At 35.3% G+C, this 57,671-nt stretch carries 57 protein-coding genes and 1 pseudogene (1 of these 58 running past the window's edge); 42 read left to right on the top strand and 16 right to left on the bottom strand.

Annotated features, from left to right (window positions below; translation table 11 throughout):
- The 3 genes from COE49_RS04285 to COE49_RS04275 form a co-directional block, all read left to right on the top strand.
- Positions 1–355, top strand: the 3' end of a protein-coding gene (locus tag COE49_RS04285) for an FMN-binding glutamate synthase family protein (protein WP_098357353.1). The gene continues 1,220 nt to the left of window position 1, outside the view; only the last 355 of its 1,575 coding nucleotides appear in the window; the start codon falls outside the window, past its left edge; it ends in the stop codon at positions 353–355.
- A 347-nt stretch (positions 356–702) separates the two neighbouring features.
- A complete protein-coding gene (locus COE49_RS04280; protein WP_098252596.1) occupies positions 703–1,641 on the top strand; it encodes a ring-cleaving dioxygenase in 939 nt (312 codons plus the stop codon).
- Between the two features lie 24 nt (positions 1,642–1,665).
- The gene (locus COE49_RS04275) at positions 1,666–2,277 is read left to right on the top strand and encodes an alpha/beta hydrolase (protein WP_088229949.1); all 612 of its coding nucleotides are present in this window, start codon (positions 1,666–1,668) and stop codon (positions 2,275–2,277) included.
- A gap of 55 nt (positions 2,278–2,332) precedes the next feature.
- On the opposite strand, the gene COE49_RS04270 is transcribed toward COE49_RS04275, so the two are convergent.
- Positions 2,333–3,865, bottom strand: a complete 1,533-nt coding sequence (locus tag COE49_RS04270) for a BA3702 family sensor histidine kinase (RefSeq protein WP_088229948.1) — start codon at positions 3,863–3,865, stop codon at positions 2,333–2,335.
- A gap of 231 nt (positions 3,866–4,096) precedes the next feature.
- Between COE49_RS04270 and COE49_RS04260 the strand changes: the two genes are divergently transcribed.
- Entirely contained in the window at positions 4,097–4,468 is a 372-nt protein-coding gene (locus COE49_RS04260; protein ID WP_098357352.1) for a VOC family protein, read from the top strand.
- 19 nt (positions 4,469–4,487) lie between these two features.
- On the opposite strand, the gene COE49_RS04255 is transcribed toward COE49_RS04260, so the two are convergent.
- Positions 4,488–5,297 (bottom strand): YitT family protein, encoded by an 810-nt coding sequence (locus COE49_RS04255; protein WP_088229946.1) that lies wholly within the window; start codon positions 5,295–5,297, stop codon positions 4,488–4,490.
- Between the two features lie 144 nt (positions 5,298–5,441).
- On the opposite strand from COE49_RS04255, the gene COE49_RS04250 reads away from it, so the two are divergent.
- The 3 genes from COE49_RS04250 to COE49_RS04240 are packed head-to-tail and all read left to right on the top strand — an operon-like array spanning position 5,442 to position 6,982.
- Positions 5,442–6,245: a protein phosphatase 2C domain-containing protein gene (locus COE49_RS04250; RefSeq protein WP_098357351.1), complete on the top strand. Its 804-nt coding sequence runs from the start codon at positions 5,442–5,444 to the stop codon at positions 6,243–6,245.
- Positions 6,246–6,260: 15 nt separating this feature from the next.
- The gene (locus COE49_RS04245) at positions 6,261–6,713 is read left to right on the top strand and encodes a peptidoglycan recognition protein family protein (RefSeq protein WP_088229944.1); all 453 of its coding nucleotides are present in this window, start codon (positions 6,261–6,263) and stop codon (positions 6,711–6,713) included.
- Positions 6,714–6,733: 20 nt separating this feature from the next.
- Positions 6,734–6,982, top strand: coding sequence for a DUF2164 domain-containing protein (locus COE49_RS04240; RefSeq protein WP_088229943.1), 249 nt, complete (start codon positions 6,734–6,736; stop codon positions 6,980–6,982).
- Between the two features lie 189 nt (positions 6,983–7,171).
- Here the strand turns inward: COE49_RS04240 and COE49_RS04235 are convergent, their stop codons facing one another.
- The gene (locus COE49_RS04235) at positions 7,172–7,984 is read right to left on the bottom strand and encodes a GNAT family N-acetyltransferase (protein WP_088233227.1); all 813 of its coding nucleotides are present in this window, start codon (positions 7,982–7,984) and stop codon (positions 7,172–7,174) included.
- Between the two features lie 152 nt (positions 7,985–8,136).
- Between COE49_RS04235 and COE49_RS04230 the strand changes: the two genes are divergently transcribed.
- The 7 genes from COE49_RS04230 (at position 8,137) to COE49_RS04200 (ending at position 15,041) form a co-directional block, all read left to right on the top strand.
- A complete protein-coding gene (locus COE49_RS04230; protein ID WP_088233228.1) occupies positions 8,137–8,340 on the top strand; it encodes a hypothetical protein in 204 nt (67 codons plus the stop codon).
- A complete protein-coding gene (locus tag COE49_RS04225; RefSeq protein WP_098945717.1) occupies positions 8,337–8,897 on the top strand; it encodes a GNAT family N-acetyltransferase in 561 nt (186 codons plus the stop codon). The genes COE49_RS04230 and COE49_RS04225 overlap by 4 nt, the downstream gene beginning before the upstream one ends.
- Before the next feature lie 267 nt (positions 8,898–9,164).
- A complete protein-coding gene (locus COE49_RS04220) occupies positions 9,165–9,953 on the top strand; it encodes a helix-turn-helix domain-containing protein (protein ID WP_098252599.1) in 789 nt (262 codons plus the stop codon).
- 168 nt (positions 9,954–10,121) lie between these two features.
- Positions 10,122–11,735 (top strand): long-chain fatty acid--CoA ligase, encoded by a 1,614-nt coding sequence (locus COE49_RS04215; RefSeq protein WP_098945716.1) that lies wholly within the window; start codon positions 10,122–10,124, stop codon positions 11,733–11,735.
- A gap of 123 nt (positions 11,736–11,858) precedes the next feature.
- Positions 11,859–12,434, top strand: coding sequence for a biotin transporter BioY (locus tag COE49_RS04210; protein WP_098252600.1), 576 nt, complete (start codon positions 11,859–11,861; stop codon positions 12,432–12,434).
- 62 nt (positions 12,435–12,496) lie between these two features.
- The gene (locus COE49_RS04205) at positions 12,497–13,957 is read left to right on the top strand and encodes an acyl-CoA synthetase (protein WP_088233233.1); all 1,461 of its coding nucleotides are present in this window, start codon (positions 12,497–12,499) and stop codon (positions 13,955–13,957) included.
- Positions 13,950–15,041, top strand: a complete 1,092-nt coding sequence (locus tag COE49_RS04200) for an acetyl-CoA C-acyltransferase (protein ID WP_088233234.1) — start codon at positions 13,950–13,952, stop codon at positions 15,039–15,041. The genes COE49_RS04205 and COE49_RS04200 overlap by 8 nt, the downstream gene beginning before the upstream one ends.
- Positions 15,042–15,049: 8 nt before the next feature.
- On the opposite strand, the pseudogene COE49_RS27515 reads toward COE49_RS04200, so the two are convergent.
- Positions 15,050–15,139 (bottom strand): annotated as a pseudogene (locus COE49_RS27515) (DUF6434 domain-containing protein); the annotation flags it as partial.
- Positions 15,140–15,297: 158 nt separating this feature from the next.
- Here COE49_RS27515 and COE49_RS04190 point away from each other — a divergent pair.
- Positions 15,298–15,741, top strand: a complete 444-nt coding sequence (locus COE49_RS04190) for an NUDIX domain-containing protein (protein WP_088233235.1) — start codon at positions 15,298–15,300, stop codon at positions 15,739–15,741.
- 45 nt (positions 15,742–15,786) lie between these two features.
- Here COE49_RS04190 and COE49_RS04185 read toward each other — a convergent pair whose 3' ends face one another.
- Positions 15,787–16,989 carry an alanyl-tRNA editing protein gene (locus COE49_RS04185; RefSeq protein WP_170933806.1) on the bottom strand — a complete coding sequence of 401 codons (1,203 nt, stop codon included), beginning with the start codon at positions 16,987–16,989 and terminating at the stop codon, positions 15,787–15,789.
- 137 nt (positions 16,990–17,126) lie between these two features.
- Here COE49_RS04185 and COE49_RS04180 point away from each other — a divergent pair, with 137 nt between their 5' ends.
- Positions 17,127–17,534, top strand: a complete 408-nt coding sequence (locus COE49_RS04180; RefSeq protein WP_140417538.1) for a hypothetical protein — start codon at positions 17,127–17,129, stop codon at positions 17,532–17,534.
- Positions 17,535–17,602: 68 nt separating this feature from the next.
- Positions 17,603–18,841 (top strand): MDR family MFS transporter, encoded by a 1,239-nt coding sequence (locus tag COE49_RS04175; protein ID WP_088233238.1) that lies wholly within the window; start codon positions 17,603–17,605, stop codon positions 18,839–18,841.
- 50 nt (positions 18,842–18,891) lie between these two features.
- Here COE49_RS04175 and COE49_RS04170 read toward each other — a convergent pair whose 3' ends face one another.
- Positions 18,892–19,272 carry an Hsp20/alpha crystallin family protein gene (locus COE49_RS04170; RefSeq protein ID WP_140417539.1) on the bottom strand — a complete coding sequence of 127 codons (381 nt, stop codon included), beginning with the start codon at positions 19,270–19,272 and terminating at the stop codon, positions 18,892–18,894.
- A gap of 124 nt (positions 19,273–19,396) precedes the next feature.
- Positions 19,397–19,519, bottom strand: a complete 123-nt coding sequence (locus COE49_RS04165; protein WP_000517651.1) for a small acid-soluble spore protein P — start codon at positions 19,517–19,519, stop codon at positions 19,397–19,399.
- Positions 19,520–19,640: 121 nt separating this feature from the next.
- Here COE49_RS04165 and COE49_RS04160 point away from each other — a divergent pair, with 121 nt between their 5' ends.
- Positions 19,641–19,904: a hypothetical protein gene (locus COE49_RS04160; protein ID WP_088233240.1), complete on the top strand. Its 264-nt coding sequence runs from the start codon at positions 19,641–19,643 to the stop codon at positions 19,902–19,904.
- Between the two features lie 46 nt (positions 19,905–19,950).
- Positions 19,951–20,676 carry a polysaccharide deacetylase family sporulation protein PdaB gene (gene pdaB / locus COE49_RS04155; RefSeq protein ID WP_098252601.1) on the top strand — a complete coding sequence of 242 codons (726 nt, stop codon included), beginning with the start codon at positions 19,951–19,953 and terminating at the stop codon, positions 20,674–20,676.
- Between the two features lie 41 nt (positions 20,677–20,717).
- Here pdaB and sspO read toward each other — a convergent pair whose 3' ends face one another.
- Complete coding sequence (sspO, locus tag COE49_RS04150; RefSeq protein ID WP_088233242.1) at positions 20,718–20,867, bottom strand: small acid-soluble spore protein O; 150 nt, start codon at positions 20,865–20,867, stop codon at positions 20,718–20,720.
- A 291-nt stretch (positions 20,868–21,158) separates the two neighbouring features.
- Between sspO and acnA the strand changes: the two genes are divergently transcribed.
- Together acnA and COE49_RS04140 are read left to right on the top strand one after the other, a co-directional pair.
- On the top strand, positions 21,159–23,882 hold the full coding sequence (gene acnA / locus COE49_RS04145; RefSeq protein WP_088233243.1) for an aconitate hydratase AcnA: 2,724 nt from the start codon (positions 21,159–21,161) through the stop codon (positions 23,880–23,882).
- A gap of 115 nt (positions 23,883–23,997) precedes the next feature.
- A complete protein-coding gene (locus COE49_RS04140; RefSeq protein ID WP_088233244.1) occupies positions 23,998–25,632 on the top strand; it encodes an ABC transporter ATP-binding protein in 1,635 nt (544 codons plus the stop codon).
- Between the two features lie 38 nt (positions 25,633–25,670).
- Here the strand turns inward: COE49_RS04140 and COE49_RS04135 are convergent, their stop codons facing one another.
- Both COE49_RS04135 and COE49_RS04125 read right to left on the bottom strand, forming a co-directional pair.
- Complete coding sequence (locus COE49_RS04135) at positions 25,671–25,928, bottom strand: hypothetical protein (protein ID WP_088233245.1); 258 nt, start codon at positions 25,926–25,928, stop codon at positions 25,671–25,673.
- A 393-nt stretch (positions 25,929–26,321) separates the two neighbouring features.
- Positions 26,322–27,677, bottom strand: a complete 1,356-nt coding sequence (locus COE49_RS04125) for an RNA-guided endonuclease TnpB family protein (protein ID WP_141556606.1) — start codon at positions 27,675–27,677, stop codon at positions 26,322–26,324.
- A 453-nt stretch (positions 27,678–28,130) separates the two neighbouring features.
- Here COE49_RS04125 and COE49_RS04115 point away from each other — a divergent pair, with 453 nt between their 5' ends.
- Positions 28,131–28,706 carry a redoxin domain-containing protein gene (locus tag COE49_RS04115; RefSeq protein ID WP_098357671.1) on the top strand — a complete coding sequence of 192 codons (576 nt, stop codon included), beginning with the start codon at positions 28,131–28,133 and terminating at the stop codon, positions 28,704–28,706.
- Positions 28,707–28,822: 116 nt separating this feature from the next.
- Positions 28,823–29,770: a 3'-5' exonuclease gene (locus tag COE49_RS04110; protein WP_088233248.1), complete on the top strand. Its 948-nt coding sequence runs from the start codon at positions 28,823–28,825 to the stop codon at positions 29,768–29,770.
- A gap of 162 nt (positions 29,771–29,932) precedes the next feature.
- Here the strand turns inward: COE49_RS04110 and COE49_RS04105 are convergent, their stop codons facing one another.
- Positions 29,933–30,430, bottom strand: a complete 498-nt coding sequence (locus COE49_RS04105; RefSeq protein ID WP_098841446.1) for a DAPG hydrolase family protein — start codon at positions 30,428–30,430, stop codon at positions 29,933–29,935.
- Between the two features lie 606 nt (positions 30,431–31,036).
- Here COE49_RS04105 and COE49_RS04100 point away from each other — a divergent pair.
- The 3 genes from COE49_RS04100 (at position 31,037) to tlp (ending at position 31,651) form a co-directional block, all read left to right on the top strand.
- The gene (locus tag COE49_RS04100; protein ID WP_001254699.1) at positions 31,037–31,180 is read left to right on the top strand and encodes an FbpB family small basic protein; all 144 of its coding nucleotides are present in this window, start codon (positions 31,037–31,039) and stop codon (positions 31,178–31,180) included.
- A 43-nt stretch (positions 31,181–31,223) separates the two neighbouring features.
- On the top strand, positions 31,224–31,358 hold the full coding sequence (gene sspN / locus COE49_RS04095; RefSeq protein ID WP_000527987.1) for an acid-soluble spore protein SspN: 135 nt from the start codon (positions 31,224–31,226) through the stop codon (positions 31,356–31,358).
- 95 nt (positions 31,359–31,453) lie between these two features.
- Positions 31,454–31,651 (top strand): small acid-soluble spore protein Tlp, encoded by a 198-nt coding sequence (gene tlp, locus COE49_RS04090; RefSeq protein WP_001133508.1) that lies wholly within the window; start codon positions 31,454–31,456, stop codon positions 31,649–31,651.
- A 29-nt stretch (positions 31,652–31,680) separates the two neighbouring features.
- On the opposite strand, the gene COE49_RS04085 is transcribed toward tlp, so the two are convergent.
- A complete protein-coding gene (locus COE49_RS04085; protein WP_088233195.1) occupies positions 31,681–32,973 on the bottom strand; it encodes a glycoside hydrolase family 18 protein in 1,293 nt (430 codons plus the stop codon).
- 109 nt (positions 32,974–33,082) lie between these two features.
- Between COE49_RS04085 and COE49_RS04080 the strand changes: the two genes are divergently transcribed.
- Positions 33,083–33,502: an acyl-CoA thioesterase gene (locus COE49_RS04080; RefSeq protein WP_088233196.1), complete on the top strand. Its 420-nt coding sequence runs from the start codon at positions 33,083–33,085 to the stop codon at positions 33,500–33,502.
- Positions 33,503–33,531: 29 nt separating this feature from the next.
- Here COE49_RS04080 and COE49_RS04075 read toward each other — a convergent pair whose 3' ends face one another.
- A complete protein-coding gene (locus COE49_RS04075; RefSeq protein ID WP_088233197.1) occupies positions 33,532–33,822 on the bottom strand; it encodes a HesB/YadR/YfhF family protein in 291 nt (96 codons plus the stop codon).
- A 108-nt stretch (positions 33,823–33,930) separates the two neighbouring features.
- Entirely contained in the window at positions 33,931–34,527 is a 597-nt protein-coding gene (plsY, locus tag COE49_RS04070; RefSeq protein ID WP_088233198.1) for a glycerol-3-phosphate 1-O-acyltransferase PlsY, read from the bottom strand.
- 225 nt (positions 34,528–34,752) lie between these two features.
- Between plsY and COE49_RS04065 the strand changes: the two genes are divergently transcribed.
- The 8 genes from COE49_RS04065 to COE49_RS04025 all read left to right on the top strand — a co-directional run bounded on the left by COE49_RS04065 (position 34,753) and on the right by COE49_RS04025 (position 45,834).
- Entirely contained in the window at positions 34,753–36,609 is a 1,857-nt protein-coding gene (locus tag COE49_RS04065; protein ID WP_098252610.1) for an anaerobic ribonucleoside triphosphate reductase, read from the top strand.
- Positions 36,606–37,058 (top strand): anaerobic ribonucleoside-triphosphate reductase activating protein, encoded by a 453-nt coding sequence (nrdG, locus tag COE49_RS04060; protein ID WP_088233200.1) that lies wholly within the window; start codon positions 36,606–36,608, stop codon positions 37,056–37,058. Before COE49_RS04065 ends, nrdG begins: the two co-directional genes overlap by 4 nt.
- A gap of 15 nt (positions 37,059–37,073) precedes the next feature.
- Positions 37,074–37,751 (top strand): response regulator transcription factor, encoded by a 678-nt coding sequence (locus COE49_RS04055; protein ID WP_001044683.1) that lies wholly within the window; start codon positions 37,074–37,076, stop codon positions 37,749–37,751.
- Positions 37,752–37,954: 203 nt separating this feature from the next.
- Positions 37,955–39,196, top strand: a complete 1,242-nt coding sequence (locus tag COE49_RS04050) for a S1C family serine protease (RefSeq protein WP_088233201.1) — start codon at positions 37,955–37,957, stop codon at positions 39,194–39,196.
- 113 nt (positions 39,197–39,309) lie between these two features.
- On the top strand, positions 39,310–39,723 hold the full coding sequence (locus COE49_RS04045; protein WP_000151390.1) for a CoA-binding protein: 414 nt from the start codon (positions 39,310–39,312) through the stop codon (positions 39,721–39,723).
- A 375-nt stretch (positions 39,724–40,098) separates the two neighbouring features.
- Entirely contained in the window at positions 40,099–42,063 is a 1,965-nt protein-coding gene (gene parE / locus COE49_RS04035) for a DNA topoisomerase IV subunit B (protein ID WP_088233203.1), read from the top strand.
- Between the two features lies 1 nt (position 42,064).
- Complete coding sequence (gene parC, locus COE49_RS04030; RefSeq protein WP_088233204.1) at positions 42,065–44,488, top strand: DNA topoisomerase IV subunit A; 2,424 nt, start codon at positions 42,065–42,067, stop codon at positions 44,486–44,488.
- A 314-nt stretch (positions 44,489–44,802) separates the two neighbouring features.
- A complete protein-coding gene (locus tag COE49_RS04025; protein ID WP_098945715.1) occupies positions 44,803–45,834 on the top strand; it encodes an oxidoreductase in 1,032 nt (343 codons plus the stop codon).
- A gap of 56 nt (positions 45,835–45,890) precedes the next feature.
- Here COE49_RS04025 and COE49_RS04020 read toward each other — a convergent pair whose 3' ends face one another.
- Positions 45,891–46,334, bottom strand: a complete 444-nt coding sequence (locus COE49_RS04020) for a VOC family protein (protein ID WP_098252611.1) — start codon at positions 46,332–46,334, stop codon at positions 45,891–45,893.
- Between the two features lie 57 nt (positions 46,335–46,391).
- Here COE49_RS04020 and COE49_RS04015 point away from each other — a divergent pair, with 57 nt between their 5' ends.
- The gene (locus COE49_RS04015; RefSeq protein ID WP_098945714.1) at positions 46,392–47,360 is read left to right on the top strand and encodes a helix-turn-helix transcriptional regulator; all 969 of its coding nucleotides are present in this window, start codon (positions 46,392–46,394) and stop codon (positions 47,358–47,360) included.
- 93 nt (positions 47,361–47,453) lie between these two features.
- On the opposite strand, the gene COE49_RS04010 is transcribed toward COE49_RS04015, so the two are convergent.
- The gene (locus tag COE49_RS04010) at positions 47,454–48,047 is read right to left on the bottom strand and encodes a TetR/AcrR family transcriptional regulator (protein ID WP_088233208.1); all 594 of its coding nucleotides are present in this window, start codon (positions 48,045–48,047) and stop codon (positions 47,454–47,456) included.
- A 164-nt stretch (positions 48,048–48,211) separates the two neighbouring features.
- Between COE49_RS04010 and COE49_RS04005 the strand changes: the two genes are divergently transcribed.
- From COE49_RS04005 to COE49_RS03980, 6 genes are all read left to right on the top strand, one after another.
- The gene (locus COE49_RS04005; RefSeq protein WP_098945713.1) at positions 48,212–49,105 is read left to right on the top strand and encodes an ABC transporter ATP-binding protein; all 894 of its coding nucleotides are present in this window, start codon (positions 48,212–48,214) and stop codon (positions 49,103–49,105) included.
- Complete coding sequence (locus tag COE49_RS04000; RefSeq protein WP_098252614.1) at positions 49,098–49,904, top strand: ABC transporter permease subunit; 807 nt, start codon at positions 49,098–49,100, stop codon at positions 49,902–49,904. Before COE49_RS04005 ends, COE49_RS04000 begins: the two co-directional genes overlap by 8 nt.
- A gap of 210 nt (positions 49,905–50,114) precedes the next feature.
- Positions 50,115–51,377, top strand: a complete 1,263-nt coding sequence (locus COE49_RS03995; RefSeq protein ID WP_088233211.1) for a dicarboxylate/amino acid:cation symporter — start codon at positions 50,115–50,117, stop codon at positions 51,375–51,377.
- 348 nt (positions 51,378–51,725) lie between these two features.
- Positions 51,726–53,429, top strand: coding sequence for a peptide ABC transporter substrate-binding protein (locus COE49_RS03990; protein ID WP_088233212.1), 1,704 nt, complete (start codon positions 51,726–51,728; stop codon positions 53,427–53,429).
- A gap of 303 nt (positions 53,430–53,732) precedes the next feature.
- Positions 53,733–55,448, top strand: coding sequence for a peptide ABC transporter substrate-binding protein (locus COE49_RS03985; RefSeq protein ID WP_140417536.1), 1,716 nt, complete (start codon positions 53,733–53,735; stop codon positions 55,446–55,448).
- Between the two features lie 419 nt (positions 55,449–55,867).
- Positions 55,868–57,562 (top strand): peptide ABC transporter substrate-binding protein, encoded by a 1,695-nt coding sequence (locus COE49_RS03980; protein WP_088233213.1) that lies wholly within the window; start codon positions 55,868–55,870, stop codon positions 57,560–57,562.
- Positions 57,563–57,671: the final 109 nt, after the last annotated feature.

Raw genomic sequence — 57,671 nt, 5'->3', positions numbered from 1 at the left:
AATTACCCCTGATAAGGTAGCGATTGCTTTAGCAATTGGAGCAGATGCTGTAAATTCAGCGCGTGGTTTTATGATGGCGAGCGGTTGTATTATGGCGCTTCAATGTAATTCTGGACAGTGCCCATCTGGTGTTGCCACGACGAATCCTCATTATCAAAAAGCGTTAGATCCATATGAGAAGAAGTGGCGGGTCATGAATTACATTATTAGTATGAGATATAGTTTATTTTCGTTAGCAGCAGCAGCGGGAGTGAAGAGTCCGCGTCATTTAACGAGAGAGCATATCGTATTTAAGGATGAAAGGGGAAGAATTGTTCCGTTGTCGGAATTATTCCCTATTGTAAATAGGAGATAAAATATACGTGTTAAAGGTCATACATTTGTATGGCTTTTTTTAAATTTGAAATGAAATAAGTAACTTATTGACAAGAAAAAGTAAGTAACTTATAATAAATATTAAGTTCGAGATAAATAACATTTTAAATAAAGATTGATTATAGACAGAATGAATATTTTTCGGAGTTTTATCTCGAATTCGAGATAATTTCGAAAGGTTAGAAGTCAATGTGTAGCTTCATAACCAATATCTCGGATTCAAGATAAAATTATAATGATGGATTTTACTTTGTAGTATGGACAAAATGAATAATGAATCTTAATGTAAAACAATTTTTATAATGAAATAAAAAAGGAGCGGGCGAAATGGAAAAGAAAACAATGGGGATACATCATATTACAGCGATTGTAGGACACCCACAAGAAAATGTAGATTTTTATGCTGGTGTATTAGGCTTACGTTTAGTAAAACAAACCGTAAATTTTGATGATCCAGGTACGTACCATCTTTATTTTGGTAATGAGGGAGGAAAACCTGGAACAATTATTACGTTTTTCCCATGGGCAGGTGCTCGTCAAGGAATTATCGGTGACGGTCAAGTAGGCATCACTTCTTATGTTGTACCAAAAGGGGCAATGGAGTTTTGGGAAAATAGATTAGAGAAATTTGATGTTCCGTATACGAAGATGACTCGCTTCGGAGAACAGTATGTAGAATTTGATGATCCGCATGGTTTGCATATAGAATTAGTTGAAAGAGAAGAAGGCGAATTAAATGATTGGACTTTTGGAGAAGTTACGCCAGAAGTAGCAATTAAAGGATTTGGCGGTGCGGTTCTTTTATCGGCACAACCTCAAAAAACAGCTGAGTTGTTAGAGCATGTGATGGGTCTTGAGAAAGTTGGAGAAGAAGGTGAGTTTGTACGATTCCGTTCTTCTGCTGACATTGGAAATATAATCGATTTGAAATTAACAACAATCGGACGCGGCCAGATGGGTGTTGGTACAGTTCATCATATTGCTTGGAGGGCGAGTGACGATGCTGATCAACTAGATTGGAAAGAGCATGTATCTCGATTTGGATACGGCGTAACTCCTGTACAAGATCGAAATTATTTTAATGCGATTTATTTTAGAGAACACGGTGAAATCTTATTTGAAATTGCAACAGATCCTCCTGGTTTTGCTCATGACGAATCGTTAGAGACGATGGGCGAGGAATTAAAGTTACCGGAACAATATGAACAACATAGAAAACAGATTGAACAAACGCTTTTACCGTTTGAAGTAAGAAATTTAGATTAAAGTGATTGAAAGGGGAAAAGGATTATGATGAAACATGTTTTTCAAAAAGGAACAGATACGTCAAAACCAGTGTTGTTATTACTTCATGGTACTGGCGGTAATGAACTAGATTTATTGCCACTTGCAGAAAGAATTGACGCTGAAGCTTCAGTATTAAGTGTTAGGGGAAATGTATTAGAAAATGGTATGCCGCGTTTCTTCCGTAGATTAGCAGAAGGTATTTTTGATGAAGAGGATTTGATTTTCCGTACGAAGGAATTAAATGGTTTTTTAGATGAAGCAGCAAAAACATATGAATTTGATAGAAACAACATTGTAGCTATTGGTTATTCAAATGGAGCGAATATTGCGGCAAGCTTATTGTTCCATTACGAAAATGCGTTAAAAGGTGCGATTCTTCATCACCCGATGGTGCCTAGAAGAGGGATGCAATTGCCTGATTTGGCAGAAAAAGCTGTATTTATTGCTGCTGGAACAAATGATCCGATTTGCTCACCTTCTGAATCAGAGGAATTGAAGACGTTATTAGAAAGTGCGAATGCAAGCGTAATGATGCATTGGGAAAATAGAGGGCATCAATTAACAATCGGTGAAGTGGAAAAAGCAAAAGAGTGGTATGATAAAATAATTCTATAAGCTGTAAATAATACTAAAAGCATCTGCTAACGATTAGCAGATGCTTTTAGTATTGTTAAGATTGAATTGTGAGATGGGATGAAGAAAGTGGTAATTGAATATCAACGATCGTACCTTTATGTAGTTCACTTGAAATGTGTAATTTACCATGGTGCTCTTCAATTATTTTGTAACACATCATTAATCCTAGTCCAGTACCTTTTTCTTTTAAACTATAAAATGGTTCGCCTAAACGGGAGATGCGGTCTTCAGGAATGCCACAGCCTTCGTCAATAATACGAATTACAATGAAATTATCGTCTAACGGTTTGATTTGAATAAAAATATTTCCGCCATTTGGCATCGCTTCTATTGCGTTTTTTAATACGTTAATAAAAACTTGTTTTAATTGATTACCGTCGCATTGAATGTCATGTTTATGGTTAAAATGATCCATAATGATGTGGACGCTATGCATGATGGCAGTCGGTAAAATGAATGTGACTACCTCTTCTATTAAAGTTTGTATGTTGTAAGTTTTGATAGATAAAACTTGCGGTTTAGACATCGCCATAAATTGACTCGTGATAGATTCCATTTGTGAAATCTCACTTAACATAACATCGACATACCATTTATTTTCCTCATTGATTTCAGGAAGTAGCAATGTTAAAAAACCTTTGAGAGAAGTGAGCGGATTTCGAATTTCATGGGCAATTCCAGCTGTTAGTTGTCCGACTACTGCGAGCTTTTCCGATTTTCGTAATAACTTTTCAGTTTCTTTTAGCTCCGTAACATCTCTTCCCATCACGATAAGACCTTTTCGAGAACCGTCGGGATGATAAAGTGGAACTTTTGATATACTTAAAATTAGGTCGAAATCCTCTCTATGTATAATGAATTCCTCTCCATGAATAATTTGTCTTTGTTGCCATGCCAGTTCATCTACTTCTTCACAGTGTAAAAAAGCGTCTCGGTACGCTTCATTGTATTGAATGAGTTCACTATCCCTTTTTCCATGATAAGGTACATGATGGAAATTGAAGCAAGAAAGTGCATAATCATTCGCTTCAAGCCAGCGACCTTCATGATCTTTAAATATAACAAACGCAGGCATTGAATTCATCAATGTACGCAATCGCTTCTCGCTATCTTTTAACACTTTCTCAATTCTTTCTGATTTTTCAAGGGGCTTCATAATCGCATATACACCTGTTAGACGATTACGAACAAAAGTGGGAACTAGTTTTGTTACAACATCTAATAAATAGCCGTCTTTATGGTAAATAGAGATGATATACTCTTTTTGATTATCAGCTGTAGTATTTTTTATATATTGTGGCACTTGATCAGAAATATGAGCTTCTAAAATAGAGGTAACGTTTATTCGCTCTAATTCTTCTGAAGAGTAACCTAGTATTCTTTCAGCAGAAGGATTAATATGCAAAATAACGCCTTCTAAGTTCAATGAAATAATACTATCAGGGTTGTGTTCAAAAAGAGAAGCATACATTTCTACTAAAGAACGATCTTGTATATGGTTTCGCAAACGACCAGATATGTTAGGCGGACGTTTTTTTTGCGTAGATGAATATTTTTTACGACTCATAATATTTCCTCCGTACAACTAGCATCTAAAAAGATTTGTCTATTACTAACTATAATATAGATGTAATGTGTATTTCTATAAAAAATGGAAGTTGCAGAAAAAAATATTTTCTTTATTTTTAGTGAAAGGAATATAAGATGGTAATAAGAGGAGCTTATATTGTTTTATAAATCTTTTGTAAGTTACAGGGGGGGTTCCTTATAACATTAGAATAGAAGAGGGGGAGAGAAAATGAAAAATTATATTCAAGGAATCGATCATGTGCAAGTTGCTGCACCTGCAGGATGTGAAGAAGAAGCGCGAGCATTTTATGGTAATACAATTGGTATGGAAGAAATTCCAAAGCCAGAGGAATTAAAGAAGCGTGGTGGATGTTGGTTTAAGTGTGGGAATCAAGAAATCCATATTGGTGTGGAGCAAAACTTTATCCCAGCTAAAAAGGCACATCCCGCCTTTTATGTGAATGAAATTAATGAATTTAAGCAAATGTTGATAGATCGAGGTGTCGAAGTGATTGATGATCATGCACGGCCAGATGTAATTAGATTTTACGTGTCTGATCCATTTGGAAATCGAGTTGAATTTATGCAAAATAAAGACTAGGTGGATTCCCGCCTAGTCTTTAACTTCTTCTGAAAAGTCCTAAAACTTCTACAGTTTCCGTAATATTGACGAACGCATTTGGGTCAATTTCAGAAATTGTTAATTTCATACTTGCTAATTCTTCACGAGAAACGACTGTCATAAGTACACGCTTTTTCTCGCTTGAGTAAGCACCTTCTCCGTCAAGTAATGTAATCCCGCGTACAACGGTTGAAAGAAGGTGTTGTTTCATTTTTTCTGCTTCATTTGTTACAATCATAAGTGTAACTTTACTATGTTTTGTATGAACAGCATCGATTACTTTACCAGTTACATAAATGGAAAGTAAGCTTGTAAGTGCAACATCCCAAGTGAAGAAGAATCCTGCAATAACAACAACGACTGCATTTAAAGCAATAAGGAATCCGCCAAGTTTAATGTCTCGCTTGCGGGATAATAACATACCGATAATATCAAATCCACCAGTTGATCCATTACAGTTAAAAACAAGACCGATACCAGCTCCGGCAATGACACCACCGAAGATAGATGATAAAAGTGGATCTGTTGCTACGACTTTTACTGGAACATAGTATAATGCAACAGATAATACAATTACAGAGATAACAGTGTTAAAAACTACTTTTTTTCCAAGACCTATGTATCCTAAAATAAGGATAGGTAAGTTTAATACGAAGTTAATAATCCCTGTATTCACAGGAGTTACAATCCCTAAAATAATAGCGATTCCGCCAATTCCACTACTTAAAATTTTGTGGGGGATAAGGAAAAGATTAAAGGCAATTGCAATAATAATAGAACCAATAATAACACCAAGAAATCTAATCATCTCTTTCCCTTCCTTCACTAAAAAATTCATATTATTTCAAGATTATATATGATATTGAAAGTTTTGGGTAAAAACAGTTTATTTTGTAGAATTAGATTAATCAAAACCGTTTGATTATTTCGCAATTTGAAAGGGGATGCAAATTTGAGAGTAAATACGTATCAGCAAAAAAGTCCATTGAAGCAAGAATGTGAGGATTCTTATTTTTGTAATGAAGATCAAATGATTTATGGTGTGTGTGATGGTGCAACACCACTCGTCCCGTTTCGTGATGAAAAGGGACATAATGGAGCGTACATCGCTTCACATTTATTTGCAAGTTATTTTACTGCATTACGAGAAAAGCATAGTTTACAAGTTGCAGTTGCGAAAGCAAATGAAGCATTGCAAAACAAAATGCTGGAATATAAAGTAGACACGAGAAAAAAAGAGCACTTGTGGTGCACATGTATTGCGGCAGTTCAAATAGATGGTGCGAAAATTGAATATGCGCAGCTGGGTGACTGTATGATCGTTGCAATTCTTCAAAATGGAACGATGCGAGTAGTATCGAAAGACACGGTTAAAGGAATTAGTGAACGTGCAAAAAAGAAGAGGGAAGAAGATCGTAAAAAAGGTTTATCTGTACTAGAAGAACATGTTTTTCAAGATGTTAGAGAACAGTTAAAATACAATCGTTATCTTGCAAATATGCAGGGTGGCTATTCTGTTGCAAACGGAATGAAAGAAGCAATGAATTACTTACAACATGGTGAATTACATATAGATGAAGTGAGTGGGATTTTTATTTGTTCAGACGGATTATTCCACCCAGATTGGCCACTCGAACAAACTGTTGCATATATAAGAAAGAATAGTATAAATGAATACGTAGCAATTATTGAAGAGTTAGAAGGAATAGATAGAATCAGACCAGACGATAAAACAATTGTAATGATTGATTTTTGAGAGGAGGCAGTTCAAATGGAAATTAAATGTGCAAATCTAACATTTAAAGATGAATTAGTTCCTTTAGAAAGAATAGATAAACTAATTATTCACCATACATCAGAAGATGGATGGGATGTGTATAAAACACACGAATTTCATCAAACTGTAAGAGGGTGGAGCGGAATTGGTTACAATTATTTTATTGAAGAAGATGGAACTGTAGTGGAAGGGCGAGGGTTACATATTGGAGCACATGCGAAAGATAATAATAGGGATACAATTGGAATATGTATGACGGGTAATTTCGATAAATATGATCCAACTACCCCGCAAATGAATGCATTATATTCTTTATGTAAAATGTTTATGAAGCAGTTTGCTATAAAGAAAGAAAATATACTCGGTCATAGGGAGCTAGAAGGCGTGACAAAAAGTTGTCCTGGGAATCGTTTTTCTATGGTAGAGTTAAGAAATGTACTATCTTAAATATAGAGGAGTAGCGAATAATGATGAATATAAAAATAACGAACGATAAAAAAGAAGAGCTTGTAGCACAAATTCAGCAATTTTTCATGGAAGAAGATTTAGATGAAATCGGACGATTTCAAGCAGAACGTTTAATAGAAGAAATGATTAAATTAATTGGACCATTTGCATACAATCAAGCAATTGGAGATGCAAGAAAGCTTGTAAGTGAGAAATTAACGAATATAGAAGAAGATTTATATGTGTTAGAGAAGAGTGAGGGAAAATAAAAAAGAGCCGACGGGCTCTTTTTTATTTCCCTTCTTTATATTCTTTTATATGCATGTGCTTTTTCTTTTAAACCATGATCATGCTTAGTCATACACTTCTCTTTCTTGTAGTTTGAATATTATTAATAGGATAGAAAAGAAGCTGTCATAAAATGTATAAGACTGTAATGGAAAGAGAAAGAATGTTAATTACATGTCTTTTGCAGTCCAAATTGATTTTGTATAAGCGATTTTCATATGGGCACGTTCCATATTATTTTGACTGCCGCTACCGAATCTTGCTTGTCCAACTATTAAATTACAATTGGATTCAATAGCTGTCTCAATTCGTTTTTGAATTAATGCAGTATGACAGCCTCTACGCTGAAATTCTGGCAAAGTAGCAGAAGCGGCTAATGAGGCAATCCCTTGATTTATATACAGAACACCAATGCCCGCAGGGATATTTTGAACTTCAGCTATGAAAAAATGCCATCCAGGTTTATTGTAAAGAATTTCGTTGTTTTGATGGACGCCATCTTTTGTAAAGGACGGCATATTAAATCCGCTTACATATATGTCTGCGAAAATATTAAACTCATTTTCTTTTAGTTGGCGTACTGAAATGTTAGACGGAAGAAGGGATGAATCTTCTCTCGGTATATTATATAAAGCAGTATGGAAGCTGGATTGGTAAAAACCTTTTTGAGATAAATATTGAAATAGTTCAGTTGTGCCTTGCGCTGGTGTGATTTCAAAGCGGCAAGGAATTTGTAGTGATTGATAATAAGAGATGATTTCATCTATCTGATCTGTATTTGTAAATGTAATGCCTTTTACTGTATTAAAAGTAGGACCAGCAATCACTTTTGATGAAAAGGCAGTGGCACTCCCGAATTTTTTCATTTGTACTTGCATTGGGTTTCCATTTATTTCTTGTAGTGCCTCTAATCTAGAAGAAAGCATATTTATTTCCGCGTTTTCAATTTCACTGGCTGCATCAAGTGTCATAATTGTACTCATAAGATTCCTCCGTCAATTAATATAGTTTATAGTACATATACGATTTTTGCTCAGAGATTCCTGTTGTAATGTAAGAGAATAAGAAGTTTTTTGGAAGGGAAATGGAAGTGAACTGTCGAAGGGAGTGGAAACAGATTAAAGGTGGTGCTCTCATGAAACAGAAAGACGTGCAGACATGCTCTCATTGTGGTTCTCAAAACATAGGGGAAGGAGAGTTTATCGGATATGCACAAATAAGGAAAAAGGAGACGATGTTCACATCTTCACCAGTGGATGCTTATATTTGTACAGATTGCGGGAATATCCTTTTATTAAAGGTACGGAACTATGAAAAATTTAAGCAGAAGCCGTTATGATCATTGAGAAGTGGTCGTATCCAACGTTATATACGAAACGACTTATATTAAGGAAAATTAATATGAGTGATAGTTTACATATATTTGAGTATGCTGCTGATAAAGAGATGACAACATATACTGTATGGGATGCTCATCAATCGTTGCATGAAACAGCTGAATATATAGAAGGAATTGTGAGTGGGTACGAGAAAGAACAAGTAGCTCCCCTTGGCATAGTGTTAAAAGGGGAGCAAAAACTTATAGGGACTTGTGGGTTTATAAAGTATGATTCAACTGCACATAAAGCAGAAATTGCATACGCTTTATCACGAAAATATTGGGGAAGAGGATTGGCTACCGAGGCTGCATTAGCTTTTTTTAACCATGGTTTTCATGAGTTACGTCTTAATCGTATTGAAGCGGGATGTAACTCGGAAAATGAAGCATCTGAAAGATTAATGAAACGTTTGAATATGGAGTATGAATGTACGCTTCAAAATGATTTGTTCGTTAAAGGTAAGTATCGTGATATGAAAAAGTATCATATATCTAGGGAAAGATATATGAACCAATGAAATAGTTTTTATTGAAAACTCCTTTAAATAAATAAGGGAGTTTTTCGTTTTTTTATAACAATAATTACCTTTAATTGTTATAATTTGTTATTAGAAGAAAATGTTTTATTAACGTCATAATCATAGAAGAAACTAGCTAAATCGTATATAAAACCGCAATATAACACAATCGCAACCGTAAGTTGACAAAGCGCAACCGCAGGAAGATAGAGGTAAGCGCAATGTTTACGTACAATTTAGTTAAGAAAAACAAAGGGGGACACACATATGGAATTTGGTGAAAAATTATTTAAATTAAGAAAGGAAAAGGGACTTTCTCAAGAAGCGTTAGCTGAGAAATTAAACACGACAAGGCAAGCGGTTAGTAAATGGGAAAATGGTCAAGGTTTTCCTGAAACTGAAAAGTTAATAATGATTGGAAATGTATTCGAAGTATCTCTTGATTACTTATTAAAAGAAACTGCTGAACAAAGTAATGAAAAGGAAAATGGTTATTACGTAAGTAAGGAAATGGCAGAAGGGTATATAGTGTATGGACAAAAAATTTCTAAGTATATTGCATTAGGATTTAGTTTGCTCATTTTATCGACAATACCGTATTTACTATTTAAAGAAAATGCAACAATGTCTACGTTTCTTGTCATTATTATTGCAGTGCTGGGGATTGGAGCGATGATGGTACCTGTAACGATAGAAGAGAGTCGATACAATGTATTGAAAAAAGAAGAACTACTATTTGATCAAAACTTTCTAAAAGAATTGACAAAAAGATATGCGACTATTAAAAAGAAATATGCTGCAGTAGTGGTTGTTGGATTTTGTTTCATAGCAGCAGGAGCAATACCGTTTTTATTTGAAAAAAAACGAATCACTTCAGGAGAGCTAGTGCAGTATTATCCTTACTGTGTTGTACTTATTGCTATTGGATTTTATCTTTTTGTTCGTGTTTTAGGAGTGTTAGAGACGTACCGGATTTTAGTAGAAAATAAAGAATATAGTAATCGTTTTATTTTTAAATTGAAAAAGAAAGTCAGAAAAAAGGTGGATAGTTTATAAAAAATAAAAAACATGTTTCGGATCAGTGTATTCAAAACATGTTTTTTATTGATTTGAATTATTTCCAAAGAAATAATTCAGAAAATACTGAAAAATATCGTAAATATTTGTTGAAGTCTGTTATAATATATGAAAATGAAAACGCTTTAAAGGGAGGATGTAACCAATATGATGATGAATGTACCGCTAACAATTAGTTCTATGATGGAAAGGGCAGAAAAGTTATTCCCAAAGAAAGAAATCGTTTCTCGTACACATGATACCATTACGACATTAACGTATAAACAGCTAGGAGAAAGGACGAGAAGACTTTCTAGTGCGTTAAAAAAGCTTGGGATTAAGGAAGGCGAACGTGTAGGAACGTTAGCATGGAATCATCATCGACATGTGGAAGCATATTTTGCTATTCCGGGTATTGCTTCCATTTTGCACACAATTAATATTCGTTTATCTCCCCAACATATTTCATACATTATTCAGCACGCTGAAGATCGAATTTTACTTATTGATGAAGATCTCGTACCACTCGTTGAAAGTATTCAATCCGAATTATCAACTGTACAAGCCTACATTGTTATGACTGATAAAGATGAGCTCCCAAAAACTACACTTCAGCCTGTATATCATTATGAGAAACTTTTAGAAGAAGGCGATTCAAATTTCCAATTTGTAAAAGATATTGATGAAAATACACCAGCTGGTATGTGTTATACGTCAGCGACTACAGGAAACCCAAAAGGTGTTGTATATACGCATCGTAGTACTGTATTGCATTGTATGGCACTCGGTTTAGCTGATACAGCTGCTTTATCGGAAAGTGATGCAGCGATGGCGATTGTACCAATGTTTCATGTGAATGCTTGGGGACTTCCTTTTGCAGCTGCTTGGTTTGGTTCAAAACAAGTTCTCCCAGGACCGATGTTTAATCCGAAAATTTTATTAGAGATGATTCAATCTGAAAAAGTAACGATAGCTGCGGGTGTGCCGACAATTTGGCTTGGTGTATTACAAGAGTTAGAAAATAATAGTTACGATTTATCTAGTATAACGAGAATATTATGCGGAGGCGCAGCTGCACCGAAAAGCGTTATTAAAGCGTTTGAACAAAAATATAATGTTCCTTTTATACATGCATACGGCATGACTGAAACAAGCCCGCTCGTAACACTTGCGCGTTTGAAAAGTTATGAAACAGACTTGTCATATGAAGAGCAATTAGAAATCCGCTCTAAACAAGGATATCTTGTTCCGGGTGTTGAGATGAAAGTAGTCGGTACAAATGGTGAAGTGAAGTGGGACGGTACGGAGATGGGAGAATTATGTTTACGAGCGCCTTGGATCGCTGAAAGCTATTATAACGATGATCGTACTGTTGAAGGATTCCGTGACGGTTGGTTATATACTGGCGATGTTGTTACAGTTGATGAGGAAGGCTGCGTAAAAATTGTTGATCGTACGAAAGATGTTATTAAAAGCGGTGGAGAATGGATTTCTTCAGTCAATCTTGAGAACGCTTTAATGGCACATGACGCTATATTTGAAGCAGCTGTCGTTGCAATTCCACACCCACAGTGGCAAGAGCGACCAATTGCCTGCGTTGTTCAAAAGAAAAATAGTACTGTTACAAAAGAAGAGTTATATGAGTTTTTAAAACCACAGTTTGCGAAGTGGTGGTTACCGGATGATATTGTATTTATGGAAGAAATACCGAAAACATCTGTTGGGAAGTTTTTAAAACAGGCGCTTCGGAAAGAACTAGAGCATTTGCATAAAGGAAAATAATGGAATTCTTATTTGTAAACTATCGTTAAAATGAAGTTGACAAAAGCGGGGTTGAAAGCTAATATAATTCTTGTAATATGTTATCTGAATTTAACTTTAAGTTTACAAATAGGAGAAGCAAACATGAATACAAAAAACTTAGTTTTCGTCGCTTTATTTAGTTCTATTATGGGAGTGCTAGGGTTAATACCTCCAATTGCTCTTTCTCTTACACCAGTTCCGATTACTTTACAGTCACTCGGTGTTATGCTTGCGGGTGGACTGTTAGGATCACGTCTTGGAGCACTAAGTCAGCTCGTTTTCTTACTTATTGTAGGAGTTGGTGCACCATTACTTGCAGGTGGACGTGGTGGTCCAAGTGTATTTGTTGGTCCAAGTGCAGGATATTTACTAGGTTATATTGTAGGAGCATTTGTAATTGGTTATTTAATTGAGCGTTTACGTGAAGTTTCTATTATAAAAGTATTATGCATTAATATAATTGGTGGTATTTTCGTAGTTTATGTATTTGGTATCATTGTACAAGCTTTCGTAATGGATATTTCCGTATGGGAAACGATGAAAGTAAGTGTCGTATTTTTACCAGGTGATTGCATAAAAGCGATTATAGCAGCAATTCTCGTGACAAAATTACATCGTTCATTGAAACATATTATTACGCCTGCTTTGAAGAATAGAAAATATACAAATGCGGGATAAGAGAGAAGAAACACGCTAATGCGTGTTTCTTTTTATTATTTTGTAAAGAAAGGACGTCTCATATGGGGATTACAAAAGAATATAAAAAGCATGCTTCTTTGCAACCAAATAAAATAGCGATAAAGGAAAATGATAGAGTATTAACATATAAAGAGTGGTTCGAGTCAGTTTGTAAAGTAGCAAACTGGTTAAATGAAAAAGAATCGAAGAATAAAACGATAGCAATTGTATTAGAAAATAGTATCGAGTTTTTACAACTATTTGCGGGTGCCGCTATGGCCGGATGGATTTGTGTGCCATTAGATATAAAGTGGAAACAGGATGAGCTCAAAGAAAGAATTGCAATCAGTAATCCGAATATGATTGTGACAGAGCGATATAAGGTAAATGATCTATCGGGTGAAGAAGGAAGAGTAATTGAAATTGATAAATGGAAACAAATAATAGAGAACTATCTTCCTATAGAGCACATTGTAGAATGTGTACAACATGCTCCTTTTTATATGGGATTTACATCAGGGTCAACTGGGAAGGCGAAGGCATTTTTACGTGCACAACAATCGTGGGTTCATAGTTTTGATTGTAATGTACATGACTTTCATATGAAAAAGGAAGATTCTATTTTAATAGCTGGGACGTGTGTTCATTCTTTATTCTTATACGGAGCAATAAGTGCACTATATATGGGGCAAACCGTACATACTATGAGAAAGTTTATTCCAAATCAAGTGTTAGATAAGTTAGTAACTGAAAATATTTCGGTTATGTATACAGTACCAACAATGCTGGAGTCTTTATATAAAGAAAATAGAGTAATAGATAATGAAATGAAAATTATTTCGTCAGGAGCGAAATGGGAAGCTGAAGCGAAAGAAAAAATAAAGAGTATATTCCCTTATGCGAAAAAATATGAATTTTACGGTGCATCTGAACTTAGTTTTGTAACAACACTAGTCGATGAAGAGAGCGGTAAGCTAAATTCAGTAGGAAAACCTTGTCACAATGTGCAAGTTCGAATATGTAATGAAGTAGGAGAAATCGTACAGACAGGTGATGTAGGAACTATTTATGTAAAAAGTGATCAGTTTTTTATGGGATACATAATAGAAGGGGTTTTAGTTCCGGAGTTGACTGCAGATGGCTGGATGACAGTGCGAGATGTAGGCTATCAAGATGAAGAAGGTTTCATATATATTGTTGGTAGAGAGAAGAATATGATTTTATTTGGAGGAATCAATATTTATCCAGAAGAAATAGAAAGTGTGTTATATACTCATCCAGCTGTCGAAGAAATTGTTGTAGTTGGTATAAAGGATAATTATTGGGGTGAAAAGCCTGTCGCTATCGTAAAAGGAAGTGCTACGAAGCAACAATTAAAGAGTTTTTGCTTACAACGATTATCTTCTTTTAAAATACCGAAAGAATGGCATTTTGTTGATGAAATACCGTATACAAATAGTGGAAAGATTGCTCGTGTTACAGCAAAAAATATGATTGAAAACCGGGAGAAGATATATGAATAGAGCGGTTATTGTAGAGGCGAAAAGAACACCTATTGGTAAGAAGAATGGGATGTTGAAAGATTATGAAGTTCAGCATTTAGCGGCACCACTTCTTTCGTTTTTAAGTAAAGGAATTGAGAGAGAAATAGACGATGTTATATTAGGGAATGTTGTTGGGCCGGGAGGAAATATTGCAAGGCTGTCTACTTTAGAGGCGGGGCTCGGTTATCATATTCCTGGTGTAACGATTGACCGGCAATGTGGTGCGGGATTGGAGGCAGTACGTACGGCGTGTCATCTCATTCAAGGGGGAGCAGGTAATTGTTATATCGCCGGGGGAGTAGAGAGTACAAGTACATCACCTTTTCAAAAGAGAGCGCGTTTTTCACCTGAAACAATCGGTGATCCTGATATGGGAGTAGCGGCTGAATATGTTGCAGAGCGTTATAACATAACGAGAGAAATGCAAGACAAGTACGCTTGTCTTAGCTATAACCGGACATTACAAGCGTTAGAAAATGGATATATACAAGATGAAATATTGTCACTTAATGGATTATTAGATGAAGCTATAAAGCAAGAAATGAAGTATGAAAGAATTATTAAGAGAACAAAACCTGTATTTTGGCAAAATGGCACAGTAACGGCAGGTAATTCGTGTGGCGTAAATGATGGAGCATGTGCCGTTCTTGTAATGGAAGAGGGGCAAGCCCGAAAATTAGGATACAAGCCTGTCCTTCGTTTCGTTCGCAGTGTTGTAGTTGGAGTGGATCCAAATCTCCCTGGAACTGGTCCGATATTTGCAGTAAATAAATTATTAAATGGAATGAACTTAAAAGTAGAGGACATTGATTATTTTGAAATAAATGAAGCATTTGCTTCGAAAATTGTGGCTTGTGCAAAGGAGTTACAAATTCCGTATGAAAAGTTAAATGTAAATGGTGGTGCGATAGCACTCGGTCATCCGTACGGTGCGTCTGGAGCTATGCTTGTAACGCGCTTGTTTTATCAAGCGCAAAGGGAGCATATGAAATATGGAATTGCGACATTAGGGATTGGTGGTGGAATTGGGCTTGCTCTATTATTTGAGAAAGTAGAAGACTAGCAAGGTAACTAGTTCTCTACTTTTTGAGGAATATAGGCGTTGCTACCAGGTTTTGTTTTTATTTCGTTCCAAGCAGCAATTGCATCAGCTTTTAACCAATAATAGTTTTGGAAATCTTCAAGAGATATAGTTTTTGTTAAAGGTGGACGCATGAATATAGCAACTTCTTTCTTCCATAATTTTCTTTAATTATAAAACATATGTTCTTTTTATGGAAGGATTAATTTGTAAATATAATGGGAAGAGGAGATGACATATGGAAAATGTAATGCAAGTTCGTGTTACTGGAATTTTAATTGAAGATGAAAAAGTATTGCTAGTAAAGCAAAAAGTTGCTAATCGGAATTGGTCTTTACCTGGAGGAAGAGTAGAGAATGGGGAAATGTTAGAAGAAGCGATGATTCGAGAAATGAGAGAAGAAACAGGGTTAGAAGTTAAAATCAAGAAGCTACTCTATGTTTGTGATAAACCGGATGCTAGCCCATCTTTATTGCATATTACGTTTCTGCTTGAAAGGATTGAAGGTGAAATTACTTTACCATCAAATGAATTTGATAATAATCCAATTCATGATGTGCAAATGGCGCCGATTATAGAATTAGGTCATTATGGTTTTTCGGAAACTTTTATAACTCTTATAAGTGAAGGGTTTGCAAATGCAGGGAGTTATCAAGGGTTGAAACGAAATATTGGTCTTTAAATATAGAAGAAGGATAGCTGGTAAGCTATCCTTCCTAAAAATGTTTTACACCGCTGACTGTAAAGAAGAAACAAGCTGATTTAAAAATTCATCTCCGCTCATAATCGCTTTCCCGCCGCCACGCGCACTTTTTTTATTACCGCCACCTTTTCCTTCAATTGCAGGAAGGGCATCTTTTAAAAGGGCATTCATATCGAGCGTTACTGTTTTTCCGCAAGCGAGAATACATTGTAGTTTGTCTTCGTTTTCAATAACAAAATATGTAATGGTATGCTCTTGTTGTTCTGTAATAATAGCAGAAAGTTTTGCGATTTCTTGCATAGAACGAGTTGTAAATACTTTAGAAATAAGTGTTCCAGCATGTATTTCTGTAGGCTGTTGCAGCAATTCATTTGCCTCTGCGAATAATAGTTGTTCAGTCATTGTTTGTATTGCTTTTTCATTTTCTTTTTGAGAAGTAAGAAGTTGTGCTACTTTTGCTGGAATATCAGTTTCGCTACTGTTTAATTGTTTAGAAACATCTTTCATAATTTGTTGCTGTTGCCCCATTAATTTAAGTGTGCGCCAACCAGCGATAAATGTTAAGCGGATGCCACCTTTATTGCGCTCCCAGTTCAGTACTTGAATAGGACCTACTTCACCTGTATGTCTCGGGTGCGTTCCACCACAGCCGTTATAATCAAAGTTTTCGATCATAACAACGCGTATATTTTCTGTTAAAGTTGGTTCTTTGCGAAGAGGTAAAGTTTTCGCTTCTTCTAAGTTCATCCATTTAATGAGAATGGGATGATTTTCAAAAACAATTTTGTTCGCAATTTGCACTGCTTTTTCAACCGTTTCCGCATGAAGACTTTCTGTTTCTAAATCAATTGTTACTGTTTCTTTTCCAAGATGGAATCCGATAGTTGGAATGTTAAAATGATCCCAAAAAGAAGCAGATAAAATGTGCTGAGCTGTATGTTGCTGCATATGATCAAAACGGCGTTCCCAATTAATTTTACCTTCTACTTCTTCTGTATGTAATTGTTCTGAAATGAAGTGGCGGATCTCTTCGTCGACTTCCTCAACACCAAATACTGCAATACCATTTAAAGTTCCAGTATCGTGCGGTTGTCCGCCACCTGTCGGATAAAATGCCGTTTCGTTTAAAACAACGTATAAGTTACCGTCTTTATCATAATCTTGCTTTATAACTTTAGTAGTAAAGTCTTTTTTATAAGCGTCAGTGTAATATAGTTTTTGCTCCAATTTTTTTTCCCCTTTCGTGTTCACTAGTTTCATTGTAAAACAATTAAAATTAGTTTCCTAATATTTCAGAAGAAAGAAACTATTTTTAGAATTTTCTTGCTATAATAAGAAAAAGAAAATGCGGGGGTGGAATGAGCATGTTATATGAAAATGGCGTAGATAAATTGCTTAGTTTAAGCAGAAATATTTCCGAATTATATCGAGAATTAAATGAAATGACCCGGATTTTAACGGATTGTAACCGTGAAAGTGTAAAGTTTGATCGGTTATATGTAAAAGAGTTACTTTGGAAGAAAGAAGATGTAATAGAGAAATATGACCAACTACTTGTACAACTTTGCATCAATGAATGTTTTGATTTAAAAAGTGTCATTACAGGAGAATATAGGTATACATACGAAGAAGTAGAAAACATCGTTTTACAATTTAATGAAAAGTATAATGTTGCAATTTTAATTAAAGATGTTTGTAAAGAATTACAGTTTACATATGGAATTGATATGGACATAACGAGAACGGCTCGGGTATCAACAACTCAAGTATAGAAAAAGGAAAAGAAAGCAGATCCTTTGCTTTCTTTTTTTATGTAAGAAAAGGGAGAGTAGGTTTAAAGATGAAGGGGAAGTTACAAAATATTCATCCGTTAGGAATGACAATCATAGTAGGGACTTTATTTGCGAGGTTCGCCACGTCAATGAGTATTCCTTTTTTAGCAATTTATTTAACGACTGTTAAAGGTGTATCAGCTGGAATGACGGGTGCTATTATCGGAACGAGTGCACTTGTTGGAGTGTTTGCTAGTTTTATCGGGGGGAATTTATCGGATCGATTCGGCCGAAACATGATTATACTATGGTCCATGATCGTTTGGGTGTTTGTATTCTTAGGTTTTTCACTTGCAGATCATGTTTTAAGTTTCTTTTTACTAAATGCTTTGAATGGATTATGTAGGTCCTTTTTTGAACCGACGTCAAGAGCATTATTATCGGATTTAACGAAACCAGAGTATCGTTTACTCGTATATAATTTGCGTTACGGTGCAATCAATGTTGGGGTAGCGATCGGTCCACTTGTTGGATTACAGATTGGAAGCGCAAAATCAACAATTCCTTTTTTAGTAGCAGCTGGGGTATACATTTTATATACAGCTATATTAGCGTTCCAATTTAAGAAGTATCCACTGGAACGCAAGAAAATAAATGCAGAAAAGCCTGTGACAATGTTAAATGCAATTCGTATATTGCGAAAGGATGTCGTATTTTTAGTTGCATTAGTCGGTATTATTTTGAGTAATTGTGGTTTTTCTCACTTAACGACAACGGTATCTCAATATTTTGCGAATGCGCATATATTTCAGGATGGAGTAAAGTTGTTCTCATATATGCTAGCTTTAAATGCAATTGTTGTAGTGATTATTCAATACCCTGTTATTCACACGTGTAAAAGATATACACCATTAGCATCAATTATGGTTGGCACTTTATTTGTGAGCGCAGGGTTATTTGGATTTGGAATAGTAGAATCTACGTTAGGGGCCGCTGTATGTACATTTATTTTTACAGTGGGAGAAGTTTTAATGTTTTCAATGACAGATGTATTTATTGATGATATAGCTGTCTCAAATCTAAAGGGAACTTATTTTGGAGCGATGGGCTTTTCCGGAATTGGAGGAGTAATTGGTCCTTGGTTTGGGGGCGTACTTCTTGATTATTACGGGTATCAAAATGGGTTTGTAGTATTTTCAGCACTATCTATATTTTCAATTGTAGCCTTTCCGGTTCTTTTAGTTACAAAAGGGTTATTGAAAAAAAGATATGATAGAAATTCTAATATAGAAATGCATGCGAAATAACATAAGCCCCAGTAACCAACTGGGGCTTATGTTTGTATTTATTTTAACTCTTAATTTGAAAAAAGAACTTTCTTTTCATGCTTATTAGCAATTTCATTTTTGGAAATATGAATGGCTAAAAATCCATTCTCTGAGCAGGCTAGCATCTTCTTATAAATGATATTTGCAGGTAAAGGAATGGTCCGCTGCAAAGAAGTGTTTTTATGAAGTATGCAAATGTGTAGGCCTGTCTCCATCTTTTTAATGACTACATTTCGTTCAGATACATTTGGTACATCTGTTTCCAAAATGTACTCTTGTTCAGTTTCGCAAAGGTCAATATGAATTTGATTTGGGAAACTAAAGTTACTACAAGAATCAGAACAAAATTGATCCATCCATTCTTCAAAACCATCAACATGAAAAAGACAAATCTTCTTTTTCTTGCCCATGTAAGACACCCTCCGTAAAATCTCAATTCATACTATGTTATGCATGAATGAAGTAGGGGTGAAGAATAAATGGAAAAATATAAACAGTGTATGTGACAAAAGTAGTTAGTGTGAGCCCTTTGTTTTACATATCATGATGTGCATGGTTTTTTTGGCGTGAATGGTTGCGATTTTTTACTTTATGAGATCCGCTTAATGGTTCAGGTTGTCCTTTTTTTTCTTTAGATTCACGATTGTTTTTTCCCATTGTATGTGACACCTCCTCTTTCTCTTTAGAATGAGAGAAGTTTACGAATTTATACGAGAATGTTTTTAGAAAAAAGGGTAAAGATAAATGGGACTAACTATTACAGAAAGGGGAAAGTATAATGCCATATCATAAAGATAAACAACAAGCTTTTCAAGCAGCGCAGCAAGGGGTTACACAAGCAGAAAATTCATTCAACAATATTGTGAAAAATGATCCAAACTACGGTCATGATTTAAAAGAGTTACGTCAAGAGGTTCAACAAGCGTATGAACAAATTCAAAATGCACTTGAAGTAGCTTCGGAAACACAACGTCCACAACTTGAGCAATACGAAAATAATCTCCAAAATATTATGCGAAATGTGGATCAATTAGAAAAGTAAATGAGGTTGTTGTGTATCCAACAACCTCATTACTTTTAGTGTTACTATGCGGAAACGAAAAATCATTCTATTAATTTTTTCTTTAATTTGTGCAGTACATATATTTCAAGTGGACAAAGTGGAAGCTAAAATGTTGTTAAGAAAAGAGTTAGAGCCAACTGGTTATGTAACGTGGGAAGTACCTAATAATGAGAAGGTTATCGCGATTACGTTTGATGACGGACCAGATGCAACGTATACACCGCAAATATTAGATTTATTACGTCAATACAAAGCAGAAGCGACTTTTTTTATGATTGGATTTCGAGTTCAGCGTAATCCATATTTAGTAAAGCGGGTATTAAAAGAAGGACATGAAATTGGAAATCATACGATGGATCATTTGTACGCAAGTAACTCATCAGATGAGAAATTAAAAAATGATATTTTAAATGGAAAGAAGTATTTTGAAAAATGGGTGAAAGAACCTTTATTATTCCGTCCACCAGGCGGATATATTAATGATGCCGTATTTACAACAGCTAAAGAAGCTGGGTATCAAATTGTTCTATGGTCATGGCACCAAGACCCTCGTGATTGGGCAAACCCAGGAGTTGAATCCATTGTAAATCATGTCCTGAAAAATGCTAAAAGTGGAGATATTGTGCTGTTACACGATGGAGGAAGTAATCGTAGTCAAACCGTTGAGGCATTAGCAAAAATTTTGCCAGAGCTTAAAAAGCAAGGATATCGATTTGTTAAGGTTTCGGAATTGCTGCGCTATAAACATTAGAAAAAATCCCAAAAGGCAGGCGTACCTTTTGGGATTTTTCATTACTGATTCTTTTTACGTTTCTTATTATTTTGTCGCTCTGCAGGAGTTAAAGGTTCGTTTGCAAATTCTTCGCTAAAACCCGCACCTTGTCCTTGTGCAGAAGCAGAATTCATTCCTGAAATAACATGATTTGCTTTTCGTTTACCCATTTGATTTCACCTCTATAATAATTTTTGTAGGTTGAATGATGAACAGTTCATAGCATATATGAACGTAAAATGAAGCACTGAAAGAGTACTTTACTTTACGGTAATAGTATTCATAAGGAGCATGAACACTATTCAAATTTAGAAAGATAAAGAAAACTTATGATAATCTATAAGTTTCTTATTATTTACTTATTTAGAAAGTTGTAATAAGATATTATCGTAAGGTATTGAAAAGTTTGTCTACATTTTATATTCAGACAACTTAGTCACGTTTAACAGGGGGGAAACATAATGGTCAAACATAATCCATTTCAATCACGTGCAACTTTCGAAGTAGATGGAAAAACGTATCATTATTATCAATTAAAAGCGCTTGAAAACGCAGGGGTTGGCAACGTATCTCAATTACCATATTCCGTGAAAGTTTTACTTGAATCTGTACTTCGTCAAGTAGATGGACGCGTAATTACAGAAGAACATGTTACAAATTTAGCGAAGTGGGGAACGAAAGATGTTCAAGATATCGATGTTCCATTTAAACCATCTCGTGTAATTTTACAAGATTTCACTGGTGTTCCAGCTGTTGTTGATTTGGCTTCGCTTCGTAAAGCAATGGCAGACATGGGCGGGGATCCTGATAAAATTAATCCTGAAATTACTGTAGACCTTGTAATTGACCACTCTGTACAGGTTGATAGAGCGGGTACAGCAGACTCGCTTGCATTCAACATGGACTTAGAGTTTAAACGTAATGAAGAACGTTATAAATTTTTAAGCTGGGCACAAAAATCATTTGATAACTACCGTGCAGTTCCACCAGCTACAGGTATTGTACACCAAGTAAACCTTGAATATTTAGCACCAGTTGTTCACGCAGTGAAAAATGCTGAAGGTGACTTAGTTGCATACCCAGATTCATTAGTTGGAACAGACTCACATACAACAATGATTAACGGTATCGGCGTTCTTGGATGGGGCGTTGGTGGTATTGAAGCAGAAGCAGGAATGCTTGGACAGCCTTCATACTTCCCAGTACCTGAAGTAATCGGTGTGAAATTAACAGGTACACTTCCAAGTGGTACTACAGCAACTGACGTTGCATTAAAAGTAACACAAGTATTACGTCAAAAAGGTGTAGTTGGTAAATTCGTTGAGTTCTTCGGTAATGGACTAAAGAGCATGCCTTTAGCTGACCGTGCAACAATTTCAAATATGGCACCAGAATACGGCGCAACTTGTGGATTCTTCCCAATCGACGACATTTCATTAGAATATTTACGTTTAACAGGTAGAGATGAAGAGCAAATTCGCGTTGTTGAAGAATACTGTAAAGCGAACGGTTTATTCTATACAGTAGACAGCAAAGATCCAATTTACACTGATCTTGTTGAAATTGATTTAAATACAATCGAATCTAACCTTTCTGGACCGAAACGCCCACAAGATTTAATTCCACTTTCAGATATGAAAGATGCGTTCCACAAAGCTGTTTTAGCGCCAGTTGGAACACAAGGACTTGGATTTAATGAGCAAGAGTTCGATAAAGAAGTGAAGGTTACATTAGAAGATAAAGAAGTAACGATGAAAACAGGTGCAATTGCAATCGCTGCAATTACAAGCTGTACAAATACATCAAACCCATACGTATTAATTGGAGCAGGTCTAGTTGCGAAGAAAGCAATTGAAAAAGGACTTGTAGTACCTGAGTACGTAAAAACATCATTAGCACCAGGATCTAAAGTTGTTACTGAATACTTAGATAAATCAGGTTTGACAACATATTTAGATCAATTAGGTTTCCAAACAGTTGGTTACGGCTGTACAACTTGTATTGGTAACTCTGGTCCATTAGCAGACGAACTTGAAGAAGCAATCGCAGCAAACGACTTACTAGTAACATCTGTTTTATCTGGTAACCGTAACTTTGAAGGACGTATTCACCCGCTTGTAAAAGCGAACTACTTAGCATCACCACCACTTGTTGTGGCATATGCACTTGCAGGTACTGTGGATATTGACCTGAAAAATGATGAAATCGGTAAAGATGCAAATGGCAATGCTGTTTACTTCAACGATATTTGGCCATCAGCTAAAGAAATTGAAGATGTAGTTCAAAGCGTTGTTACATCTGAACTGTTCAAGAAAGAATATGCACAAGTATTTAACAGCAATGAGCGTTGGAATGAAATCCAAACTTCAAATGAAGCTTTATATACTTGGGATAATGATTCAACATACATTCAAAACCCACCGTTCTTTGAAGGATTATCTAAAGAGCCAGGTGAAGTTGAAACATTATCAGGTTTACGCGTAGTTGGTAAATTTGGTGACTCTGTAACGACAGACCATATTTCACCAGCAGGTTCAATCGGTAAGCACACACCAGCTGGACGCTACTTATTAGAGAACGGCGTACAACCAGTTGACTTCAACTCTTACGGTTCTCGTCGTGGTAACCATGAAGTTATGATGCGTGGTACATTCGCGAACATCCGTATTAAAAACCAAATCGCACCAGGAACAGAAGGCGGATATACAACATATTGGCCAACTGGTGAAGTAACATCAATCTATGATGCTGCTATGAAATATAAAGAAGATGGCACAGGCCTTCTAGTTGTTGCTGGTAAAGACTACGGTATGGGAAGTTCTCGTGACTGGGCTGCGAAAGGTACAAACTTATTAGGTATTAAAGCAGTAATCGCGGAAAGCTTCGAGCGTATTCACCGCAGTAACTTAGTATTAATGGGCGTATTACCACTTCAATTTAAAGATGGTGAAAGCGCTGAAACATTAGGTCTTGTTGGTAACGAGTCATTTGAAATTCAAATTGACAAAACAGTTAGACCACGTGATCTTGTAAAAGTAGTTGCAACTGATGCAGATGGCAACGAAAAACAATTTGAAGTAGTAGCTCGTTTCGATAGTGAAGTTGAAATTGACTACTACCGTCACGGTGGTATCCTGCAAATGGTTCTTCGTGAGAAAATCGAAGAGTCTAAAGTGTCAAACTAAATAATTGAAATGAATGATAAGGAAGCTGACATATGTTAGCTTCCTTATTTTATGCAAAGGGATGAAACCAATTGGTTTCATCCCTTTCTTTTTACTAAAAAATGGAGGGAATAGAATGAAAGAATATAAAAGAATATTGTTACCGTTACGACAAGAGAAAATATTAGTAGTGTCAGCCATATGTAGTGGGATTATAGCTGCTATTTTAAACTTATCGCGCCCAATTTTCATGGGATTAATTGTAGATAACCTTATTCAACGGGAGTTTAAAGGTGCCTATTTGTATATTGCATTGTTTGCTGGTAGCCGCTTTATGATGTGGATAAACAATCTTTTATTTGATTATATAAGTTCAAAAGCGAGTCAGCGAATATTACGAATGAAGCGTATAGATGTATTGCGTCATTTTTTTCTATTACCATTTGAAGAGAGTGAGAAAATCAAGCAGGGAGAGTTAGAAACTTTAGTCGTATCCGATATCCCGAATTGGATTAGATTATATGGATCTATATTAATAGAATATATACATGCAATCGCACAATTTATTGGTGCAATTATAGCACTGCAACATATAGATACACAGTTTATCTTGTGGGTAACTCCGTTTTTATTTTTAAGTGCAATTGTTCCGATGTTCATGGGGGAAAAGGTAAGAAATATTGCAAGCATTGCTCAAAAGAATCAATCAAGTGTTGTAGAGATGATGTCACAGTTTGTAAAAGGTATACAAGATTTACGTAGTTTGCAAAAAGAAAAATGGGCCATTCGCTTATTTAAAGGAGTAACGGCACAATCTTATGAAACAGAAGTAAAGAAGACGATGATACAACACTGCATTGGAGTAATTGGAACAATGATTGAAACGGGTGCATATATCGTTGTTCTCGTTATAGGAGCGCAAAAAATAATGAAAGGGGAAATGGAAGTTGGTTCACTTGTTGCAGTGTTAGCTACAATAGAGATGCTCTTTTTCCCAGTCCGTTACGTGGGTGATTTATTAATGATGACACAAGTGGCAGTCGCTTCGGCAAGTAGAGTTTTTTCCTTTTTAGATAAACGAGTGGCAGAATGTAATCGAGAAAGAGCGATGGGGATGACGGTAACAAATGTTTCATTTCAGGAGAGTGATGAAGAGAAATGTAGGATAAAAAACATTGATTTGCAAGTTAATCCAGGTGAACTCATTATGATTGTAGGAGAAAGTGGTGCAGGAAAAACAACGCTTTTAAAATTAATGACAGGTTTGTATAAACCATCTAACGGTAGCGTTGTTTATTACGGTAAAGAGGCTCGAATGACTACAGTAGGGCAGGAACCTCGTTTTTTTCGGACGACAGTAAAAGAGAATATATATTTCGGGGATGAGTATTTAGAAAACGAGTTAGAAAAAAATATTGAACTTATAAATATGAAGTCGATAATTAGAGATTTACCTAAGGGGATTCAAACTGTACTACATAAAAGTGGAGAAGAGTTTTCGGGAGGAGAAAGAAAACGCCTTGCATTATTACGAGCAATTGGTTCAAATCCGAATCTTATTATTTTAGATGAACCGACTGCGGGGTTAGATCCGAGTAATCAAGAAAACGTTTGGAATATGATTGAAGGACTAGGAAGAGATGTAACGAGAATTATTGCAACACATGATGTAGAGAAAGTGATACTAGCGGATCGTGTTGTCATAATGAGAGAAGGAAGTATTGTTGCATGTGGAAGTCCTGAAAAATTAATAAATAGTCATTCATTTTGAAAGAGATGTGAATAAAGATAAGAGCGGTGCCCTTATCTTTATTCAACGTCATTTATTTGATATTCGATAGATTCTGAATGATTTAGATCTACGTTAAAAGTAGCAGTCATAAGGAAAGTTGCAATTCCAAGGATTAAGAAAAGGACAAATGAGACTAGAGAGATGTAAAGACAAATACGTCCTACTTTCTTTTTTTCAAGGTCTTTACTAAAGAGTGAAATGATCCATGTAATAATACCGATGGGGTATAAAAGAAAACTAAGAATATATAATGTTATTTTTTCGAATGAATTCATACACAATCCCCCTTTTGTTGAAGTTTATATAACTATGAAAGTAAAAAGGTGAATAGGTCCAGAAGAAAATGAGTAACACTTCATTTGTTTTTTCTAATTATATGGTCAATTCCCCCCACTGAGACGAAGCGTTTCAGTGGAGGCTTGAGTTAGAACACTAGGTCTTTTCGGTCTATCGCTAGACAGTTTGACGCTCTAGCCTTCATGCCACCTTATGGTAACACCCCAAGTGTGTTTTTGGTTGGTACTGGCAACGAACGATCGTTTTCCCACTTGCACCACCCTTTCGAAAAAGAGCAGTTCTTCCTTGTGGAAGAAGCCACCACTCAGATGAATCCGGCGTGTGCTACAAGCCCCGACAAGTCGAGTACACATGGATGGTTGACACACCCACTAAGCTATGCGCGAAGCAACAGCCTTACGTTTTTGCACTTCTAATAGAATCGGCGTTTTCACTTTGAGATTGTCATCCAATTGTACAACTCTTGATTTTTGCAATGTATTCAATGCACCGTTAATATCAGCGTGAATACATTTCCCTGATTTACTTTGGTACAGTCCACGCGTGATTCGTTTGCCACTAAAGCGATACTGAGTCCTATCACCCTTAGACCAAACTGGAACCGGATCTTTATCAAGAAAACTAGCTTTTGAAGTATAACTTTCTTCTTGTTTCAAAAATCGGATGCCTTCTTTTACACATTTATTCTCAATTGCTGCTATCAGTTTATGGAACGGGATTTGCACAAATGTTTGATTATTCTTTTTCCCCATATGAGATTTTTGTTTCCAACCAGCGTTATACCCTACAACAATCGTACCTATATCGAATTCTTTTACTTTTTTGAACAATAGGCCTACCGTTTGTGCAATGTAACCGTTTATTTGTCGTTCTCGTTTATGCCAAAGTGCAGCGATTTTGTTCGTTACAATTCGTTTTGAAAGTCCATTTCCCACATTTTTCTGCTGGAGGTTACATATCATTTTGTTAAAGTATCGATTTATGGATTTCGATTTTTTTCCATCGATTAAGAAGGCATCACCTGTATTGGTCACGCAACTTACTAATCTATCTACACCTAAATCGCAACCTAAAGCGTTACTCGTAGTCGTGGGTTGTTTCTTCATTTGAGAAACGTGCATTTCATATGTGTAATGCACTTCAAAGAACCGACCTTTTTGCTTCGGTACAATCTCAATGTAGGAGATTTTTTTATTTCTTAAGTTTTTAGGCATACGTATTCTAATAGAACCAAATTTTTTTCTGAATGCCACATTCATCGGAATGATCCAATACCCGTTCTCATCCACTTTTGGAACTTGATAGATTTCAATAATTCGTTTGTCAGTGGAACGAGAGTAATTTGGAAACTTAGGACGTCCTGTGAAGGTTTCAGGTTTTTTCTTCCACTGATCCAACGCTTTAAAAAAGCTCTTCACTTCTGTAAATAGGGCTCTACGAATCGCTTGAACAGAGTTTGATTGAATACCCCAGTAGTTCATATCGGCTTGCATGGCAGTATCTACTTCCTTTACAGTAGCCATTTTATTATCGTTCAAATAACTTTGTTTAATGGTGTACAATCCAACATTTCGCAATGCTTTTGAACTATGTGACATGCACTTAAGTAAACGAAATTCTTTAGCTGTGAGGCAAGATCGTCCGATATTCTGTTTCTGCGTGAATTGTTGTATGGTTTCTCTTTTCTTTTGTTTACGTAATACTTTTACCGCTTTCTTTCTAGCCATTGTTTTCACCACCTTTCTTAGAGCATTCATTAAAATTATTTTTGACAAATCAATATTGGGAACGAAATGGAACAAAATGCGAACATGTTCTTCATCGTAATTCTTTTGGCTCAAGTAGCCGAATGATGATCATTATTCAATTTCGTTGTCTTACAATCCATTCCCTCCTTATATAGGGCAGATTATATCGTAAGACAAAAGAAACAAAATTTTTTCGTCTACCTGCTGACGGCGATTCATCTCCACCTGAATTGTTGGGCTTCACCCGTAACACAAATCAGATGGAGTCTTCTTGCCGAGAAGGATAAAAAGGAAGGAATTGCACTTCAAATAAGAATATTCCGATTTTTTAGACTGTGAATATTTCCAAGCTCGTCCGTATAAGCTAAAATAAGGTATATAGTATTTTCATGAATATGTTAAAAGAAGATAAATACGTTAGGGTGATATAAAATGTGGCGGAAGCTTACGATTATTGTCGTATTACTTTGTTTAGCTGGATATGCAGCTTATGAACAGTTTGGAAAAAAAGAGCAGGCGGTACAAGAAAAGCAAGAAAAAAGTGAAGCTGTTATGAAAGAGATGATTGCAAGGAACGGTATTGAAATAGGGAAGGTTGCACCAGATTTTGAATTGACTAAGTTAGATGGAACGAATGTAAAGTTATCAGATTTAAAAGGAAAGAAAGTGATTTTAAACTTTTGGGCAACGTGGTGTGGGCCTTGTCAGCAAGAAATGCCTGATATGGAGGCTTTCTATAAAGAACATAAAGAAAACGTAGAAATTCTAGCAATAAACTATACGCCTTCAGAAAAAGGTGGGGGCGAAGAAAAGGTAAGCAATTTTGCGAAGGAAAAAGGAATTACTTTTCCTATTTTATTGGACAAGAACATTGATGTGACAACAGCGTATAAAGTAATTACGATTCCAACTTCGTATTTTATAGATACGAAAGGTGTCATTCAAGATAAGTTCATTGGACCGATGACGCAAAAAGAGATGGAAAAACGAATTGCGAGATTAAAGTAACGGTGAAAAGGTAGAAGTGGAAAGTAGCCATTTCTGCCTTTTCTTTTTTAAGTGGTGATAACTTCATGATATGATGTAAGAAATATATCCGTTAATAGATAAAGGAGTGGTATGGAGTGGGGAATGTATCCTTACCGTTAGATTATGTTGTAATTGACTTTGAAACAACAGGATTTAACCCTTATAATGATAAAATTATTCAAGTAGCAGCAGTGAAATATCGTAATCATGAATTAGTAGATCAATTTGTTTCTTATGTGAATCCAGAGCGTCCAATTCCGGACCGAATAACGAGTTTAACAGGTATTACAAATTATCGTGTTTCAGATGCACCGACGATTGAAGAAGTGTTACCTTTATTTTTAGCATTTTTACATACAGATGTTATTGTGGCCCATAACGCTTCTTTTGATATGCGCTTTTTGAAAAGTAATGTAAATATGCTTGGATTACCTGAGCCTGAAAATAAAGTGATTGATACGGTATTCTTAGCGAAGAAATATATGAAGCATGCGCCTAATCATAAACTTGAAACGTTAAAACGAATGCTTGGAATTCGTCTAAGTTCTCATAATGCATTTGATGACTGTATTACGTGTGCAGCTGTTTATCAAAAATGTGCATCTATTGAAGAAGAAACAAACAGGAAATCGGATACGGAAGTACTTGATGAAACAGCAGTATATGAAGCAGTAAAAAAGATGCTTGTACGAAATAAACGTGATATCGAATGGGTTCGTTGCATGAATGTAGGAAGTTATTTAGATATAAAAGCTTTTTATCCAGTTATGAGAGTAAAAGTAAAAGGGCGAAAGAAATACATATTAACAGAGATATTAGAAGATGATGTGAAAGAAATATGTGCGAGTTTAGCATGTGAACCGGCGTTAAAAAGTGAAGTTGGTAATACGAGAATTATGCTTAATAGCTTAGAGGATGTCCTGAAATTAGAAAGTTATATTTTAGAACAGTATGATTTCGTACTGCAATCGCTGCGTGATTATAAAGAAAGTGAAGTGAATGCAGAAGAGAAATTAAAAGAGTATTTAAACGTTATGGTATAAAAACTCAGTGTGCTATTTTGAAGAGCAGAGTACATTACTGAGAAGAAGTATTGTGATTGGTTTGATATTGAAAGCCCCCATCGTTTTAGTCATATCTAAAATGATGGGGGCTAATTTGTTTTCTAGTTAGTCACTTATTAAAAGAAAATTTGTTTATTTATCTTACAAATTTTCTTTGAAAAGTTCTGGTAAAAAATTACTGAACTCACTCATTTCTTCTACGTTGTGTTTATATAAACCACTTAGATTAATAAATGGTGGTAATCCTTTCGGGAAAATGAATGTAGAAGTCATTACTGTACCGTTATCGGATTTTTCATATTGGTGTATTACTTGTGAAATTACATTGTCATTATCATCTAAACATGAACCCATTAAAACGTGGCTGTAATGTGTATTTATAGGACAATCTTTAGGATCTTCCCATCTAATTCTTAGCGGAAATTCTAGTCCATCCCCAGCAGATTCAATTGAAGCTGATATGGCTCCCACATGCCCATGTACTTTAGGATCAACTAACCATTTAAAATCAACATGTTCTTCTGGGTGCCATAGTTTATATCGTTCAGAGTTATCAATATTATCCCACCACCAGTCAATCATTTCTGGTGTTACGTTATTCAATTCATGTTCAACTACTATTGATACTTGGTTTTTCATTTTAGTGCCTCCTATTTTTTAATCAACATAGTGTTGGTTATTTATATTTGTTATTATAGTTTGTATATTTCATGTGTTCAATAAACAGAAATAGCCGATCTGTTGTATTTTGAACACTTTATAAAAATATGTCTAAAAAATTTATGAGGTAAAAATTAGGAAAAGAATACACTAATTTACGTATAGCTCGTATTAACGAAGCAATACGTAATGCACGAACTAACTTAATATATGAAAAAGGAATGGATTGCATACGGTAAAGGATATTACAATTAGAGCCAATAGTAATCGAGGGACATTTGCTCGGAAGTCAAAATATTTTTCGAATTAAGATATGGACGAAATGGTAACGGATCGATTAAATTTATCTTTTTAACAATGTATATGAAAAATATACTTTGAAAATATGTCAAAAGTACTAAGTGAATTGCAGCGGATGGTTTAGGTGTTTTGGTATGTGTCCAGATTTTGTGAGTGTTGCAATTTATTGTACATGGAGTTTTTTTAGGAGTATTAAAACATAAAATTTTCTTGCAAATCTGATTAAAGAGTTTTTCCTTTGCTCATACTATGTAATAAGAAAGCGAAGGAGAGAGGGTGAGCAGCATGAGAAGAAGTCGCCGTAAATCGTTTGAAGAACTTGTAAATGAAAATAAACAACAATTATTAAGCGATCGCGATGCAATCGATCGCATTGAAGAACGTATTGAAAAACGTTATGAAATGAAACTTTTTAAGCAAGCTGAATAATTCTTAACACTAGTACGATACTAGTGTTAAGGAGGCGATAGTAATGGGTAATCCGAAAAAGAATTCAAAAGACTTTGCACCGAATCATATTGGAACACAATCGAAAAAAGCTGGCGGCAATAAAGGGAAGCAAATGCAAGACCAAACTGGCAAACAACCGATTGTAGATAACGGTTAAAGAAAAGGAGAATGTTGCATTCTCCTTTTTTGTATAAATTTGAAGGAACATAGGCAATTTAAGATGGTATGTATAAAGAATTAGGAGGGAAGTACATGCCGAATCCAGATAATCGAAATGACAACGCTGAAAAATTACAAGAAATGGTACAAAATACGATTGATAATTTTAATGAAGCAAAAGAAACAGCGGAACTTTCTAATGAAAAAGATCGTGCTGCCATTGAAGCGAAAAATCAAAGACGTTTAGAAAGTATTGATTCATTAAAAAGTGAAATAAAAGATGAATCTTAATAGAATGTACAAAAAAGGGCTGACAAAAGTCAGCCCTTTTTTGTAATCGTAAAGTTTTCGACGAGTAAGCGCCAATTTTGTGGGAATGGTAGACCAATCTTCCAGTAGCTAATGCCGCCTATACCTTGTTCTTTCATTAAATTAAATTTACTTTGCACGGACCGTGAATCTTCAAACCAAACTTCGTGTTGTACGCCGTTTTCGTCAAAGTAATTAAAATGAGGAGCTTGAGCTGTAAAATCATAACGGATAGGAACATTGTACTTACGTGCTAATGCGACGGCTGCGACAGAACTAACAGCTTTTGCTGGCGGATTACCTTGTTTAAATGGAAGTTTCCAATCGAACCCATATAAATTTTGCCCCATCATAATTTTTTGTGGTGGCATTTGAGATTTTGCATATTGAAGTACTTCTTTCACAGGACCGATAGGAGAAATCGCCATCGGTGGCCCGCCTTGCCAACCCCAGTCGTATGTCATAATGACGACGAAATCAACAATTTGCCCTTGTGCTTTATAATCATGCGCTTCAAAGAATTTTCCTTTTTGAGTGGAGCTTGTTTTCGGTACAAGCGTTGTACTTAATGTATATCCGCTAGGTAAGCGTGTTTTCACACTTCGTAAAAAGCGATTATATGCTTCGCGATCTTCAGGCGCCACATTTTCGAAATCGAAATGAATGTCTCGCATACCGTATTTTTCAGCCGTTTGCAAAATGTTCGTAATAAATTTATTTTGAATGGTTGGGTCACGCAACAAAACAGATGTTAGTTCAGGACTAAAGTTCCCGTTTTCGATATTTGTAATAACGAGCATAGGGATGGTTTTGCCTTGCGTTGCAATATTAGCGATTTTAGCTGTTTCCGTTGGTTCTTTTAAAGTACCGTCTCTTTTTGCTTCAAAGCTGAAGTACGCTAAGTATGTTAAAAATGGATTAATAGCACGTGTAGCATTTACTAAACTTTCTTTTATTGGTATTGTTGAAGGTTGTAAATAAGCGATGGATTCTACTGCTCGTTTTGTCCCTTTCGGTATATATAATTGTTGTCCGACATGGAGTATAGATTTTAAAGATAGATTATTAACTTTAGCTAAACTAGCGAGAGGAACGTTATACGTCTGAGAAATTCGATAAAGGCTGTCACCAGGCTGCACATAATAATTATTCCCTTTCGTATTCACGATAAGTGCCTGACCAACAACGAGTGTTTCAGCTGGATTTAGTCCATTGTCTTTTACTATTTCGTCAGGTGTTGAGCCATATTTTGATGCCAAGCTATATACACTATCACCACTACGGACGGTTACAATTTGAATCATATGCTTGCTCCTTTCAGGAAAAGATTCACTGTTTCTATTTTATTTTTGATGTCACTGTATTATGATTAAATGTATGCAAGGCAGCAGAAGTGAAAGAAGGCGAATACATATGTTTGTAGCAGAACATGAAGTTGAAATCCGTTATGCGGAAACAGATCAAATGGGTGTTGTTTACCATTCAAATTATTTGGTGTGGCTCGAACTAGGTCGCACGAAACTTATACAAGATTTAGGATTTTCATATGTTGAAATGGAGAAAGAGGGAATTATTTCCCCTGTGTTAGACCTGCAAATTTCCTACCGTAAAGCGATGCGTTACGGAGAAAAAGCAATCGTAAAAACGTGGGTTGATACTGTGAGCCCGCTTCGCGTTGTATATGGATATGAAATTTATAACGGCGAAGGTGACCTTTGTATTACTGCAAGTACGACAAATATTTGTGCGAAAAAAGAAGGGTTCCGCCCTGTGTCATTTAAAAAGTTATATCCTGAGTGGTATACGAAATATGAGGAAATAAAAAAGAAATAAAAAAAAGCGTGGCTACTGCCACGTTTTTTTTATTTTTCATAATTAAATTGCGGGAAATCATCGCCTTCGTTAAGTGTAACAGATAAATTATGTCCATCGAAGAACCACTCATCATCACCTTCAATAAAGAAGTTAATATCTTCTTCTTGAATTTGAACAGCAGGGTGAGCAGGATCATCTTTACGAATACCTAAAGAAAGTCCTTTTTGCACAGTACTGCAACCACCGTATTGTACGAAAAAGCGTAGTGTTTCACCTGATTGTAAGTTTAATTCGTTTTTATACCATTGTGCTGCTTCTTTTGTTACGGAAAGATTCATGTATAGTTCCTCCAAATTATGTTGCTTTTTCTTTAGTATAAAAAATAACGCAAAAAGACGCTATTAATATGCTTCACGTTTTCTTTTTGCGTTATGTGGGTTACGATCTTATTTTTGCTTTTTTGAAAAGTTTGCTTTTGGTTCAGTTTTATTTATAATTCGTCCGATATTTGCACGGTGTTTATAAATAACCATACCTGCTAATAAACACATCGCAATAATGAAGATTTTATCCCCGCTAACAATGGATGCGATAACAGCAACGACAGCTGTTACCATAGAAGAAAGTGATACGTATCTCGTTGTAAATAAAAGGGTGAAAAATACAACAGCTAATATTGCGAAAACAACTGGTGAGTAGCATAATAGCACCCCAGCAGAAGTTGCAACTGCTTTACCACCACGGAATTTCGCGAAAATCGGATATACATGTCCAAGAACAGCTGCTAATCCGAACCATAGTGGGTGAATATCTAATCCGAAAATCATCGGTAGGGCTGTTGCTAATGTACCTTTTAAAATGTCAGCAATTGTAACGGTAAAACCTGCTTTTTTCCCTAATGTGCGGAATGTATTTGTTCCGCCCAAATTACCGCTTCCGTGCTCACGAATGTCGATTCCATAGCCAATTTTTCCAACGACTAGTGCAAATGGAATCGATCCAAGTAAGTAGGCAACGATAAATAAAAGATATGTAGTAATCATAAGTTCAGTCTCCTTTATTCAAATGTGTTGATAAAGGGTAAAAAGAGTTTTTCCCGTATATTGTACCATACATTTGTAAAGAGCACATTTCTTTTTTATAAATGAAAAATTCATTAATTCGTGAAAAAAATTTCACAGGAATGTTACATTTCTCACAGAAACAGTAAGACTATATGTAGTAACATTTTAATCAAAAGACAACAACATATTGGTGGAGGGTTATAAATGTTACAACAAAATGTACGTGGAGAAGAATTAATGAAAGTATTTGAGACGATTGTCCACGGTAATGAGCAAGACTTAATGCAAGAAAATGCAAATGTAGATGGCCGCTCTCCAATGGGAGTAATGGGAACGTTCGCATCTGAGAGTGCAAAATATTATGCAGTTAAAAATTTATTGTCAGATCAAGTAAAAAAAGCGATAAATCAAAATATATTATATCCACATGATTTAGATTTCTATGCGACAGGAACGACGACTTGTTCGCAAATTCCGCTAGCGCAAATGCTTGCTAACGGCTTTCATACTGGACATGGACATATGAGACAACCGCAAGACATTAAAAGTGCATTGGCTCTTTCTTCTATTATTTTTCAAGCGAATCAAAATATGCAACACGGTGGTCAATCGTTTGCACTCTTTGATATTGATTTAGCTCCGTATGTAAGAAAAACAGTAGAGAGACATAAAAATCGATTACAGTCATATCCGCTTACGAAAGAACAAATAGAGGAATTTGCATGGAAAGAAACAGAGAATGATACGTATCAGGCGTGTGAGGCTTTTGTTCATAATTCAAATAGTATGCATAGTAGGGGCGGGGGGCAAGTACCGTTTATTTCTATTAATTACGGAACAGACACATCGAAAGAGGGACGACTTTTAATTAAGCAACTTTTAAAAGCAACACAAGCTGGCCTCGGTAAAGGAGAAACACCGATTTTTCCAATTCAAATTTTTAAGATGAAAAAAGGTGTGAATTTTGAAGAGTGTGATCCAAACTATGATTTGTTTGAATTAGCATTAGAGACAACTGCAGAGCGGTTATTCCCTAACTTTTCATTTTTAGATGCTCCGTTTAATGCAGTGCATTATGACGGGCGACCTGAAAGTGAAGTATGTTACATGGGATGTCGTACCCGTGTTATGTCTAACATACATGGAGAAGAAACAGCGATTGGAAGAGGGAATTTATCATTTACGTCTATTAATTTAGTGAAATTAGCGTTAATTAGTGGTTCAAAAGAAGCGTTTTTTGAAGCGTTAAATTATTACTTAGATTTAGGAATTAAGCAACTATTAGAGAGATTCGCGTATCAATGTACGAAGCGAGCGAGAGATTTTCGATTTTTATATTCACAAGGCGTATGGCGTGGTGGAGAAACGTTACAGCCCGAAGATTCGGTAGCACCGATTTTGAAGCAAGGGACGTTAAGTATTGGTTTTATTGGTCTTGCAGAATGTTTAGTAGCTTTAACAGGAAAGCATCATGGAGAAGATGAAGAGTCATGGAAACTTGGGTATGAAATCATTTCCTTTATGAGGGAGAGAATGGATAAGGCGACAGAAGAACACGAGCTGAATTTCTCAGTAATTGCAACTCCTGCTGAAGGGTTATCAGGTAAGTTTGTGAAAAAGGATAGAGAAGAATTTGGGGTAATTGGCGGTATAACAAATCATAATTATTATACGAATTCATTCCATATTCCAGTATATTATAACATTCAAGCGATAAATAAAATTCGTTTAGAAGGACCTTTCCATGCTCTATGCAATGGAGGACATATTACGTATATTGAACTAGACGGGGCAGCTATGCATAACAAAAAGGCGTTAAAGCAAATTGTGCAAGCAATGGCCGAGAATGGCGTCGGATACGGCTCAATTAATCATCCAGTTGATCGTTGTAAGTGCTGCAAGTATCACGGAGTCATTGGAAATGAATGTCCAAGCTGCGGAAATGAAGATGAGGCCAATATAGAAAGAATTCGCCGAATAACTGGCTATCTTGTAGGAGATATGTCGAAGTGGAATAGTGCGAAACGTAGTGAAGAGATGGATCGGGTGAAGCATAAATGAAAGTTATGAACATTATTCATGATAGTGTAGTAGATGGAGAAGGGTTGCGGACAGTCGTGTTTTTTGCGGGCTGTCCGCATCGTTGTTTCGGATGCCATAATCCGAAATCGTGGAATATTTGTAATGGAACTGAAATGACAGTAGAAGAAATTGTGAAAGAGATTGAAAGTAATCCATTAACTGATGTAACATTTTCAGGTGGAGATCCATTTTTTCAAGCTGCTGAAGTGAAAAAAGTAGCACAAGCCGTGAAAAATTTGAAGAAAAATTTATGGATGTATACAGGTTATACGTTAGAAGAGATACAGAGTTCTCAAAATAATGATATGATAGAGTTGTTACATTATGGGGATGTTTTGGTCGATGGAAGATTTGAAATCGAGAAAAGAGATTTAGCACTTCCATTTCGCGGAAGCTCCAATCAACGTATTATTCGATTGAAAGAGTAAAAAGGCGGGATTTATATGAATAAAACAGTATTGCTAGTTGAAGATGAAAGAAGATTACGTGAAATTGTTAGTGATTATTTTCGTAATGAAGGTTTTGAAGTAATCGAAGCAGAAGACGGGAAAAAAGCGTTAGAATTATTTGCAGAGCATGAAATTGATTTAATTATGTTAGATATTATGTTACCAGAAATAGATGGATGGTCTGTTTGTAGACGAATTAGAAAAGAGTCAGCGGTACCAATTATTATGTTGACAGCACGTTCGGATGAAGACGATACATTGCTAGGTTTTGAATTAGGCGCAGATGAGTATGTGACAAAGCCTTTTAGTCCGAAAGTGTTAGTAGCTCGCGCGAAGACGTTATTGAAACGTGCAGATGGCGTGGTAGGAGTAGCAGAAGAAAATGCTATGTCTTTAGCTGGAATAGAAGTGAATCGACTATCTAGAACTGTTTTAGTAGATGGAGAAGAAATAATATTGACACATAAAGAATTTGAACTTCTTGTTTATTTAATGGAGAACAAAGGAATTGTATTGTCACGTCAACATTTATTAGATCAGTTATGGGGATATGACTACTATGGCGATGATAGAACGGTTGATACACATATTAAAAAACTACGAAATAAGCTGGGAGATAAAGCGAAGCATATCGGTACTGTTATTCGAGTGGGTTACAAGTTCGAAGAATGATCATAAAGGTTACTATGTACTTTAGCTTGAAAATATAGCAAATTTATATTCTCCTTTGTAGGTAGAATGTACAAAAATACTTTTATTGTCTACTATGGTAGATAGGAGTATTTTTTTAATTGGATTTCACGATGAGTTCACAAGAAGGACACAAAACGTGGCTATACTGAAAATACGAATTCACCAGAGAGGGGAAATAAAACATGGGATATTACGACGGACCAAATTTGAATGAAGAGCATAGTGAAACGAGAGAATTGAAAAAATCAGGCAGTAAAAAAGGATATTTTTTCACAGGTTTAGTGGGAGCTGTAGTCGGGGCGGTATCGATTAGTTTTGCAGCACCTTACATGCCGTGGATGCAAAATAATGGAGCGGCAGTTTCGTCATTCAATTCTAATCAACAAGTGGAGGGTACTGTAGCTCCTGTTGTTAATAAAGTTAAGGGTGAAACTGATTTACCAGGTATGGTTGAAGGTGCAAAGGATGTTGTAGTTGGTGTAATTAATATGCAAAAGGTTGTTGATCCATTTGCAATGCAACCGACAGAACAAGAGCAAACAGCTGGTACAGGATCAGGTGTTATTTATAAAAAAGAAGGAAATAAAGCATATATTGTAACGAATAACCACGTAGTGGATGGGGCGAATAAACTTGCGGTAAAAATGAGCGACGGCAAGCAAGTTGATGCAAAATTAGTTGGTAAGGATCCTTGGTTAGACTTAGCAGTTGTAGAGATTGATGGATCTGCAGTTAATAAAGTTGCAACTTTAGGTGATTCCAGTAAACTTCGTGCTGGTGAAAAAGCAATTGCAATTGGTAACCCGTTAGGATTTGATGGTAGTGTAACGGAAGGTATCATCAGTAGTAAAGAACGTGAAATTCCAGTAGACATTGATGGAGACCAACGTCCAGACTGGCAAGCTCAAGTTATTCAAACAGATGCAGCAATTAACCCTGGTAATAGTGGTGGTGCATTGTTTAACCAAAACGGTGAATTAATTGGAATTAACTCAAGTAAGATTGCTCAACAAGAAGTTGAGGGAATTGGATTTGCCATTCCAATTAACGTTGCAAAACCAGTTATTGAATCGCTTGAAAAAGATGGTGTAGTGAAACGCCCAGCTCTTGGTGTAGGTGTTGTTTCATTAGAAGATGTGCAAGCTTATGCATTAAACCAATTAAAAGTACCAAAAGAAGTAACAAATGGTGTTGTATTAGGTAAAGTTTATCCAGTATCACCGGCAGAAAAAGCTGGTTTAGAGCAATATGATATTGTAGTGGCATTAGATGATCAAAAAGTAGAAAATTCACTTCAGTTCCGTAAATATTTATATGAAAAGAAAAAAGTAGGCGAGAAAGTAGATGTGACATTCTACCGTAACGGTCAAAAAATGACGAAATCGGCTACATTAGCAGATAATTCAGCTACAAAGAATCAATAAGATAAAACCTTAATTAGTAAGGTTGTCCGTAAATAGCGGATAAAAGAAAGTCTCTTTCATGTTGAAAGAGACTTTCTTTATCGGCTATACTAAAGGAATAGGAGGGATTAATTATGACAATTGAAAACCCAACTCGTACGGAAATTGGTGAAGTATTAAAGAAAAGCAAAACAATTGCGGTTGTTGGATTATCAGATAAGCCAGAACGTACATCGTACATGGTTTCAAAAGCAATGCAAGATGCTGGATACCGCATTATTCCAGTGAATCCAACAGTAGATGAGGTGCTTGGAGAAAAGGCGGTTTCTTCACTAAAAGATATTAAAGAACACGTTGACATTGTAAATGTATTTCGTCGCTCAGAGTTTTTAATGGACGTTGCAAAAGAGTTTGTAGAGATTGATGCAGATGTTTTTTGGGCACAATTAGGAGTACAAGATGAAGATACATATAAACTTTTAAAAGAAAAAGATTATACTGTAATAATGGATCGTTGTATTAAAGTAGAACATGCGATGACAAAATAGTGTGGATTTTAAAGATAGAAAGATTGATTCAGCCCCCGTTATAGATAAGGAGGGCCGATGGACGAGGTGTTCATCATGAGATTTTTTAAAGGCTGTTTTTGGGGATTGTTACTTGTTATCCCATTTTGGATATTGATCATTTGGATCATAATAAAGGTTTGGAATGTGTAATCTTGGAATACATATCCAATTCTCGTTGACAAACGATTATTTTTCTGAAATAGTAGCCTAGAGGAATCCTTGTGAAAAAAACAAGGATTTTTCTATTGAAAATGGTATATAAAAGAGATAAGATAACTTGCCAAAACTATAGTCGAGGCGTTATTCTATAATAGAAACATATGTTCTGATTTGATTAGGAAAGGGGCAAGGAGTTTGGCGAAGCATCAGTTCCAATATAATGAAGATGCAATTCAAGTGTTAGAAGGACTTGAAGCCGTTCGAAAACGCCCGGGTATGTATATCGGGAGTACGGATAGCCGTGGATTGCATCATTTAGTATATGAAATAGTAGATAACTCCGTTGACGAGGCGTTAGCGGGATTTGGCGACGAAATTTCTGTCGTAATACATAAAGATAATAGTATTAGTGTTATTGATAAAGGGCGAGGAATGCCTACGGGAATGCATAAACTTGGGAAACCTACACCTGAAGTTATATTAACTGTACTTCATGCTGGTGGTAAGTTTGGTCAAGGCGGCTATAAAACGAGTGGTGGTTTACACGGTGTTGGGGCATCAGTTGTAAACGCTTTGTCAGAATGGTTAGTCGTAACGATTAAGCGTGATGGAAATGTTTATGAACAACGCTTTGAAAATGGTGGTATCCCTGCAACGACGTTAGAGAAAATCGGAAAAACGAAAGAATCTGGTACAACGATGCATTTTAAACCAGATACAACGATTTTCAGTACAACGAATTACAATTATGAAACATTATGTGAAAGATTACGCGAATCAGCATTCTTATTAAAAGGAATGAAGATTTCAATAAAAGACGAACGAAATGATCTAGAAGATGTATTTCATTATGAAACAGGAATTGAAGCTTTCGTTTCATATTTAAACGAAGAAAAAGATTCCATTCATCCAGTTGTATACTTCACTGGTGAACAAAATGGGATTGAAGCAGAACTAGCATTTCAATTTAACGATGGTTACTCAGAAAACATTCTGTCGTTTGTAAATAACGTACGTACAAAAGATGGTGGAACACACGAAGCTGGATTTAAGACAGCGATGACACGTGTGTTTAATGAGTATGCTCGTAAAGTTTCGCTATTAAAAGAAAAAGATAAAAACTTAGAAGGTACAGATATTCGTGAAGGTGTAGCGGCTATCGTTTCCGTACGTGTACCAGAAGAAGTACTTCAGTTTGAAGGGCAAACGAAAGGGAAGCTAGGTACAAGTGAAGCGCGTTCTTCAATTGATGCGATTGTATCTGAGCATTTAGCATACTTTTTAGAAGAAAATCCGGATGTAGCTACTCTTCTTGTGAGAAAGGCGATTAAAGCAGCGCAAGCGCGTGAAGCTGCTCGTAAAGCAAGAGAAGAAGCACGTACTGGCAAAAAGAAAAAGAAATCAGAAGGTACGTTAAGTGGGAAATTAACACCTGCACAATCACGTAATCCACAAAAAAATGAACTGTACCTAGTAGAGGGTGACTCTGCCGGTGGTTCTGCAAAGCAAGGACGAGATCGTCGTTTCCAAGCGGTATTACCATTACGCGGTAAGGTAATTAATACAGAAAAAGCAAAACTTGCTGATATCTTTAAAAATGAAGAAATTAATACAATCATTTATGCGATTGGTGGCGGCGTAGGGAATGAATTCGATGTTGAAGATATTAACTACGATAAAGTGGTAATTATGACCGATGCCGATACAGATGGAGCTCACATTCAAGTATTGTTACTAACTTTCTTCTACAGATATATGAAACCACTTATCGAAGCTGGCAAAGTATTTATCGCACTTCCACCTTTATATAAAGTAAGTAAAGGTAAAGGGAAGAGTGAAGTAATTGAATACGCATGGTCAGATGAGGAATTAGATGGTGTAACGAAAAAGGTTGGAAAAGGCTATATGTTACAGCGCTACAAAGGGCTTGGTGAAATGAATGCGGATCAATTATGGGAAACGACAATGAATCCTGAAACGCGTACGTTAATTCGCGTGAAAATTGATGATGCAGCAAGAGCAGAGCGCCGCGTTACAACGTTAATGGGAGATAAAGTAGAACCTCGTCGTAAATGGATTGAACGCAACGTACAATTTGGTATGCAAGAAGAAGGAAATATTTTAGAAAATGAAATGATAATGGAAACGGAGGTGGAATAACATGCAAGCAGAGAAGTTTCATGACCTCCCGCTTGAAGACGTGTTAGGTGACCGCTTTGCACGTTATAGTAAATATATAATTCAAGACCGAGCACTTCCAGATGCACGTGACGGTTTAAAACCAGTACAAAGACGTATTTTATATTCTATGTATGTAGAAGGGAACGTCCATGATAAAGCGTTTCGTAAATCAGCTAAAACAGTAGGTAATGTTATCGGTAACTATCATCCGCATGGTGATTCCTCTGTATATGAGGCGATGGTACGTTTAAGCCAAACTTGGAAAGTACGTAATGTTTTAGTTGAAATGCATGGTAATAACGGTAGTGTTGATGGCGATCCAGCAGCAGCAATGCGTTATACAGAAGCCCGTTTATCACCGATCGCATCAGAGTTATTACGTGATCTTGATAAAGAAACGGTAGAATTTGTTTCAAACTTTGATGATACGAGTGAAGAACCGGTTGTATTACCAGCAATGTTCCCGAACTTATTGGTGAACGGATCGACAGGGATTTCCGCTGGTTATGCAACAGAAATTCCTCCGCATCATCTTGGAGAAGTAATTGATGCTACCATGATGCGTATTGATAAGCCGAATAGTACTGTTGATGATTTATTAACAGTTATGAAAGGGCCAGATTTCCCGACAGGTGGAATTATTCAAGGGCTTGATGGTATTAAAAAGGCGTATGAAACAGGTAAAGGTAAAATTATTATTCGCGGAAAAGCAGAAGTTGAAACGGTTCGTGGTGGGAAACAGCAAATCGTAATTACTGAGATTCCTTACGAAGTGAATAAAGCAAACCTTGTTAAGAAAATGGATGAATTACGTCTAGATAAAAAATTAGATGGAATTGCTGAAGTTCGTGACGAGACAGATCGTACAGGTCTTCGTATTGTTGTAGAATTAAAAAAAGAAGCAAATGCTGAAGGAATTTTAAATTATTTATATAAAAATACAGATTTACAAATTCCATATAACTTTAATATGGTAGCGATTAATAATCGTCGTCCAACACTTATGACGTTACCAAAAATTTTGGATGCGTATATTGGACATCAAAAAGAAGTCGTTACGAGACGTTCACAATATGAATTACGAAAAGCGGAAAATCGTCAACATATTGTAGAAGGGTTAAAGAAAGCATTATCGATTTTAGACCAAGTAATTGAGACGATTCGTGCTTCTAAAGATAAGCGCAATGCGAAAGATAATTTAAGTGCGAAATTTGGTTTTACAGAAGCGCAAGCAGAGGCAATTGTATCCTTGCAATTATATCGTTTAACGAATACAGACATTACAGCGCTAGAACAAGAGGCAGATGAGCTTAGTAAGAAAATTATAGAGCTACAGTCGATTTTACAAAGTGAGAAAAGACTACTTCAAGTAATTAAAACGGATTTAAAGAGAGTTAAGAAAACATATAGTGATGATCGCCGCGCTATTATTGAAGAACAAATTGAGGAAATTAAAATAGATGTGGAAGTGATGATTCCACAAGAAGATGTCATCGTTACTGTAACGAAAGAAGGATATGTGAAACGTACTGGATGGCGCTCGCATAATGCCTCAAATGGCAAAGACTTCGGTATGAAAGAGGGTGACATCTTACTTGAACGATTCGATACGAATACGACAGAGACAGTCCTCCTATTTACGAATAAAGGAAACTATATATATCTGCCAGTATACGAAATGCCAGATATTCGTTGGAAAGATTTAGGCCAGCACGTTGCGAATATCGTTTCACTCGACCGGGATGAAACAATTATTTGGGCAACTGTCGTACCGAATTTTGAGGAAGAAAAACGATTTATCGTATTTGTTACACGGAACGGTATGATTAAGAAGACGGAATTAAACCAATATAAAGTACAGCGCTATTCAAGAGCGTTCGTTGCTGTAAACTTGAAAAAAGAAGATGAAGTTGTAGATATATTTGCGACAGATGGAACGAGTGATATCGTTCTTGCAACGCATGGTGCATATGCACTGATTTTCCATGAAGATGAAGTAAGTCCAGTCGGTGTTAGGGCTGCTGGTGTGAAAGCAATAAATTTAAAAGAAGATGACTATGTCGCTTCTGGTAAACCGTTAAATGGTGAAAAAGATCAACTTATTCTCGTAACGCAGCGTGGTGCGGTGAAACGCCTAAAAGCATCAGAAATTGAGAAATCAACGAGGGCAAAGCGAGGACTTGTTATTTTCAAAGAGTTGAAACGTAACCCGTACCGTATTGTCGGTATTGAAATCGTTCGAGAAGATGAACTAGTTTACATGAAGACAGAGAAACACATCGTAGAAGAAATTGATCCGAAAGCGTATCGAAATAAAGACCGGTACAGTAACGGTAGTTTAGTGTTAGATGTTAATGATACTGGTGAAGTAGTAGAAACGTGGACGAAGAAAAGACCGGAATAAAGCAGAATTTTAATTAGTGTGGGGGCCTCACACTAATCGGGATAAAGGAAGCGTCTTGCTATGAATAGTAGCGAGATGCTTTTTTCTAGGCAAATTATTATGTGTATGAAAATAATCTTGTTATAATATTGAAATGAAATCGTTCTCATAAAGTTCAGCTTTAATCAGTGGAGGGCTTTGTTTCCACTAATTATTAGTTGAACCAATCGTGCTTTTACGAGCAGTTGATTCCTGATCTAATTTCTTAGCTTCCGCTGAATTTCGAGTTAGGAATCTTACTGCCCGTTAAAGCGGGACAGATGGAGGGGCAAAATATGAAAAAAATAGGTGTAGGGATTGTTGGATTTGGTTTTTCTAGTACAACGTTTCATATCCCATTATTACAAACGATAAAAGAATATGATATTCGTGCTGTATTATCCTCAAAAGAAGAAGTAGTAAAAGAAACGTTACCAAGCGTCAATGTCGTCAGTACAATTGATGAATTAGTAAAGCAAGAGGATGTTGATTTAGTCGTCATTACTTCACCGAACACAACTCATTTTCCATATGTAAAAGAAGCGATTTTACATGGTAAGCATGTTGTTGTGGAGAAACCATTTGTTGTTTCAATCGAAGAAGGGGAAGAACTTATCGCATTAGCAAAGCAGCATAGTGTCGTATTGAGTGTATATCATAATCGCCGTTTTGATAATGATTTCTTAACGATAAAGAAATTATTAGAAGAAAATAGAGTAGGAAATGTATACGCATATGAAGCGCATTTTGATCGTTTCCGCCCTAATGTACGTGATCGCTGGAGAGAAAAGAATTTACCAGGTTCAGGTATATTGTATGATTTAGGTTCGCATTTAATTGACCAGGCATTATCGTTATTTGGGAAACCAGATGCGATAAGTGCAGATGTAATCAAACAACGACCAGGTGCAGAGGTTGATGATTATTTCCACGTTGTACTTCATTATGGAGTGAAGCGTGTTATTTTACATAGTAGCAGTTACGTGAAACAAGCAGGACCGCATTTTACATTACATGGAGACAAAGGTTCTATTGTGAAATATGGTATGGATTCACAAGAAGAGCAGTTGAAAAGTGGAATGAAGCCGGGCGATAACGGTTATGGAGCAGACGCTGAAGAGAATTTTGCTACTTTAGATACGGAAGAAAAGCTAGAGCGTATTCCGACAGAAGTAGGCTGTTATGACATGTATTATAAAGGTGTAAGAGATAGTATTGTAAGTGGTGAGAAATTACCTGTGACAGCACAAGAAGGTTTAGATGTTATTAAACTGATTCAATTAGCGATTGAAAGTAGTGAAACGGGTAGAGTCATTTCGGTAAAATAAAAAAGACACGAATTTCGTGTCTTTTTTATTAGGAATGTGCGACTATGACTAATTATTTAATTTAATCGTTTGTCATACATTAACTGGATTTGTATGCCGTAAGGATCTTCAATAATCCCATACGCTTCACTAAATATATTTTTTTCTAGCGGAGAGATTATTTTCACATGCGTATCGGAAATTAAATTATTATAAAACCTTTGTATTTCTTCTAAATTAGCACTTTGAATGCAAAGTGACATGTTATTTCCAACGTTATAACGTTCAGTAGGCTTCATTGTATCTTCTGCTATCATTAGCTTTGTATTCCCAATTTGTAAAACAGAGTGAGCAATATGTTCTTTATTTTCACTTGTAATTTTAAAAGAACTATCTCTTTTGGCCAGTTCTTCATACGTAACAATCATTAACTTCTTGGCTTCTAAATTACGTGTATAAAAATTAATTGCCTCCTTTGCTTGCCCATTCATTGAAAGAAAAATAGCTATTTCTAATGTCATAAATATAACTCCTTTATTAGTTAATAATTATAATATAGACTAAAAAGGTTTCAATACATGACACCTTTTTGGGAGGGAAATATGAAAAAAACGGAACGAATAAATGATATGCTTATTTTCTTAAATAATAAAAGATATTTTAATTTAAAAGACTTAATGGCTAGATATACTATTTCTAAAAGTACTGCTTTGCGCGATATTCAATCATTGGAAGAAATAGGGGTACCAATATATTCTGAACTAGGCAGAAATGGAAGTTATAAAATTATAGAAAATAGTGTATTATCACCAATTTATTTTAGTGTGGATGAAATGTATGCATTGTACTTCTCGATTCTTACATTAAATGGATACAAGACAAAACCATTCAATATAGAAAGTATTGCGCTTGAAAATAAATTTAAAAATGTATTACCTGATGATGTGCGTAAAAACATTTCAATTATGGAACGAACGCTTTCTTTTGAAGTAACAAATCATAGTAATTTTAGTCCGTTCTTAAAAGAAATTTTACAGGGGATTTTTGCTGAGCGAGTGTATCATTTAACATATTTAAAAAAAGATGAGGAGAAAGCACTGGTCGCACAATTTATTCGAATCGAATCTAAATTTGGCCAGTGGTATGCTAAAATTTTTAATTTTGGGACAAATAGTGTTCAAATAATTAGATGCGATAAAATTCTTTCTATTGTGGAAACAAGCAATGTTAATCCAAAAAAGCTTGAAGAATTATTAAGTTATCTTACTACTTTTCACAGAAAGCCTGATGCAATTGATTTTAGTGTCATTGTTAATCAAAAAGGAAAAGACATTTTCGATAAAGAAAATTATCCTTCCATGAAGATACAAAAAGAAAATGAAAATTACATTATAACAGGCTATTTTAATAAACAAGAAGTCGATTTTATTTCGAACTATTTTCTGAATTTAGGTGAAACGATTATCTCAATTCAGCCTGTTATGCTAAAAGAGTTAATCTATAATAAGGTATTATCTATAAAGCAACATTTAACTTCTTTAAGATAAAGTTAGTTTTAGTCATCTTTTCATATGAAAAAGCCCTTGAGATTTAAATATCCAAAGGGCTTTTTGGTGATTTTATTTGTTTTTTAGAAAAAATTATTTTTCTGGGACGGACAGTCCATAAAAGAACATCGTTACAATATCTTGTATATGTTTTTCGCGATTTTCTTCAAGAAGTTTTGCTCCAAAATCATCACCTAATTTTGTAAACATTTGAATGTAAAGTAACATCATTTCTTTTGAAAGGTTTGGATTAATTTCATTTTTACGTTGTGCGCGTTCTAAAATTTCTAAATACCACGGTAAGATTTTTTCGTTTTGATAACGATAAATAAATTCTCGGAGTGCTTCGTCTTTTTGCATCATTTGTAGCAACATATCGGGTTGAAATAAACCGCCAGTATTCATTTTTCTAATGATCATCTTTTGCATCATTTCATGAAAAGGCTGATCTTCATCTGCTAACGCTTTATAGTATTGGAATTCATTTTCTACAAATTCTTGTATAAGCTCTCTAAATAAAGCATCTTTACTTCCGAAATGATTATAAATTGTAACTTGAGAAACGTTTGCTTTTTTTGCAATATGTTCTATTTTCACTTCATTAAATCCACGTTCTGAAAATAATATGAAGGCTGCTTCTTTAATGGCACGTTTTTTCTTTTCTTTCACTTTTTCAAAGCCGTTCAATACAATCACCTCAATTAAAATATACAAGAAAATGTAGGTGAAAACAATATTTTTGAAATATGGACATATAAATATTTCAAAAAGTTGTTGCGAATATGAAAGATGAGGAGTACAATGATTTTGAAATATCATATATTAAATATTTCAAAAAATGAGGTGGACTTATGATTTCAGTTCAAAATGTCACAAAACAGTTTTCGAATGGGAAAGGTTTGTTTCATATTACATTTGATGTAAAAGAAGGAGAAGTATTCGGTTACTTAGGACCGAATGGTGCTGGGAAATCTACAACGATTCGTAATTTAATGGGATTTATAAAACCGACAGCTGGGAAATCATCAATTTTCGGATTAGATTGCTGGGATGATGCAGAGAAAATTCAAAGAGAAGTTGGCTATCTACCAGGTGAAATTTCTTTTATTGAAGGAATGAATGGATTAGAGTTTCTAAATTTAATGCAAGGAATGCGCGGGTTAAAGGATAAGAAAAGACGAGATGAACTAATAGAACGTCTGCAATTCGATGTGAAAACACCGATTCGAAAAATGTCTAAAGGAATGAAGCAAAAAGTAGGGATCGTCGCTGCTTTTATGCACGATCCAGAGGTTTTAATATTGGATGAACCAACATCAGGACTTGACCCACTAATGCAGCAAGTATTTATAGATTTAATATTAGAGGAAAAGCAAAAAGGAAAAACAATCCTTATGTCGTCGCATATTTTCACTGAAATTGAGCGTACGTGTGATCGAGTAGCGATTATTAAAGATGGTCGCCTTGTAACGGTTGAAAATATTCATGATCTACAAGGAATGAGACGACAAGTGATAGATGTAACCGTATCATCTGAGGAAGAGATTGAATCTCTTACACAATGTGATTTGCAATTTGAAGCGGTGAAAGGTAGAGAGGCGTCGATAATTGTACAAGGAAACTATCAAACTGTTTTACAAATACTATCAAACTATAATGTAACGGCACTTCAAACGAGAGCAACGGATTTAGAACATTTATTTATGCATTATTACGATAAGAAAGAAGGGGTAAAGCATGAATAAGCAATTGTTTTTAGCTAGTTTGAAAGAAACGCAAAAAAGTATTTTTAGTTATGCAGCTGGTGCAGCTCTTTATTTATGGTTGTTAATTTGGATATTCCCTTCAATGGTATCAGCGAAAGGATTAAATGAATTAATAAGTGCTATGCCTGATAGTGTGAAAAAAATTGTTGGCATGGAAAGTCCGATTCAAAACGTAATGGATTTTTTAGCTGGTGAATACTATAGCCTATTGTTTATTATCATTTTAACGATTTTTTGCGTAACAGTTGCAACGCATTTAATTGCTCGTCATGTAGATAAAGGAGCGATGGCATACTTGTTAGCGACGCCTATATCTAGAGTGAGAATTGCCATTACGCAAGCTGCTGTTCTCATATTGGGACTGCTAATTATTGTATTTGTTACGTATGTAGCGGGTATAGTAGGTGCAGAATGGTTTTTAAAAGATAATAACTTAAATAAAGAATTATTTTTAAAAATAAACGCAGTCGGTGGGCTCATATTTTTAGTAGTTAGTGCATATTCATTTTTCTTTTCTTGTATATGTAATGATGAAAGAAAGGCACTAAGTTATTCAGCAAGTTTAACAATTTTATTTTTCGTATTAGATATGGTAGGCAAATTAAGCGATAAGTTAGAGTGGATGAGAAGTCTGTCATTATTTACGCTGTTTCGTCCGAAAGAAATTGCTGATGGAACGTATAATATATGGCCAGTAAGTATAGGTTTAACTGTTGGAGCACTCTGTATCTTTATACTAGCAATTGTGGTATTTAGGAAGAGAGATTTACCGTTATAAAGTAGAAAGTCCACCGAAAAGGTGGACTTTTTTGTTTAATAGTATATCTTTTATGATTAATTGTTATATACTATTTTAAAATTATGTATAATAGTGTAACATAATAAAGGGGATTCAACTTAATTAGCAAGGGGGCTATTATATAAAATAAATGATTGTCATTGATTGAAATAGTATGAGAGAAATGAAAGGAACAGGGGAGTATTGAAAATGAAAATTGTAAAGAATTTAACATTCCAAGTTATTGTGGCAATCATTTGTGGTATTGCAGTAGGAGCGATTTGGCCTAGTGTCGGACAACAAATGAAACCAATTGGTGAGACGTTTATTAATATGATTAAAATGGTCATTGCACCAATTATCTTTTTAACAATTGTGCTTGGTATTGCAAGTATGGGAAGTATGAAAAAGGTAGGACGTGTTGGTGGGAAAGCATTATTGTATTTTGAGATTGTTACAACTTTTGCTCTTATCATTGGTATTATCGTAGCGAATGTCGTACGTCCTGGAGATGGATTAGATCCTTCAAAATTAAAGGGTGGAGATGTTTCGCAATATGTCCAAAGTGGGCAAGAAATGCAATGGATGGACTTCTTTTTACATATTGTGCCTTCCAACATGTTCGAGGCATTTGCAAAAGGTGATATATTACAAGTATTATTCTTCTCCATTTTATTTGGCGCAGGTTTAACGATGCTTGGAAAAAACGGACAACCTGTTATCGATTTTTTTGATAGATTGTCGAAAGTGTTCTTCAACATATTATCAATTGTTATGAAATTGGCACCAGTTGGGGCTTTTGGGGGAATGGCTTTTACAATTGGGAAATATGGTATAAGTACTTTAATACCACTAGGTAAATTAATGATTTGTGTATATGCAACAATGGCATTATTTGTTTTTATCGTCTTAAATTTTATTTGTAAACTTTATAAATTTAGCTTGTGGAAATATTTAGTGCATATTAAAGAAGAATTACTCATTGTTCTTGGTACATCATCATCGGAATCTGTACTGCCGCGTATGATGACAAAGATGGAAGACTTCGGGTGTTCAAAGCCAGTAGTGGGCTTAGTTATTCCAACGGGTTACTCTTTTAACTTAGATGGAACGTCAATTTATTTATCGATGGCAACTATATTTTTAGCGCAAGTTTTTCATATTGATCTTTCACTAGGTCAACAATTAACTATAATAGCTATTTTACTAGTTACATCGAAAGGAGCAGCAGCGGTAACAGGTGGAGGGTTTATCGTATTAGCATCTACTTTATCTGCACTTAATGTTATCCCGTTAGAAGGGTTAGCACTTTTACTTGGTGTTGATCGTTTCATGTCAGAGGCAAGAGCAATCGTTAATTTAATTGGTAACGGTGTTGCAACTGTAGTTGTTGCAAAAAGTGAAAATGAATTCAATGATGAGAAGTATACGAGAGTAGTAGAGGAAATGAAAAGAGAGAAAATGGCCGGATAAAAAGTCAGCATTGCTGACTTTTTTATTTTTGTAGAAAAGGAGTTTCTAAAAATATACATTATTTATTAACAATACCTTATAGAGGTTTAATCTATAAATATAATAAATACTATTAAAATGGTACATTTGTATGGATGGGAAATAGAATGTGAATATTCTATGGAATTTTTATGAATATTACTGTAAGAAAATAATTTTTTAAAAATTTTTAATAATAATACTTTACAAAATTCAAAAAATTAGTAGAATAAGAATTAGTAAGAATCGTCTGATAAATATATAAAGAAAAACAGAATTATCAGAAAATTCTTGAATAGATATCGTTTAGAATTAGGGAGGGTACAGAAAATGAAAAAGAAACAAATGAAAAAACTAACAGCAGTTGTAGCACCGGTTTTAGCAATGAGCATGGCGTTAACAGCATGTTCTACATCAGGTGGAGATAAGAAGACAAGCACAAATTCTAGCTCTAGTGGAGATAGTAATTCAGGAGAAAAATTAGCAGCGAAACAAGTATTGAATCGAACAGTAACACAAGAGATTCCAACGATGGATTCTTCTAAATCAACGGATACAGTATCTTCACAAATGCTTGGGAATACGATGGAAGGTTTATATCGTCTAGATAAAGACAATAAGCCAATTCCAGCGGCTGCAGAATCTAGCACGAAAAGTGAAGATGGTAAAAAATATACGTTCAAACTACGTAAAGATGCAAAGTGGTCAAATGGAGATCCAGTAACTGCGAAAGATTTCGTATATGCTTGGCAACGTCTATTAGATCCAAAAACGGCTGCTGAGTATGCATTTATCGCATTCCCGATTAAAAACGCAGAAGTTGTTAATAAAGGAGAAAAACCTGTAACTGAATTAGGCGTGAAGGCAGTAGATGATCTTACGCTTGAAGTTGAGTTAGAGCAAGCGGTACCGTACTTCTTAAACTTAGTAGCATTCCCATCATACTATCCATTAAATGAAAAGTTCGTAAAAGAAAAGGGCGAGAAGTTCGGTTTAGAGTCTGATACAACAGTTTATAATGGACCATTCGTTCTTAAAGATTGGAAGCATGAACAAGGATGGCAATTAAAGAAAAATGATCAATATTGGGATAAAAAGACTGTAAAACTTGAAGAAGTAAACTTTAGTGTTGTTAAAGAGGCTGCGACTTTAGTCAATCTATATGATAGCGGTCAAGTTGACTTTGCTTTATTAAATGGAGAGTTCGTTGATAAATACAGAAGTAAAAAAGATGAATTTGGAACATATTCACAAGTGAGTACGTATTTCATTCGTATGAACCAAAAACGTGATGGACAAGATACGCCATTAAAGAGCAAAAAATTACGTGAAGCAATTGCACTATCAATTGATAAAAAGAATTTAGCAAACGTAATTTTAAATGATGGATCAAAAGAAATTGACTCTTTAGTACCAAAAGGCTTAGCAACTGGACCGGACGGTAAAGACTTCCAAGAAACATTTAAAAATGGTTTGAAACCAAATGAGAAAAAAGCTGCTGCAGCTTGGGAAGAAGCGAAAAAAGAGCTTGGGAAAGATGAAATTACAATTGAATTCTTAAACTACGATACTGGTAATGCGAAAAAAGTTGGAGAATATATTAAGGACCAGATTGAGAAAAACTTAAAAGGTGTAACAGTTAACATTAAACTTCAACCATTTAAGCAAAAACTAAAATTAGAGTCTGAGCAACAGTATGATATTTCGTATGGTGGTTGGAACCCAGATTATGCAGATCCAATGACGTTCTTAGATATGTTTGAGTCTAAGCATTCTCACAACCAAATGAGCTTCTCTGATCCTAAATATGATGAAATGGTGAAGAAGGCTGGAACTGAATTAATGAATGATTCGAAAAAACGTTGGGAAGAGTTAGGGAAAGCTGAAAAAACATTACTTGAAGAGGATGTAGCGATTGTACCTTTATATCAACGTGGAGATTCTTATGTTTTACAACCAAATGTAAAAGGTGTAGTAAAACATAATATCAGTCCAGAATTTAGCTTTAAATGGGCATATGTAACTGAAAAATAATAGAGATTCAAAAGCATTTCAAAGTGGCTAAGCTACTTTGAAATGCTTTTTTTAGTGAGCTTAAAATATTAATTTTTAGTGCAGTTAAATAGAGAAGAATAAGGCATATAGTATGTACATATAGTAGATGGGGGATAAATCATACTAAATTACGAATAAAGAAATCAGAATATTTAAAATAAAACTATTTACAAACGCGAAAAAAAGAGTAGAATAACATTAGTTGTAATTTTCTGAAAAATAAAAGTTAGCTAGGGTCTCTCAAGGGTTGGTAATGTACATATAATTAGGGAGGATACAAAAATGAAGAGAAAAAAGATGAAAAAATTAACAGCAGTTGTAGTACCAGTTTTAGCGATGAGTATGGCATTGACAGCATGCTCTGGATCAGGTGGGGAAAAGAAAACGAATACTACATCTAATAGTGGGGAAGAAAAACAATCTGATATTAAATATGCAGCGAAACAAGTATTAAATCGTACAGAAAATCAAGAAATTCCGACGATGGACACTTCTAAATCTACTGATACGTTAGGTGCACAAATTTTAGGAAACACGATGGAAGGATTATATCGTCTTGATAAAGATAATAAGCCAATTCCTGCTGCGGCAGAATCTAGTACGAAAAGCGAAGATGGCAAAAAATATACATTTAAACTACGGAAAGATGCGAAATGGTCGAATGGTGATCCTGTAACAGCAAAAGATTTCGTATATGGATGGCAGCGCTTACTTGATAAGAATACAGCTGCAGAATATGCGTTTATTGCCTATTATATTAAAAATGCAGAGGCGATTAATAAAGGTGAAAAACCTGTAACGGAATTAGGAGCAAAAGCGGTAGATGATTATACATTAGAAGTAGAATTAGAAAAGCCAGTGCCATATTTCTTAAACTTATTAGCATTCCCGTCATACTATCCGTTAAATGAAAAGTTCGTAAAAGAAAAAGGAGATAAGTTCGGTTTAGAAGCAGATACAACGGTGTATAATGGACCATTCGTTATGTCTTCATGGAAACATGAGCAAGGATGGCAGCTTAAGAAAAATGATAAGTATTGGGATAAGAAGACTGTGAAATTAGAAGAAATTAATTATAGCGTTGTAAAAGAAGTTGCTACGAAAGTGAATTTATATGATACAGGATCGATCGACTTTACATTACTATCAGGAGAATTTGTAGATAAATATAAATCGAACAAAGATGAATACGGTGAGTATGCAGAATCAAGCACATTCTTCTTACGTTTAAATCAAAAACGTAACGGACAAGATACACCATTAAAGAGCAAAAAGCTTCGTGAAGCAATTGCATTATCAGTTGATAAAAAAGGATTGGCAAACGTTATATTAAATAATGGATCAAAAGCAACGGATCAATTGGTTCCGAAAGGGCTTGCGACGGGACCTGACGGTAAAGATTACCAAGATACGTTTAAAAATGGTCTGAAACAAGATACGAAAAAAGCAGCAGCTGCATGGGAAGAAGCGAAAAAGGAACTTGGAAAAGATCAAGTTACAATTGAATTACTAAGCTATGATGATGGAACTGCGAAAAAGATTGCTGATTATGTTAAAGATCAAATTGAGAAAAATTTAAAAGGTGTAACGATTAATACGAAAATTCAGCCGTTCAAACAAAAGTTAAAATTAGAGTCAGCGCAAGATTATGAAATCTCTTATGCAGGTTGGAGCCCAGACTATGCGGATCCAATGACATTTATTGATATGTTTGAATCGAAGAGCCCATATAACCAAATGAGTTATTCAAACCCGAAATACGATGAGATGGTACAGAAAGCAGGTAATGAATTACTGTCTGATCCGAAGAAACGTTGGGAAACGTTAGGAAAAGCAGAAAAATTATTCCTTGAAGAAGATGCTGGATTAGTTCCTTTATATCAAACGGGAAGATCATATGTAATGAAACCGAATGTAAAAGGAATTGTGAAACACAACATCAGTCCAGAATATAGCTTTAAGTGGGCGTATGTAACTGAGGATGGCGGGAAAAAATAATGTGAAAGCATTTCAAAAGTGGCTGAGCTGCTTTTGAAATGCTTTTTTAGTATGTATAAGAGGAATGCGCATCATTGTAGAAAGCGCTGTTAAAATGCCGCTATAGTATATTAGAAGGAATTTAGAAATCGATTAGATGAGTGGTAAGCAGAGGTTAAACATTAATAAGACAAATATAGAAGAATAAGAGTAGATAGGTGTACATATAGTAGATGGGGAATAATTCGTACAGTAATAATAGTAAAATAACAAGTTTCTATTATTGAAAAAGTTAAAAAATTTAGAAATTTTACAAAACTACTTTACAAAATGCGAAAAAATAGTAGAATATTAATTAATAAGAATTTTCTGATAACGAAAGTTACTAGAGAACTTCTAAATGTTAATATCGTACATATAATTGGGGAGGGTACAAGAAAATGAAGAGAAAAAAGATGAAAAAATTAACAGCGGTCGTAGCACCAGTTTTAGTAATGAGTATGGCATTAACAGCTTGCTCTGGATCAGGGGAAAAAGAAAAGGCAAGCACAACACCGAAAAGCGGTGAAAAAGAAGGCGGAAAATTAGCAGCGAAGCAAGTACTGAATTTAACAGAAAGCCAAGAGATTCCATCTATGGATTCTTCAAAAGCGACAGACCAAGTATCGTTTCTTGCTTTAAACAACGTAATGGAAGGTTTATATCGACTTGATAAAGATAATAAAGCAACACCAGGGGTTGCTGAATCATATAAAAAGAGTGACGATGGTAAAAAGTATACATTTACATTAAATAAAAATGCGAAATGGTCAAATGGAGAACCTGTAACAGCGAAGGATTTCGTATTCTCTTGGAAACGTGCGGTAGATAAAAATACAGCAGCGGAATATGCATACATTATGTTTGATATAAAGAATGCAAAAGCAATTAATGATGGAAAAGCACCACTGGATACGTTAGGTGTAAAAGCTGTAGATGACTACACACTAGAGGTAGAATTAGAAAATCCAGTTCCTTACTTTGTAGAATTAACTTCATTCGGAACATTCTATCCGTTAAATGAAAAATTCGTAAAAGAAAAAGGAGAAAAATACGGTTTAGAATCAGATACAACGTTATACAACGGACCATTTACATTAACAGACTGGAAACATGAAGAAGGTTGGAAATTAAAGAAAAATGCACAATACTGGGATAATAAAACAGTTAAGTTAGAAGAAATCAACTTTAACGTAGTAAAAGATAGCGGTACACGAGTTAACTTATATGAAAGTGGGCAAATCGATCGTACTGGACTTACGTCTGAAATGGTTGATAAATATAAATCAAATCCAGACTTCTTTACACAAAAAACACCATCAACGTACTTCTTACGTTTAAACCAAAAACGTGGTGGTCATGACACAGCGTTAAAGAGTAAAGATTTACGTTTAGCGATTGCGATGGCGTACGATAAAAAAGGCTTAACGAATGTTATTTTAAATGACGGATCTACACCAGCTGATTACTTAGTGCCAAAAGAATTTGCGAAGAGTCCAGATGGAAAAGACTTCCGTAAAGATAACGGTGATATTTTAAAAACAGATGTGAAAAAGGCAAAAGAACATTGGGAAAAAGCGAAAAAAGAGCTTGGAAAAGAGCAAGTAACGATTGAGCTATTAAACTATGATAGCGATAATGCGAAAAAAGTAGGAGAGTTCTTAAAAGGTGAGCTTGAGAAAAACTTACCGGGCTTAACAGTGAATTTGAAAAATCAGCCGTTTAAACAAAAATTAAAATTAGAATCAGAACAAGATTATGATTTATCTTACGCTGGTTGGGGACCTGACTACTTAGATCCAATGACATTCATTGATATGTTCGTTACAAATGGTCCTCATAACCAAACTGGATACTCAAATCCGAAATATGATGAAATTGTAGAAAAAGGTAAAGGCGAGCTATTAACGAAAACGAAAGAGCGTTGGGATAGCTTACTGAAAGCTGAGAAAATGCTACTTGAAGATGCTGCAATTGCACCATTATACCAACGTGGTGATGCTCTCGTTCAAAGACCGAAAGTAAAAGGTATTGTTCACCATCCAGTTGGTGGAGATTACAGCTACAAATGGGCATATATCGGTGATGAAAAATAAGATGAAGGGCGCACATGATGCGCCCTTTTTTTATGCACTTTTCTTCTTTCCACGAATATATAAAATAAAAAAGGGTAATTAACTGTTATGATTTATTTAACCAATTATA

Source organism: Bacillus sp. AFS029637 (assembly GCF_002584985.1).
Lineage (GTDB): Bacteria > Bacillota > Bacilli > Bacillales > Bacillaceae_G > Bacillus_A.
The sequence above is the reverse complement of the archived record's forward strand: the minus strand, read 5'-3'. Positions and strand labels throughout refer to the sequence as shown.

Coding starts and splice junctions, on each gene's coding strand:
- COE49_RS04280 (WP_098252596.1), top strand. CDS start 703: ATGGAAAAGAAAACAATGGGGATACATCATATTACAGCGATTGTAGGA.
- COE49_RS04275 (WP_088229949.1), top strand. CDS start 1,666: ATGATGAAACATGTTTTTCAAAAAGGAACAGATACGTCAAAACCAGTG.
- COE49_RS04270 (WP_088229948.1), bottom strand. CDS start 3,865: ATGAGTCGTAAAAAATATTCATCTACGCAAAAAAAACGTCCGCCTAAC.
- COE49_RS04260 (WP_098357352.1), top strand. CDS start 4,097: ATGAAAAATTATATTCAAGGAATCGATCATGTGCAAGTTGCTGCACCT.
- COE49_RS04255 (WP_088229946.1), bottom strand. CDS start 5,297: ATGATTAGATTTCTTGGTGTTATTATTGGTTCTATTATTATTGCAATT.
- COE49_RS04245 (WP_088229944.1), top strand. CDS start 6,261: ATGGAAATTAAATGTGCAAATCTAACATTTAAAGATGAATTAGTTCCT.
- COE49_RS04240 (WP_088229943.1), top strand. CDS start 6,734: ATGATGAATATAAAAATAACGAACGATAAAAAAGAAGAGCTTGTAGCA.
- COE49_RS04235 (WP_088233227.1), bottom strand. CDS start 7,984: ATGAGTACAATTATGACACTTGATGCAGCCAGTGAAATTGAAAACGCG.
- COE49_RS04230 (WP_088233228.1), top strand. CDS start 8,137: ATGAAACAGAAAGACGTGCAGACATGCTCTCATTGTGGTTCTCAAAAC.
- COE49_RS04225 (WP_098945717.1), top strand. CDS start 8,337: ATGATCATTGAGAAGTGGTCGTATCCAACGTTATATACGAAACGACTT.
- COE49_RS04220 (WP_098252599.1), top strand. CDS start 9,165: ATGGAATTTGGTGAAAAATTATTTAAATTAAGAAAGGAAAAGGGACTT.
- COE49_RS04215 (WP_098945716.1), top strand. CDS start 10,122: ATGATGATGAATGTACCGCTAACAATTAGTTCTATGATGGAAAGGGCA.
- COE49_RS04210 (WP_098252600.1), top strand. CDS start 11,859: ATGAATACAAAAAACTTAGTTTTCGTCGCTTTATTTAGTTCTATTATG.
- COE49_RS04205 (WP_088233233.1), top strand. CDS start 12,497: ATGGGGATTACAAAAGAATATAAAAAGCATGCTTCTTTGCAACCAAAT.
- COE49_RS04200 (WP_088233234.1), top strand. CDS start 13,950: ATGAATAGAGCGGTTATTGTAGAGGCGAAAAGAACACCTATTGGTAAG.
- COE49_RS04190 (WP_088233235.1), top strand. CDS start 15,298: ATGGAAAATGTAATGCAAGTTCGTGTTACTGGAATTTTAATTGAAGAT.
- COE49_RS04180 (WP_140417538.1), top strand. CDS start 17,127: ATGTTATATGAAAATGGCGTAGATAAATTGCTTAGTTTAAGCAGAAAT.
- COE49_RS04175 (WP_088233238.1), top strand. CDS start 17,603: ATGAAGGGGAAGTTACAAAATATTCATCCGTTAGGAATGACAATCATA.
- COE49_RS04170 (WP_140417539.1), bottom strand. CDS start 19,272: ATGGGCAAGAAAAAGAAGATTTGTCTTTTTCATGTTGATGGTTTTGAA.
- COE49_RS04165 (WP_000517651.1), bottom strand. CDS start 19,519: ATGGGAAAAAACAATCGTGAATCTAAAGAAAAAAAAGGACAACCTGAA.
- COE49_RS04160 (WP_088233240.1), top strand. CDS start 19,641: ATGCCATATCATAAAGATAAACAACAAGCTTTTCAAGCAGCGCAGCAA.
- pdaB (WP_098252601.1), top strand. CDS start 19,951: ATGCGGAAACGAAAAATCATTCTATTAATTTTTTCTTTAATTTGTGCA.
- sspO (WP_088233242.1), bottom strand. CDS start 20,867: ATGGGTAAACGAAAAGCAAATCATGTTATTTCAGGAATGAATTCTGCT.
- acnA (WP_088233243.1), top strand. CDS start 21,159: ATGGTCAAACATAATCCATTTCAATCACGTGCAACTTTCGAAGTAGAT.
- COE49_RS04140 (WP_088233244.1), top strand. CDS start 23,998: ATGAAAGAATATAAAAGAATATTGTTACCGTTACGACAAGAGAAAATA.
- COE49_RS04135 (WP_088233245.1), bottom strand. CDS start 25,928: ATGAATTCATTCGAAAAAATAACATTATATATTCTTAGTTTTCTTTTA.
- COE49_RS04125 (WP_141556606.1), bottom strand. CDS start 27,677: ATGGCTAGAAAGAAAGCGGTAAAAGTATTACGTAAACAAAAGAAAAGA.
- COE49_RS04115 (WP_098357671.1), top strand. CDS start 28,131: ATGTGGCGGAAGCTTACGATTATTGTCGTATTACTTTGTTTAGCTGGA.
- COE49_RS04105 (WP_098841446.1), bottom strand. CDS start 30,430: ATGAAAAACCAAGTATCAATAGTAGTTGAACATGAATTGAATAACGTA.
- COE49_RS04100 (WP_001254699.1), top strand. CDS start 31,037: ATGAGAAGAAGTCGCCGTAAATCGTTTGAAGAACTTGTAAATGAAAAT.
- sspN (WP_000527987.1), top strand. CDS start 31,224: ATGGGTAATCCGAAAAAGAATTCAAAAGACTTTGCACCGAATCATATT.
- tlp (WP_001133508.1), top strand. CDS start 31,454: ATGCCGAATCCAGATAATCGAAATGACAACGCTGAAAAATTACAAGAA.
- COE49_RS04085 (WP_088233195.1), bottom strand. CDS start 32,973: ATGATTCAAATTGTAACCGTCCGTAGTGGTGATAGTGTATATAGCTTG.
- COE49_RS04080 (WP_088233196.1), top strand. CDS start 33,083: ATGTTTGTAGCAGAACATGAAGTTGAAATCCGTTATGCGGAAACAGAT.
- COE49_RS04075 (WP_088233197.1), bottom strand. CDS start 33,822: ATGAATCTTTCCGTAACAAAAGAAGCAGCACAATGGTATAAAAACGAA.
- plsY (WP_088233198.1), bottom strand. CDS start 34,527: ATGATTACTACATATCTTTTATTTATCGTTGCCTACTTACTTGGATCG.
- COE49_RS04065 (WP_098252610.1), top strand. CDS start 34,753: ATGTTACAACAAAATGTACGTGGAGAAGAATTAATGAAAGTATTTGAG.
- nrdG (WP_088233200.1), top strand. CDS start 36,606: ATGAAAGTTATGAACATTATTCATGATAGTGTAGTAGATGGAGAAGGG.
- COE49_RS04055 (WP_001044683.1), top strand. CDS start 37,074: ATGAATAAAACAGTATTGCTAGTTGAAGATGAAAGAAGATTACGTGAA.
- COE49_RS04050 (WP_088233201.1), top strand. CDS start 37,955: ATGGGATATTACGACGGACCAAATTTGAATGAAGAGCATAGTGAAACG.
- COE49_RS04045 (WP_000151390.1), top strand. CDS start 39,310: ATGACAATTGAAAACCCAACTCGTACGGAAATTGGTGAAGTATTAAAG.
- parC (WP_088233204.1), top strand. CDS start 42,065: ATGCAAGCAGAGAAGTTTCATGACCTCCCGCTTGAAGACGTGTTAGGT.
- COE49_RS04025 (WP_098945715.1), top strand. CDS start 44,803: ATGAAAAAAATAGGTGTAGGGATTGTTGGATTTGGTTTTTCTAGTACA.
- COE49_RS04020 (WP_098252611.1), bottom strand. CDS start 46,334: ATGACATTAGAAATAGCTATTTTTCTTTCAATGAATGGGCAAGCAAAG.
- COE49_RS04015 (WP_098945714.1), top strand. CDS start 46,392: ATGACACCTTTTTGGGAGGGAAATATGAAAAAAACGGAACGAATAAAT.
- COE49_RS04005 (WP_098945713.1), top strand. CDS start 48,212: ATGATTTCAGTTCAAAATGTCACAAAACAGTTTTCGAATGGGAAAGGT.
- COE49_RS04000 (WP_098252614.1), top strand. CDS start 49,098: ATGAATAAGCAATTGTTTTTAGCTAGTTTGAAAGAAACGCAAAAAAGT.
- COE49_RS03995 (WP_088233211.1), top strand. CDS start 50,115: ATGAAAATTGTAAAGAATTTAACATTCCAAGTTATTGTGGCAATCATT.
- COE49_RS03990 (WP_088233212.1), top strand. CDS start 51,726: ATGAAAAAGAAACAAATGAAAAAACTAACAGCAGTTGTAGCACCGGTT.
- COE49_RS03985 (WP_140417536.1), top strand. CDS start 53,733: ATGAAGAGAAAAAAGATGAAAAAATTAACAGCAGTTGTAGTACCAGTT.
- COE49_RS03980 (WP_088233213.1), top strand. CDS start 55,868: ATGAAGAGAAAAAAGATGAAAAAATTAACAGCGGTCGTAGCACCAGTT.